Source organism: Neiella litorisoli, assembly GCF_014773395.1.
GTDB lineage: Bacteria > Pseudomonadota > Gammaproteobacteria > Enterobacterales > Neiellaceae > Neiella > Neiella litorisoli.
Genome location: NZ_JACXAF010000004.1, coordinates 1 through 57,401, shown reverse-complemented (window position 1 = coordinate 57,401; position 57,401 = coordinate 1). Strand labels below are relative to the sequence as shown.

Annotated in this window: 53 protein-coding genes (1 of these 53 running past the window's edge); 35 read left to right on the top strand and 18 right to left on the bottom strand. The window is 50.1% G+C overall.

Translation table 11 applies throughout. The features are described from left to right. Positions 1 to 1,182: the 5' portion of a methionine synthase gene (metH, locus tag IC617_RS04180; RefSeq protein ID WP_191143731.1), read on the bottom strand. 2,508 nt of this gene lie to the left of the window's left edge; only the first 1,182 of its 3,690 coding nucleotides appear in the window; the start codon lies at positions 1,180 to 1,182; its stop codon lies beyond the left edge, outside the window. Between the two features lie 45 nt (positions 1,183 to 1,227). Further along, positions 1,228 to 2,172, bottom strand: a complete 945-nt coding sequence (gene metA, locus IC617_RS04175) for a homoserine O-acetyltransferase MetA (protein ID WP_191143730.1) — start codon at positions 2,170 to 2,172, stop codon at positions 1,228 to 1,230. Between the two features lie 152 nt (positions 2,173 to 2,324). On the opposite strand from metA, the gene IC617_RS04170 reads away from it, so the two are divergent. Then, positions 2,325 to 3,014: an HvfX family Cu-binding RiPP maturation protein gene (locus IC617_RS04170; RefSeq protein WP_191143729.1), complete on the top strand. Its 690-nt coding sequence runs from the start codon at positions 2,325 to 2,327 to the stop codon at positions 3,012 to 3,014. 115 nt (positions 3,015 to 3,129) lie between these two features. Beyond that, positions 3,130 to 3,687: an NAD(P)H nitroreductase gene (locus tag IC617_RS04165; protein ID WP_191143728.1), complete on the top strand. Its 558-nt coding sequence runs from the start codon at positions 3,130 to 3,132 to the stop codon at positions 3,685 to 3,687. 269 nt (positions 3,688 to 3,956) lie between these two features. Here IC617_RS04165 and rsmF read toward each other — a convergent pair whose 3' ends face one another. After that, the gene (gene rsmF, locus IC617_RS04160; protein ID WP_191143727.1) at positions 3,957 to 5,372 is read right to left on the bottom strand and encodes a 16S rRNA (cytosine(1407)-C(5))-methyltransferase RsmF; all 1,416 of its coding nucleotides are present in this window, start codon (positions 5,370 to 5,372) and stop codon (positions 3,957 to 3,959) included. A gap of 66 nt (positions 5,373 to 5,438) precedes the next feature. On the opposite strand from rsmF, the gene IC617_RS04155 reads away from it, so the two are divergent. The 3 genes from IC617_RS04155 to IC617_RS04145 all read left to right on the top strand — a co-directional run bounded on the left by IC617_RS04155 (position 5,439) and on the right by IC617_RS04145 (position 8,306). Continuing rightward, positions 5,439 to 6,668 (top strand): nucleoside recognition domain-containing protein, encoded by a 1,230-nt coding sequence (locus IC617_RS04155; RefSeq protein WP_191143726.1) that lies wholly within the window; start codon positions 5,439 to 5,441, stop codon positions 6,666 to 6,668. Positions 6,669 to 6,760: 92 nt separating this feature from the next. Next, entirely contained in the window at positions 6,761 to 7,516 is a 756-nt protein-coding gene (locus IC617_RS04150) for a Nif3-like dinuclear metal center hexameric protein (protein ID WP_191143725.1), read from the top strand. 7 nt (positions 7,517 to 7,523) lie between these two features. After that, positions 7,524 to 8,306, top strand: a complete 783-nt coding sequence (locus IC617_RS04145) for a methyltransferase domain-containing protein (protein WP_191143724.1) — start codon at positions 7,524 to 7,526, stop codon at positions 8,304 to 8,306. Here the strand turns inward: IC617_RS04145 and IC617_RS04140 are convergent. Beyond that, positions 8,266 to 9,162 carry a type 2 periplasmic-binding domain-containing protein gene (locus IC617_RS04140; RefSeq protein WP_191143723.1) on the bottom strand — a complete coding sequence of 299 codons (897 nt, stop codon included), beginning with the start codon at positions 9,160 to 9,162 and terminating at the stop codon, positions 8,266 to 8,268. The two genes, IC617_RS04145 and IC617_RS04140, sit on opposite strands and share 41 nt — an antisense overlap. 56 nt (positions 9,163 to 9,218) lie before the next feature. Here IC617_RS04140 and IC617_RS04135 point away from each other — a divergent pair, with 56 nt between their 5' ends. Continuing rightward, a complete protein-coding gene (locus tag IC617_RS04135) occupies positions 9,219 to 10,958 on the top strand; it encodes a glycoside hydrolase family 36 protein (protein WP_191143722.1) in 1,740 nt (579 codons plus the stop codon). A gap of 6 nt (positions 10,959 to 10,964) precedes the next feature. Here the strand turns inward: IC617_RS04135 and IC617_RS04130 are convergent, their stop codons facing one another. Further along, positions 10,965 to 11,570, bottom strand: coding sequence for a hypothetical protein (locus IC617_RS04130; RefSeq protein WP_191143721.1), 606 nt, complete (start codon positions 11,568 to 11,570; stop codon positions 10,965 to 10,967). A 338-nt stretch (positions 11,571 to 11,908) separates the two neighbouring features. Between IC617_RS04130 and IC617_RS04125 the strand changes: the two genes are divergently transcribed. The 6 genes from IC617_RS04125 to fadD all read left to right on the top strand — a co-directional run bounded on the left by IC617_RS04125 (position 11,909) and on the right by fadD (position 19,623). Then, complete coding sequence (locus tag IC617_RS04125; protein WP_191143720.1) at positions 11,909 to 13,102, top strand: outer membrane beta-barrel protein; 1,194 nt, start codon at positions 11,909 to 11,911, stop codon at positions 13,100 to 13,102. A gap of 92 nt (positions 13,103 to 13,194) precedes the next feature. Beyond that, a complete protein-coding gene (gene yoaA, locus IC617_RS04120; protein ID WP_191143719.1) occupies positions 13,195 to 15,129 on the top strand; it encodes a DNA repair helicase YoaA in 1,935 nt (644 codons plus the stop codon). 2 nt (positions 15,130 to 15,131) lie between these two features. Beyond that, complete coding sequence (gene tsaB / locus IC617_RS04115) at positions 15,132 to 15,833, top strand: tRNA (adenosine(37)-N6)-threonylcarbamoyltransferase complex dimerization subunit type 1 TsaB (RefSeq protein ID WP_191143718.1); 702 nt, start codon at positions 15,132 to 15,134, stop codon at positions 15,831 to 15,833. Between the two features lie 195 nt (positions 15,834 to 16,028). After that, complete coding sequence (locus IC617_RS04110) at positions 16,029 to 16,874, top strand: class I SAM-dependent methyltransferase (protein ID WP_191143717.1); 846 nt, start codon at positions 16,029 to 16,031, stop codon at positions 16,872 to 16,874. Between the two features lie 24 nt (positions 16,875 to 16,898). Then, positions 16,899 to 17,771, top strand: coding sequence for an alpha/beta fold hydrolase (locus tag IC617_RS04105; RefSeq protein WP_191143716.1), 873 nt, complete (start codon positions 16,899 to 16,901; stop codon positions 17,769 to 17,771). Between the two features lie 181 nt (positions 17,772 to 17,952). Next, positions 17,953 to 19,623, top strand: coding sequence for a long-chain-fatty-acid--CoA ligase FadD (fadD, locus tag IC617_RS04100; RefSeq protein ID WP_191143715.1), 1,671 nt, complete (start codon positions 17,953 to 17,955; stop codon positions 19,621 to 19,623). Positions 19,624 to 19,681: 58 nt separating this feature from the next. Here the strand turns inward: fadD and IC617_RS04095 are convergent, their stop codons facing one another. Next, a complete protein-coding gene (locus IC617_RS04095) occupies positions 19,682 to 20,065 on the bottom strand; it encodes a YchJ family protein (protein ID WP_191143714.1) in 384 nt (127 codons plus the stop codon). Between the two features lie 133 nt (positions 20,066 to 20,198). On the opposite strand from IC617_RS04095, the gene IC617_RS04090 reads away from it, so the two are divergent. Further along, positions 20,199 to 22,028, top strand: coding sequence for a DUF885 domain-containing protein (locus IC617_RS04090; RefSeq protein WP_191143713.1), 1,830 nt, complete (start codon positions 20,199 to 20,201; stop codon positions 22,026 to 22,028). Here IC617_RS04090 and IC617_RS04085 read toward each other — a convergent pair. Then, positions 22,020 to 22,637 carry a TraR/DksA family transcriptional regulator gene (locus IC617_RS04085; RefSeq protein ID WP_191143712.1) on the bottom strand — a complete coding sequence of 206 codons (618 nt, stop codon included), beginning with the start codon at positions 22,635 to 22,637 and terminating at the stop codon, positions 22,020 to 22,022. The two genes, IC617_RS04090 and IC617_RS04085, sit on opposite strands and share 9 nt — an antisense overlap. A 34-nt stretch (positions 22,638 to 22,671) precedes the next feature. Here IC617_RS04085 and IC617_RS04080 point away from each other — a divergent pair, with 34 nt between their 5' ends. The 10 genes from IC617_RS04080 to cobO all read left to right on the top strand — a co-directional run bounded on the left by IC617_RS04080 (position 22,672) and on the right by cobO (position 31,552). Then, positions 22,672 to 23,061 carry a hypothetical protein gene (locus IC617_RS04080; RefSeq protein ID WP_191143711.1) on the top strand — a complete coding sequence of 130 codons (390 nt, stop codon included), beginning with the start codon at positions 22,672 to 22,674 and terminating at the stop codon, positions 23,059 to 23,061. Positions 23,062 to 23,166: 105 nt separating this feature from the next. After that, a complete protein-coding gene (locus IC617_RS04075) occupies positions 23,167 to 24,021 on the top strand; it encodes an HvfB family MNIO-type RiPP peptide maturase (RefSeq protein ID WP_191143814.1) in 855 nt (284 codons plus the stop codon). Next, positions 24,018 to 24,782 carry an HvfC family RiPP maturation protein gene (locus IC617_RS04070; RefSeq protein ID WP_191143710.1) on the top strand — a complete coding sequence of 255 codons (765 nt, stop codon included), beginning with the start codon at positions 24,018 to 24,020 and terminating at the stop codon, positions 24,780 to 24,782. The genes IC617_RS04075 and IC617_RS04070 overlap by 4 nt, the downstream gene beginning before the upstream one ends. A gap of 88 nt (positions 24,783 to 24,870) precedes the next feature. Further along, positions 24,871 to 25,005 carry a hypothetical protein gene (locus tag IC617_RS18935; RefSeq protein ID WP_255522910.1) on the top strand — a complete coding sequence of 45 codons (135 nt, stop codon included), beginning with the start codon at positions 24,871 to 24,873 and terminating at the stop codon, positions 25,003 to 25,005. Positions 25,006 to 25,160: 155 nt separating this feature from the next. After that, positions 25,161 to 25,703, top strand: coding sequence for an adenine phosphoribosyltransferase (gene apt, locus IC617_RS04065; protein WP_191143709.1), 543 nt, complete (start codon positions 25,161 to 25,163; stop codon positions 25,701 to 25,703). A 17-nt stretch (positions 25,704 to 25,720) separates the two neighbouring features. Continuing rightward, a complete protein-coding gene (gene dnaX, locus IC617_RS04060; protein WP_191143708.1) occupies positions 25,721 to 28,492 on the top strand; it encodes a DNA polymerase III subunit gamma/tau in 2,772 nt (923 codons plus the stop codon). Positions 28,493 to 28,546: 54 nt separating this feature from the next. After that, the gene (locus IC617_RS04055; protein ID WP_191143707.1) at positions 28,547 to 28,873 is read left to right on the top strand and encodes a YbaB/EbfC family nucleoid-associated protein; all 327 of its coding nucleotides are present in this window, start codon (positions 28,547 to 28,549) and stop codon (positions 28,871 to 28,873) included. 284 nt (positions 28,874 to 29,157) lie between these two features. After that, entirely contained in the window at positions 29,158 to 29,961 is an 804-nt protein-coding gene (locus IC617_RS04050) for an ABC transporter ATP-binding protein (RefSeq protein ID WP_191143706.1), read from the top strand. Beyond that, a complete protein-coding gene (locus IC617_RS04045; RefSeq protein ID WP_191143705.1) occupies positions 29,951 to 30,943 on the top strand; it encodes a FecCD family ABC transporter permease in 993 nt (330 codons plus the stop codon). The genes IC617_RS04050 and IC617_RS04045 overlap by 11 nt, the downstream gene beginning before the upstream one ends. A 12-nt stretch (positions 30,944 to 30,955) precedes the next feature. Further along, positions 30,956 to 31,552, top strand: coding sequence for a cob(I)yrinic acid a,c-diamide adenosyltransferase (gene cobO, locus IC617_RS04040; RefSeq protein ID WP_191143704.1), 597 nt, complete (start codon positions 30,956 to 30,958; stop codon positions 31,550 to 31,552). An 11-nt stretch (positions 31,553 to 31,563) separates the two neighbouring features. Here cobO and IC617_RS04035 read toward each other — a convergent pair whose 3' ends face one another. The 4 genes from IC617_RS04035 to metG all read right to left on the bottom strand — a co-directional run bounded on the left by IC617_RS04035 (position 31,564) and on the right by metG (position 36,733). Then, positions 31,564 to 31,962 (bottom strand): hypothetical protein, encoded by a 399-nt coding sequence (locus IC617_RS04035; protein ID WP_191143703.1) that lies wholly within the window; start codon positions 31,960 to 31,962, stop codon positions 31,564 to 31,566. Between the two features lie 149 nt (positions 31,963 to 32,111). Then, positions 32,112 to 33,683 carry a SulP family inorganic anion transporter gene (locus IC617_RS04030; RefSeq protein ID WP_191143702.1) on the bottom strand — a complete coding sequence of 524 codons (1,572 nt, stop codon included), beginning with the start codon at positions 33,681 to 33,683 and terminating at the stop codon, positions 32,112 to 32,114. An 88-nt stretch (positions 33,684 to 33,771) separates the two neighbouring features. Beyond that, positions 33,772 to 34,674 (bottom strand): 1,4-dihydroxy-2-naphthoate polyprenyltransferase, encoded by a 903-nt coding sequence (locus IC617_RS04025; RefSeq protein WP_224745769.1) that lies wholly within the window; start codon positions 34,672 to 34,674, stop codon positions 33,772 to 33,774. 16 nt (positions 34,675 to 34,690) lie between these two features. Further along, a complete protein-coding gene (gene metG / locus IC617_RS04020; protein WP_191143700.1) occupies positions 34,691 to 36,733 on the bottom strand; it encodes a methionine--tRNA ligase in 2,043 nt (680 codons plus the stop codon). Positions 36,734 to 36,948: 215 nt separating this feature from the next. Between metG and apbC the strand changes: the two genes are divergently transcribed. The 5 genes from apbC to IC617_RS03995 all read left to right on the top strand — a co-directional run bounded on the left by apbC (position 36,949) and on the right by IC617_RS03995 (position 41,931). Next, complete coding sequence (gene apbC, locus IC617_RS04015) at positions 36,949 to 38,025, top strand: iron-sulfur cluster carrier protein ApbC (protein WP_191143699.1); 1,077 nt, start codon at positions 36,949 to 36,951, stop codon at positions 38,023 to 38,025. Between the two features lie 103 nt (positions 38,026 to 38,128). Beyond that, positions 38,129 to 38,719, top strand: a complete 591-nt coding sequence (gene dcd, locus IC617_RS04010; protein WP_191143698.1) for a dCTP deaminase — start codon at positions 38,129 to 38,131, stop codon at positions 38,717 to 38,719. Beyond that, the gene (locus tag IC617_RS04005; RefSeq protein WP_191143697.1) at positions 38,706 to 39,179 is read left to right on the top strand and encodes an AAA family ATPase; all 474 of its coding nucleotides are present in this window, start codon (positions 38,706 to 38,708) and stop codon (positions 39,177 to 39,179) included. The genes dcd and IC617_RS04005 overlap by 14 nt, the downstream gene beginning before the upstream one ends. Positions 39,180 to 39,448: 269 nt before the next feature. Beyond that, on the top strand, positions 39,449 to 41,536 hold the full coding sequence (fusA, locus tag IC617_RS04000; protein WP_191143696.1) for an elongation factor G: 2,088 nt from the start codon (positions 39,449 to 39,451) through the stop codon (positions 41,534 to 41,536). Positions 41,537 to 41,625: 89 nt separating this feature from the next. Next, the gene (locus IC617_RS03995; RefSeq protein WP_191143695.1) at positions 41,626 to 41,931 is read left to right on the top strand and encodes a GNAT family N-acetyltransferase; all 306 of its coding nucleotides are present in this window, start codon (positions 41,626 to 41,628) and stop codon (positions 41,929 to 41,931) included. Between the two features lie 3 nt (positions 41,932 to 41,934). On the opposite strand, the gene IC617_RS03990 is transcribed toward IC617_RS03995, so the two are convergent. The 3 genes from IC617_RS03990 to yciA form a co-directional block, all read right to left on the bottom strand. After that, complete coding sequence (locus IC617_RS03990) at positions 41,935 to 42,336, bottom strand: hypothetical protein (protein ID WP_191143694.1); 402 nt, start codon at positions 42,334 to 42,336, stop codon at positions 41,935 to 41,937. 3 nt (positions 42,337 to 42,339) lie between these two features. Next, the gene (locus IC617_RS03985) at positions 42,340 to 42,798 is read right to left on the bottom strand and encodes a GNAT family N-acetyltransferase (RefSeq protein WP_191143693.1); all 459 of its coding nucleotides are present in this window, start codon (positions 42,796 to 42,798) and stop codon (positions 42,340 to 42,342) included. Positions 42,799 to 42,936: 138 nt separating this feature from the next. Beyond that, positions 42,937 to 43,344: an acyl-CoA thioester hydrolase YciA gene (gene yciA, locus IC617_RS03980; RefSeq protein WP_191143692.1), complete on the bottom strand. Its 408-nt coding sequence runs from the start codon at positions 43,342 to 43,344 to the stop codon at positions 42,937 to 42,939. Positions 43,345 to 43,458: 114 nt separating this feature from the next. On the opposite strand from yciA, the gene IC617_RS03975 reads away from it, so the two are divergent. The 3 genes from IC617_RS03975 to IC617_RS03965 are packed head-to-tail and all read left to right on the top strand — an operon-like array spanning position 43,459 to position 46,096. Then, a complete protein-coding gene (locus tag IC617_RS03975) occupies positions 43,459 to 44,310 on the top strand; it encodes a putative RNA methyltransferase (protein WP_191143691.1) in 852 nt (283 codons plus the stop codon). Between the two features lie 18 nt (positions 44,311 to 44,328). After that, entirely contained in the window at positions 44,329 to 44,796 is a 468-nt protein-coding gene (locus IC617_RS03970; protein WP_191143690.1) for a SixA phosphatase family protein, read from the top strand. 19 nt (positions 44,797 to 44,815) lie between these two features. Then, the gene (locus IC617_RS03965) at positions 44,816 to 46,096 is read left to right on the top strand and encodes a CinA family nicotinamide mononucleotide deamidase-related protein (RefSeq protein ID WP_191143689.1); all 1,281 of its coding nucleotides are present in this window, start codon (positions 44,816 to 44,818) and stop codon (positions 46,094 to 46,096) included. 66 nt (positions 46,097 to 46,162) lie between these two features. Here the strand turns inward: IC617_RS03965 and IC617_RS03960 are convergent, their stop codons facing one another. Further along, complete coding sequence (locus tag IC617_RS03960; RefSeq protein ID WP_191143688.1) at positions 46,163 to 47,344, bottom strand: cystathionine beta-lyase; 1,182 nt, start codon at positions 47,342 to 47,344, stop codon at positions 46,163 to 46,165. A 134-nt stretch (positions 47,345 to 47,478) separates the two neighbouring features. Next, positions 47,479 to 48,036, bottom strand: coding sequence for a DUF1415 domain-containing protein (locus IC617_RS03955; RefSeq protein WP_191143687.1), 558 nt, complete (start codon positions 48,034 to 48,036; stop codon positions 47,479 to 47,481). Positions 48,037 to 48,231: 195 nt separating this feature from the next. On the opposite strand from IC617_RS03955, the gene argA reads away from it, so the two are divergent. Then, on the top strand, positions 48,232 to 49,557 hold the full coding sequence (argA, locus tag IC617_RS03950; RefSeq protein WP_191143686.1) for an amino-acid N-acetyltransferase: 1,326 nt from the start codon (positions 48,232 to 48,234) through the stop codon (positions 49,555 to 49,557). A gap of 73 nt (positions 49,558 to 49,630) precedes the next feature. Here the strand turns inward: argA and IC617_RS03945 are convergent, their stop codons facing one another. Continuing rightward, positions 49,631 to 51,451 (bottom strand): M2 family metallopeptidase, encoded by a 1,821-nt coding sequence (locus IC617_RS03945; protein ID WP_191143685.1) that lies wholly within the window; start codon positions 51,449 to 51,451, stop codon positions 49,631 to 49,633. A 479-nt stretch (positions 51,452 to 51,930) separates the two neighbouring features. On the opposite strand from IC617_RS03945, the gene psrA reads away from it, so the two are divergent. The 3 genes from psrA (at position 51,931) to IC617_RS03930 (ending at position 55,982) form a co-directional block, all read left to right on the top strand. Continuing rightward, entirely contained in the window at positions 51,931 to 52,593 is a 663-nt protein-coding gene (gene psrA, locus IC617_RS03940) for a TetR family transcriptional repressor PsrA (protein ID WP_191143684.1), read from the top strand. Further along, complete coding sequence (locus tag IC617_RS03935) at positions 52,590 to 54,908, top strand: acyl-CoA dehydrogenase (RefSeq protein ID WP_191143683.1); 2,319 nt, start codon at positions 52,590 to 52,592, stop codon at positions 54,906 to 54,908. The genes psrA and IC617_RS03935 overlap by 4 nt, the downstream gene beginning before the upstream one ends. A 156-nt stretch (positions 54,909 to 55,064) precedes the next feature. Next, positions 55,065 to 55,982, top strand: a complete 918-nt coding sequence (locus IC617_RS03930; protein ID WP_191143682.1) for a DMT family transporter — start codon at positions 55,065 to 55,067, stop codon at positions 55,980 to 55,982. On the opposite strand, the gene IC617_RS03925 is transcribed toward IC617_RS03930, so the two are convergent. Continuing rightward, entirely contained in the window at positions 55,979 to 57,199 is a 1,221-nt protein-coding gene (locus IC617_RS03925) for a GGDEF domain-containing protein (RefSeq protein ID WP_191143681.1), read from the bottom strand. The genes IC617_RS03930 and IC617_RS03925 overlap by 4 nt on opposite strands. Positions 57,200 to 57,401: the final 202 nt, after the last annotated feature.

Genomic DNA, 57,401 nt, shown 5'->3' with positions numbered 1-57,401 from the left:
GACTTGCTGACGTGCCACTTCAAGTGCTTCGTCGTAGTTTTCTTCGAGGATAAGCCGCTTAAAGCGGGCGGAGCCGGTGACATTAGTGCGCTCACCAACATTCACGAACAGATCATCCGCATGAATGTTGAATGGTTCTAAGCCTGCCAAGCGGCTGGCAACTGGCAGTGTTGGCTTTTGCCGAGGGGCAATCCCTTCCAGTCGTTCGGCGAACTGGCGGATGTGCTCTGGCGTGGTACCACAGCAACCGCCGACCATATTCAAAAAGCCAGCATGGGCCCACTCAACGATATGATCGGCCATTTCTTCTGGGCCAAGATCATACTCACCAAAGGCGTTCGGTAAGCCGGCATTTGGATGCACCGCGACATACCCTTCGCTGACCCTCGAAAGCTCTTCGACGTATTGACGCAGCTCGGCAGGGCCAAGGGCACAGTTCAGGCCCATGGTCAGTGGTTTGGCGTGACGCACCGAATTATAAAATGCTTCTGTAGTTTGACCCGACAGGGTTCGGCCGGAGGCATCGGTAATAGTACCGGAAATCATAATCGGCAGGCGTCGGCCAATTTGCTCGTAGGCTTGCTCAACTGCGACGATGGCCGCTTTGGCATTGAGGGTGTCGAAGATGGTTTCAATCAGGATCAGATCAGAACCGCCTTCAATCAGCGCTAACGTTGCTTCTAGATAGGATTCAACCAAACCATCAAAAGTGACGTTGCGGAAGCCAGGATCGTTCACATCGGGACTGATCGAACAGGTTCGGTTGGTTGGGCCAAGAACACCCGCCACATAGCGCGGCTTGTGGGGCTCTTTGGCAGTGAACTCATCGGCAACGGAGCGCGCTAATTTGGCCGCTTCGAGATTGAGCTCATGACACAGCGCCTGCATGTCATAGTCGGCCATGGCAATGCTGGTGCTATTGAAGGTATTGGTTTCAATAATATCGGCGCCAGCTGCAAAATACTCGGCATGGATGTCACGAATGATTTGTGGCTGGGTTAGCACCAACAGGTCATTATTGCCTTTCACATCACAATGCCAATCAGCATAGCGCTCACCACGATAGTCTTGCTCTTCGAGCTTATACGCCTGAATCATGGTGCCCATGCCGCCATCTAAAATCAGGATGCGGTGTTCAAATGCTTGCTCAAGGGACGTCTGGCGATTGTTGTTGTGACTCACTTATTAACCTCTTCAGCGGAAAACCGTACAACGGAAATCTGATTATTATGACAATTTAGAAGCCAGCGCGACCGGCGTCAGCTGCTGCAAATCGTATGGTGTTGTCTGGTAAACAAAGTAGTTCAGCCAATTGGAGAACAGCAGATTACCATGGCTGCGCCAGCGTACCAGCGGTTCTTTGCTTGGATCATTGTCGCGGTAATAGTTTTCAGGCACCGCTGGATTGAGTCCGGCACTCGAATCGCGAACAAATTCGTTGTGCAAGGTTTCAGGATCGTACTCTGGGTGTCCGGTAATAAACAGTTGCCGGCCATCGGGAGAGGCTACCAAATGAACGCCAGTTTGCGGCGAGGCCGCCAAAATCTGCAAGTTGGTTTTCTCTTCAACCTCGTCGGCGTTGATCTCAGCGTAGCGCGAGTGAGGCACCCAAAACACATCATCAAAGCCGCGCATCAACGGGTGATTGCGATACAGCACTTGGTGTGGGTAAACGCCGGAATACTTTTCTTTACGGATTTTTCGGTCAATGCCATACAGGGTGTAGAGCGCAGCATGGGCAGCCCAACACAAGTACATGGTTGATGTGACATGCTGGTTGGCCCAATCAATAATGGTTTTCATCCGCTCCCAAAATACCACGTCATTCCATTCCACCAAGCCCAGCGGAGCGCCAGTGATGATCATGCCATCGTAATTTTGCTGCTCAACTTCTTCAAAAGTCCGGTAGAAGGCATTGAGATGTTCTTCTGGGGTGTTTTTCGACGGCCGGTTGTCAATGCGAAGTAAATCAACATCCACTTGCAATGGTGTATTGGATAGCATCCGCATGATTTGGATTTCAGTTTCAATCTTTTTCGGCATCAGGTTCAACAGCAGGACTTTCAACGGCCTAATATTCTGTGATGAGGCGCGCTCGTGGCCCATCACAAAGATGTTTTCTGTGGTTAATACCTGAGCGGCCGGTAACCGGTCGGGAATGTTAATAGGCATGCTGTTGTTCCTGCGACGAACCAAAGTGGCGAAATGATAAATCATCAACGTCTAGACGTCTAGAAGTCTGATCCAGTGAAATTTTTTTTGCTGATTGCATTTCTATATTAAAAACGGCATCAGTGCCGCTGACTAACCATAGAGAATGAACAATGAATAGCGTGTATGCAGTTGCTCAGAAAACCATAGAAAAAGTGAATCTGGCTGATTTCTTGGCACCTTTGGTGTTTCGCTTAATCTTGGCGCCAGTGATGATCATCGCGGGCTACAATAAGCTGCGCATTGGTGATGCCGATGCAGGCATGTTCGAGCAGTTTTTAGCAAAGCCAAACATCGTCGCCTGGTTTGGCAATCCGGAATGGGGCTTAGGGTTGCCAGCCCCAGATTTACTGGCATTTTTAGCCGGTTGGGCTGAGTTTGGCGGCGGCTGGCTGCTGTTGTTCGGTTTATTGACACGATTGGTGGTGATCCCGTTACTTATTACCATGTTGGTCGCAGCACTGTCGGTTCACTGGGTCAATGGGTGGCATGCCATTGCGCCAGCGAATGGCGCCACTAGTGTCGCGACATTTTTCGATTGGTTTGGTTTTCCGGGGGCAGCCGAAAGCCTGCACAATAGCAATGAAGTTTCTGATCGGCTGGAGCGTATTCGCGGCATTATTGAAGCCAATGGCAAGCCCAGTTATCTCTATGCCACAGGGCCTGTGGTGATCCTCAACAATGGTATTCAGTTTGCGGCGATTTATTTTGCCATGTTGTTGAGTTTGTTATTTACCGGCGCCGGACGTTGGTTGAGTCTGGATTATTGGTTGGCACGACAAATCGAGCCTGCAAAAACTTAAGGCGTGATGGCCAATGTGAGCGAATAGCTGGATCATCGTGCTAAGCTCAACTTATTATTTTGACCCACTGCCCAGAGCGGTGGGTTTTTGTATTGATGATTAACAGAGGACATTGATGGACGCTATTGACTTGCTACTGAATCGCCATTCTCACGCCAATTTAGCTGAGCCTGCGCCAAACAAAGACGAGCTGGATATTATCGTCCAAGCGGGGCTGCGAGCGCCGGATCATGCCCACTTGCGACCATGGCGGTTTATTGTCTACCGCGGCGAGGGGCGACAAGAGTTAGCTGACGTGCTGGAGCGCGCGGCCATCAACAATCCCGATCTTGATCAAGCCGCCATTGATAAAGCACCGAAGATGCCATTCCGAGCACCGGTTGTGATCACTGTCATTGCCAAAGTATCTGCCCACCCCAAAGTGCCACCGCTAGAGCAGCATTTGAGCGCTGGCTGTGCGGTGATGGCAATGCAGCAAGCGGCATTGGTTCTTGGCTATGGCGGCATTTGGCGCAGTGGCGTCTATGCCACCGACCCATATGTGCGTGACGCTTATCAACTGGCTGACGATGATGAAATCGTTGGCTTCCTGTATTTGGGCACGGCGCAGGGCGAAACACGGGTAGCGGCAATGCCGCTAATGGAAAAGTATGTTGAGTTTATTGGTGATTAATTCATCTATTGATAGCGTGATTGGCTTATTGCTTGTCTAGACAAAGGGCGGAGGGCTTGAGTTGGCGTTTTTGCCTGCCTGCTATAGGCAAAAAAAAGCTCGGAACGATTCCTGTTCCGAGCGTAGGGGAATGGCTCTTGTTGAGCCGTGCGCTAACTAACTGTTTCATGGAAGCCACCCGAGGGGGGATGAACTGTCCAGATAAAATTAGTGTAGGCCAGATTGCCGATAACGCCACTATTTCGCCTATTTTTTAGCCTTGAAAGTGTTTAAAACTGGGTAACTGGTTGATCCCGTACGAGATCCCGTGGCAAAGAATTTTTAATTCGTTGATTGATTACTTTTCCTAAACCCAATACCTGGTGCTCGAACTGGACCAACACTTCGCCTTTTTTCGGCAATTCAGCCACCTCTCTGACGTCTTTACCCTGCAGGAACTGCTGCGCTTGCTCGGCATTTAACTGGACGGTTCGAGCGGACGCTTCTGCGCCGAACGCAATGGCAAATTCATGGCATAGCCGGTAATCCTTTTTGTGGCGCTCTGCCACTCGGATGCCGATACGATTAAATCTGACTTTATCAATGAGCGGCTCGATAGCTTTGGGAAACAGCCAACAGACGTTGTCACGCTGGTACCAACTCATGTCGCTCGGCGCTTTTAGGCCAAACTGTTGCAGGTGCGTCTCAATGGCGCTCTGTTCGTTGTGCGACATGGCCTGATAGGGAAATTGACCCAGTCGAAAGTCGCTCGTAGGTGGTGCCTCGACCGCTGCTGTTTTCTCAAATGCAGCAATAAAAAAGCCTTCTGAATCGTATATCTGTGGCCAGATATGCAAATAACCTTCTGGCGTCAGTGCTCGTTCTGCGCCTGCAAACAAGTTACCCAATGAGCGGCATTCAACGGCGCCGGAAAATTGTTCAAGCAGGTGCTGGCACACCTGCTGATTTTCTTGTGGATTAAGAGTGCAGGTTGAGTAAATCAACACGCCACCGGGTTTGAGGGCATGAAATGCGCTCACAATTAGCTGCTTTTGCAAGGCCGCCAGCTCTTCGATTGAGGCCATTGACCATTTCTTCATTACCTCTGGGTCTTTTCTGACAGTGCCTTCACCGCTACAAGGGGCGTCAAGCAGCACCGCATCGAAGGTTTGCGGTAACGCTGCGCCAAACACGCTGGCATCAAAATGGGTGAGGGCGCTATTGCGTACCCCGCAACGCTGAATATTGGTAAATAGGCCTTTTAGTCTGGACCCTGATAACTCATTGGCCACCAAGCCGCCGCTATTATTCATCAGCGCAGCGATTTGGGTGGTCTTGGAGCCAGGTGCCGCCGCCATATCCAACACCAATTGTGGCTGGTTGCAGAGGTGAGCAAGGGCCATTGGCGGCAGCATCGAGCTCGCTTCTTGAATATAAAACTGACCGTTTAAGTGGCTAACATGATTGCCCAACTGGTAATCAGGCGGGTTCGTTAACCAATAACCCTGTGGGCACCACGGAATGGCGTTGGTTTCGGCAAGCAGCGGCTGCAGACTTTCACCAGCTGGTGCTTTTAAAGTGTTTAAACGGATACTCTTTCGCAGCGGCTGTTGACTTATTTCCAACAATGACTCAATGGTCAAATTTGGCGGTAGTATCGACTTAGTGTTTTCAATAAACTCTTGAGGAAATTCCACTTTCGTCATGATGCAAAGTTAGGTAAGAGGCCAGAACAGCGGCAGATTCTAACATAACGATAAAAAGGACGTAGCGTGTTAAATCGAGTTTGGCTGGTGATGATATTGGCCAGTTTCCTGACCGCCTTGGCGCAATGGTTGTTGGCTGGCGACTTAGACAGTATCAATGGACTGGTCGCGGCGATGTTTGACAGTGCCAGCCTCGCGGTTGAAATTGCCCTAGGACTGATTGGTGTGCTGTGCTTGTGGCAGGGGCTATTTGCCATTGCCGAGAAATGCGGTGTAGTGAACTGGTTGGCGACCAAAGTGACGCCATTATTCCAGTTATTGATGCCCGGTATTCCTAAAGGCGATCCGGCGTTTGGTAGTGTCACCATGAATTTGGCCGCCAATGCGCTGGGCCTCGACAACGCGGCAACGCCACTTGGCATTCGGGCCATGCAAGATTTGCAAAAGCACAATCCCACGCCTGATACCGCCAGTGACGCCCAGATCTTATTCTTGGTACTCAATACCTCGTCTGTCACCCTGATCCCAATCACGGTGTTTTTGTATCGGGCGCAACAAGGGGCGCAAGCGCCGGCCGATGTGTTCTTACCAATTTTAATGGCGACCACAGCGTCGACGTTAGCCGGTTTGTTAATGGTCGCCTTGGTCCAGCGAATCAACCTGTTGCAGCGCCAAATTCTGATTGCATTTGCCGTCATCGGCGCGGCGATGCTGGCGCTGGTCGGCTATTTGATGCAACTCAGTGCTAGTGCTATCAGTGAGCAGTCGACGCTAATGGCGAATTTGCTGCTTATCGGCTTTATCGCCACTGTGCTGCTATTGGCGCAGCGGCGTCAAGTCGCGGTTTATGATGAGTTTATTGAAGGTGCCAAACAGGGCTTTGAAACTGCGATACGGTTAATTCCGTTTCTGGTGGCGATGCTAGTGGCGTTGGCCATGTTACGCGCGAGCGGGCTGCTCGGCATGTTGGTCGATGGTCTCGCTTGGCTGGTAGCTGTTGCGGGCGGTGATACTCAATTTGTTGATGCGATGCCGGTCGCCTTTGCTAAACCATTTTCCGGCTCAGCAGCGCGAGCACTATTGATCGACACCATGCATGTCCACGGCGCAGACAGTTTTGTTGGTCGTCTCGCCAGTATCTTTCAGGGCAGCACCGAAACCACCTTCTATGTCTTGGCGGTGTATTTTGGTGCGGTCGGCATCCGTAATAGCCGGTATGCCCTTTGGTGTGGTTTGTTCGCCGATTTAGTTGGCATTATTGCAGCAATTTTTATTGCCTATTGGTTCTATGGTTGATGCAATAATTGCAGCGCGCTGATCACCGATTGGTATAGAATGCCGGCCACGTGATTGCCCATTCGTGAATTTGATATCAGGAAATTTTCTCTATGTTGACTGTCGATCTGGTGCGCTATTTAGATGAGTTGTTGCAAGCCGATAAGATCCGCGATTACTGTCCCAATGGCCTGCAGGTACAAGGCCGAGATGCCATTGAACGTATTGTGACGGGGGTTACTGCAAGTCAGGCGCTGGTCGATGCCGCGATTGAACGCAATGCTGATGCGATTCTGGTTCACCATGGATACTTTTGGAAAAGCGAATCACCGACGATCACAGGCATGAAGCACCGGCGTTTAAAGGCATTGCTCGGTGCTGATATCAATTTGATTGGCTACCATTTGCCACTCGATGTCCATCCGCAACTGGGCAACAATGCCCAGTTAGCCAAGTTACTCGAGATTGAAGTGACCGGCGGATTAGAGCCTGCCGATCCGTTTTCGGTCGCGATGAAAGGGCAGTTTAACAAACCGCTGTCGGGGGCTGATTTAGCGCAGCGGCTCAGCAACGTATTGGGACGAGCGCCATTGCATATTACTGGTGGCGATCGACCGATTCGCACTGTTGGTTGGTGTACTGGCGGTGGTCAATCGTTTATTGAACAAGCGGCGCTGGCTGGCTGCGATGCCTTTATCAGTGGCGAGGTATCGGAACAAACCTTTCACATCGCCAAGGAGCTGGCGATCGATTATTTCGCTGCAGGCCACCACGCCACTGAGCGTTATGGTGTTCAGGCTTTGGGTCAGCATCTTGCTGAAGTGCAGGGCTTGAGCGTGGAATTCATTGATATCGACAATCCGGTGTGATCTGCGCGTGGCAAAATCTAAAGCACGTCAGGCGACGGTCACTAAATCCAATTTTGATGGTGCTGCGGGCAAATTCGCCCGCAGCATCTATTCCACGCCCAAAGGTAAAGTCCGCTTAGCGGTATTGCAGCGTGATTTGGCTGAGCTGCGCAATGGCGCGCCGCTGCGAATATTGGATATTGGCGCTGGCATGGGGCAAATGGCGCTGTGGTTCGCCGAAGCCGGTCATCAGGTGACGTTATGTGATATTTCGGCGGACATGTTAGCTGAAGCTAAGATTAATGCGCGCGAGCGTCAGCTTGAGCAGCAACTTGAGTTTATTCATTCCGATCTTTTTGCTTTGCCGCCGACGGCGCCGTTTGATCTTATTTTATGTCACGCGGTGATTGAATGGGTCGAGCAACAAGCCGCATTTGTTGCCAAACTTGGCGAGTTTCTCAAACCCCAAGGTCATTTGAGTCTGATGGCCTACAATGCCAAGTCAAAACTGTTTCATAACCTTGTTGCTGGTAATTTTGATCATGTCGCCAGCGGCATGAAACGCCGCAGTCGGCAACGCTTGAGCCCGCAATGGCCGGTCGATCTGCAAGCGTTACAGCAAACCCTAGTTGATAACGAGTTTTGTCAGTTAAAACGCTCTGGCGTGCGGGTTTTTAGTGATTATGTCAGAGATAGAGAGCAGGCTGCGGCCAATGAGCAACAATTGATTGAGCTTGAGTTGAGTTATGCCGATGATCAGGAGTTGTGTGCTATTGCCCGCTACGTGCACTACGTGTGCCAGCGACGTTAGTCACGGCCTCTGGCTTCAGCCACCAGTCGGTTTCCATTGGTGGCACATCATCCGGTAGGAATGGATTTTTCAGTTCGATCAGTATCCTTGGTTTACTCATCAAGCGCTCGCTAATCGCGCCGAAATGTTTGTCAAACAGCGCTTTAAAACTACCATCTAGTTTGGCAATCGCCAGTCCTGCGGTTAATCGCTCCGCCAGTTGTTTGTTACCACGGTTGACGAAAAAATAACGCGGAAATGCGTAGTACAGCGCAATGTCTTCGTTGAGCGCGATATCTGGGTAGTGCTTTGTTTGTTCTTTTAATTCGGCTTCTACTTCATTGAGACCGCGCGGCAGGTAATCAATTTGGCCGGTGCCCAACATGGCAAACAATTCTTGATATTGCGGCGAGGTCATCACTGGCAGCCGGTTTCGATACAAGATCCGCAAATCTTCCCAGTGCAGGCCAAAGCCTGCAATTACATTGTCGCGCAGTTGCTGAACCGATTGGATATCGGCAAATTTAGCATCGGAAGTTCGGTTGGTTAGCAGAAGCCTAAAGCCAAGCATGCCTTGCAATAAAGGTTGTTTCACCGCGAGGTAATTTGCTTCACGTCTTTTGCTGGTGGGCAGAAATGCGATGTCAACTTCGCCTTTGGTAAGTGCCCGTAGCCCTTGTTGCTCTGTCATCGACGACTGATGTGCAACCGTGGTTGCTTGACCGTATTCTGGCTCGGTGATTGTCAGTAAATGTTGCAGTAATTCAACTTCATAGCTGAATCTGTCGTGACTTTGGAAATAGACCACATGAGTCTGAGCATAGCTAGTGGGGGCCAGTAAGATTAATGCCAGCGAGACGATTAATTTCCGCACCACTTCGGTCTCCAATTACACTAGACTAACGTCAAACAACGATCACCATAAGCTTCAGTATGCCTATTCAGCCTCCGCAATCAACCTTGGCTACCCCATGTTTTGACCGCCGTAGCACTGGTCAGTTGATCTTATCTGACAATTGTGTGGTGGTGCGGGCAAATGGCGCCGCCATTTCGCAATTGCAAGATGTCATCGTCGCCAGTTGGGATTTGAGCTTGTGGCAAGATCTACCGGTCCTTGGTGATGGCTATCAAATGCTTTGCCAATGGCGGGGAACTTTGCGCCAACCCCAGCAGGTTAGCCGCTGTGCTGATAATGACCGCGACTACCGGCGCTATTCGCCCGAGCAAGTTCGTTACTACAACTACTTAATCGTCGAAATAGAGCCCAACCAAGCGTACTGGCTTTGTGGTTTTCCGCAGTGCCAACAATTCAACGGCTATTTTGAATATCGTCAATCGGGCTTGTTGGTCGCCGTGGTCGAAACGGAACAAATGACGCTGCAATGCAACGAAGAGTTCGTGCTGCCAATGCCGGTGTGCTTTTCAGGTGTGTCGATCAGTGACGTAACAAGCCAATTTGCTGCCGCGATTCAACAGCATCACGGGCAACCGCGGTTTACTGAGTCGGTCAAAGGTTGGTGCTCGTGGTATCACTACTACGAGCACATCACCACCGATATTATTGCTGCCAACAGTCAGGCGTTGAATGAGCAATTTCCGCAAGCCGATGTGGTGTTGATTGATGATGGCTACCAGCAAGCAATGGGGGATTGGTTAGTGCCATCGGACAAGTTTGCCGGTGGCGTCGAATCGGCCATTTCCGCCATAAAACAAGCCAACTGCCGACCAGGGATTTGGTTGGCGCCGTTTATTGCAGAGCAGTCGTCGCAATTGTTGCAACAGCATCCAGATTGGTTCGTACGCGATCAGCACGGCGAATTACTCCGGGCCGATGACATTACTTACGGTGGCTGGCGTTGCACGCCGTGGTATTTGCTCGATACATCGCAAGATGGTCCGTGCCAATACCTAAAACAGACGGTCGCTACCATGCGCAAGCGTTGGGGCATCGTGTTATTCAAACTCGATGCGCTTTATTGGGGCGCGCTCAATGTTGCCCGCGCTCAGCCAATGACCAGCGTGGCGGCTTATCGGCGGGGCTTAGCGGCGATCCAAGAAGGCGCGGGCGATGCCATGGTGCTTGGTTGCAATGCGCCAATGTGGCCGTCATTGGGGCTGGTCGATGCGATGCGGACTAGCGACGATATCCACCGTCACATGCATCGTTTTCATCAACTGCATCAAGAAAATGCCGCCCGCAGTTGGCAGCATCAGAAACTATGGCTGTTGGATCAAGATTGCGTCACATTGGCCGATCTCAATACGCCATATCAACAACAGCAAGCAAGTCACGATGAGTACTTGTTCCATGCCACTTCAATATTGGCTCATGGCGGCAACCTCATGCTTGGCGATGCCATGCTCGATATTCCACCATTGCAACGCAGTATGATTGAACGTTTGTTAACGCGTTGGCAATACAGCGAGCGAAGCGCTGATTATCGCGATTTGAATTTTAATCAGGCTCATTTGCAGCTAAACCAAGAGTGCGATTTGTACTTGTTGTTTAATCCGCAGCGAGAAGTCGCGTTAAGCTATCGGTTGGCTCAGCCACAAGCAGTGGATTGGTTTGATTTTTGGCAGCAAATGCCATTGGCCGATCAGCAGCGCGAATTTACCTGTGAGGTAGGGCCTCATCAAGCGCGGGCAATTTTAACTAAAAAGCGAGTGTAATCGGGCTTAGAATTTAACTTGGTAGGATAGCCCAAGTTTACTATCGCCAAGGCCAGGTAGGGTACCTGAGGTATATAGCGCTCGCAGGCTAGAGCGGTCATCGAGGGGCAAACTGGCGCCGACACCAACGGCAAATTTAGCCTCATTAAACTGCAAATCAGCATAAGGCATATAGCCATGCAGCGGATCATCTTGGCTACGATGACTTAACGCATAGTAGCTAGGATCATAGGCTTGGCTAAATACTTCAAAGCGGACATTGTCATGGGGCAGCGCAACCAAAGGCAAGGCAATGTATTGGTAGGCGACTGCTTCGGCATCATAAAACTGATCGGTTGCCGTCGGTAAGATTTCAATTTTGTGGCTGTAGTTAACCAGCGATTGGTAAACCGCGTTGTAGGTATGTTTTGCAAAATCAGAAGCAGAACTGAGCGATTGGAAATCAAGCGGGAACTTTTGATTGAAATGAACGAAGCTAACACTGCCAGTGGCCAGATCGGATGGCACTTCGACAGCAACATCGACATCATTCCGTTCAATGGCCTGACAAGGAGTCAGTGAACAGAGCGATAGGGTTCCAGCAACGATAATCGAACCAATCAGGTACTTCATAATCACCTTTAGGTAACGTACAACAACGGACTGTGCGTTAATAGCGGTTAAGAAAGTACCAGTACGATAGAGCAAAAATCAACCAATTCTTTTGACGTCGAACAAATTTGTGAACGAGTCGTTGCATTTTGCAATCATGTCACGACTAAACCGGAAGTTGACTGAACTTTATTCGATTTCTGTAACGCGCGGCGAAATTAAAGTGTTGAAGGTTTCGTTCGGCCGTTTTCTCTGTATTATCTGCAATCATAATCAAAACAACCATGTTGGATTCACCACTAGTGACTCGTGCTGACAAGCCGTTCAGTCATTAGCGGGTTTGTTGAGGGAATTAGGGCATGCGACTCGGAATCACTCCTGCGCTGGCGTTATCGCTGGCTTTTTGCAGTATCAGCGCCACAGCGGACTACCAACCCGCATCATTTGATATTGCTGAAGGTTTAAAATTTCAGCCTCAGCTAAGCATCATCAATGGTTATGATGACAACACGGCTCACAGCGCCAACGATGAAGTTGATAGCTGGTTTACAGTGGTCAATCCGCAGTTGTCACTCAAAGCCGGCGATCCGCTGAGTCACTTTGCCCTGAGTTACCAACTGAACCACGCTCGCTATCATTCCAGCGACGAAGACGATTACACCGATCACAAGTTCACTAGTAAGTGGCATCATGAATTAACCAGCCAACATCGGTTGACTCTCAACTATGACTATATTCGCGATCACGAAGATCGCGGAACGGGTATTAGCGAAGGCCAGGGCAATAGCCTTGACGAGGTGGTGGAACGGGAATTACGAAATGCCAGCTTGGTCTACGGCTTTGGCGTCAGCGATGCCCGTTTTAATGTTGACTTGCGACTGGTTTATGACAGCAAAGAGTATCGCAATTACCGCCAACAAAGCATGTTTCGAGATTTTGATACGGTCACTGGTGGCTCTACTTTATATTGGCGGTTAGGTCCTAAAACATCCTTGTTGCTCGATTTAAGTCGATCTGAGACCGAATACGATCGGCAGGCAAGTGGCGAAAGCAATCGCGACAGCACCGATCAAACCTACCATCTAGGTGTGCGCTGGCAAGCGACAGGCAAAACCACTGGCATCGTTAAGCTTGGTTATTCCGATCGCGATTATGATGATGCCGCTCGCGCTGACTTCTCAGGTTTAACCTGGTCTGTTGGTGCCGAATGGTTACCCAAAAGCTACTCCAAGTTCATCATAGAAAGTGGCCGCCGCGCAAAAGATCCCGATACCCTTGGCGACTATGTAAAGGAAACCAATGCGGCATTGCGCTGGGAGCATGGTTGGAGCGAACGCTTAACCACTATCATTGGCGCCAAATATATTGATGAAGAGTTTACTGGTTTGGACCGCGATGATGACTATGTCGCTGGCCAACTGGGACTTCGTTATGACTGGCGTCGTTGGCTGCGTACCGATTTGAATTATCAATACAGCGACCAGGACTCCAACATTGACAGCCTGAGCTACGATAAAAGCACCTACTGGCTGACCCTGCGGGCGGCGCTGTAATCCTGCTGAAGTGGCAACGAAGCTGGCCTCAGGCCAGCTTTTTTTATCAACCGTTGCTTCGTTAACCACAAATGTGAATCAACCACTCGACAATGAAAGTATCCAGTTGTTTTGGCGACAAAGGCGCGCTAGCCAAAGCGATTCCGCAATTTAAGCCGCGCCAAGCCCAGCTCGATATGGCCCTAGCGGTTGAAAAAGCGATGAAGCAAAAGACCAACTTAGTGGTCGAAGCCGGCACCGGCACCGGTAAAACCTTTGCCTATTTGATACCGGCGTTGCTGAATAAAGGTAAAACCATTGTCAGCACCGGCACCAAAGCACTGCAAGAGCAGTTATTCCATCGTGATTTACCCACGGTTATTAAGGCCCTTGGCTGTGGTCGTCCAGTAGCACTCCTTAAAGGTCGCGCCAACTATTTGTGCCGTTACCGAATGGATTTGCACCTCAAGCAAGCCGACAAATTGCTGGAAAAGGATTTACAGGCAGACTTGGTTATCGTTAAACGCTGGTCCAATCGCACCGATACGGGCGATATTGGCGAGTTGACTGAGCTGGGCGAAGATAGCCGGATTTACCCTTACGTGACCTCTAGTCAGGATAATTGCCTAGGCCGAGACTGCCCCGATTATGAAGATTGTTATTTATTGAAAGCCCGTAAGAAGGCGCAAGAAGCTGAGCTGGTGGTGATTAATCATCACTTGTTTTTTGCCGATATGGCGATAAAAGACACGGGTTTTGGCGAGTTGTTACCGCAGGCGGATAGCTTTATTTTCGATGAAGCGCATCAGTTACCCGATATTGCCACCATGTATTTTGGTACCTCATTGTCGACCCGCCAAATTGTTGATTTGAGCAAAGATGTTGAAGCCGCTTATCGTTCTGAAGCGGCCGATCAGGCGCAGTTGGGTAAGGCCGCCGCAAGGTTGTCACAGGCCGGTCAGGATCTGCGATTATGTTTTGGCCGCGATCCAAGCAAAGGTAATTGGCGCGAACAGCTTCAGCAGGCCAATGTTCAACAAGCGGTGAAACGGCTCAGCGATGACTTGAGTTTCTTATTTGATGTCCTGAAATTAGCGCTCGGTCGCGGCAAGTTGATCGATCAATGCTGGGAGCGATGCAGCCAATACATCAATCAACTGAAGGCGATTTGTCAGATTGATGAGCTAGGTAATAGCTATTGGTTTGAAACCACCCCGCGGCATCTCATTATGCATTTAACGCCGTTGGATATTGCCAATCGGTTCGCAGATTTTATGGCGCAGCAACATGCCTCTTGGGTCTTCACTTCGGCAACTTTGCGAGTCGGTGACGGCTTCAGTCACTTTTCTTCGCAAATGGGCATTCAACGTACCGCCGAGTTAAGCTTACCGAGCCCATTTAACTATCAACAGCAAAGCTTATTGTTTGTGCCGGCGTCATTGCCTGAGCCAGTTGCCGGCCAACCGTCAGCTGGGCAATTTATCGATACCATATTGCCGTTAATTGAAGCCAGTCAGGGCGGTGTCTTTGTGCTGTTTACCAGTCATCGAATGATGCAGCAGGTGGCCGCCGAAATTGGCGAGCATTTGACGCGCCAAATTCTGGTTCAGGGCAAAAGCTCCAAGCGAATTTTGCTCGACCAGTTTGTTGCCGCTGGCGATGCGGTGTTATTGGCAACCGGCAGCTTTTGGGAAGGCGTTGACGTCCGTGGCGACGCGCTTAGCTGTGTTATCATCGACAAATTGCCATTCGGCGCACCCGATGATCCGTTATTAAGTGCCCGCATCGAAGATTGCCGGCGTAGTGGTGGCGACCCGTTTTCAGCCATTCAGATCCCGAAAGCGGTGATCACTTTAAAGCAGGGCGCGGGCCGCCTGATCCGTTCGGTCACTGATCAGGGCTTACTCGCGATCTGTGATTCTCGGCTGGCTTCCCGAGCCTACGGCAAAACGTTTTTGCAAAGCCTGCCGGACATGCCAAGAACCCGTCGACAAGACAAGGCGGTGGCATTCTTGCAACAACCATCGACAGAATTGAAAACCGATTAACCATGAAAAAGCTCCAACTGTTAGCGATTGATACTTGTACTGAAACCTGCTCAGCAGCCTTGTTGGTTGGCGATGAAATTATTGCCAACAGCAAAATAGCGCCGCGCGAACATGCCCAATTAGCTTTGCCGATGGCCAAGGCGTTATTAGCCGAGGCGGGGCTGAGTTTGTCGCAATTGGATGCCATAGCTTTTGGTCGCGGACCGGGCAGCTTTACCGGCGTGCGGATCGGAACCGCCACCGCGCAAGGGTTGGCTTATGGTGCTGATTTGCCGTTGTTACCCATGTCGACTCTACAAGCGCTGGCGCGACAGGGCTATCGCTTGAGCAAATGCCCGCTGCAATTAGCCGCGATTGATGCGCGCATGAACGAAATTTATCTTGGCAGCTACCGCCACCTTGATGGTGACTTGGTGCCACAAGTCAGCGAGCGCGTGTGCCCACCACAGCAATGGCAAGACGCGATCACGGATGCCGATGCGACATATTTCGCCACCGGCAGCGGCTGGTTGGCGTATCACCAACAAATGGCACCGTTGCCATCTCAGGTCACTTGCCATGAGGTTGATCTGTTTCCACTGGCTGAAGATATGGTCTATTTGAGCCAATTCGCTTGGCAGCGGGGCGAAGCGGTGGACGCAGCCGAAGCACAACCGGTTTATCTGCGCGATACGGTGACGTGGAAAAAACTACCGGGCCGTTAATGGCCGTTTTTTAGTGATCCATCGGCTCGGAAATCTTGTTTCAAATTGTGTTAGGGGCTGGCTATTTTATCGTTGAAAGCATTAAGTTAATGGCCAGTCTGTAATACCAATCGATGTCGACATCGATTGGTTAAACCCTACGACTTGACCGATAAATTTCCGTATAAAGCACAGCACAATAAAGGAACAAATCGCATGCTACTGAGAGCTTTGAGAACAACCGCTGCACTAAAAACGGTGTTGGCAGGCTTAACCCTATCTGCCGCCGTGATCGCCACACCATCGCTTGCTGATGATGCTTTAGCAAAATCAATTGCTGATGAACGTCGAGGCGCAATGGCGCAGCGTGATGTCTATCGTCACCCCTATGAAACACTGACGTTTTTCGGAATTAAACCAACTGACACAGTGATCGAGCTATGGCCGGGCAGTGGTGCTTGGTACAGCAGTATTTTGGCGCCTTATTTGAAGGCCGAGGGCAAGTTCATTGCTGCCAATTTTAAGGTCACCGATGTCGATGAAAACAGTTACTACTACAAAAGCGGCAGCAAGTTTCTGAGCAAACTGGATAGCAACAAAGATTGGTGGGGTGATGTCGCCGTTGTTGAGTTTCAACCGCCAGCGACGACCAACTTAGGTGCTGACAATTCGGTGGATATGGTTCTGACATTCCGTAACCTTCATGGTTGGCATCGTGACGGTTTTGAAGCTGATGTATTGGCCGCCGCATTTGCAGTGCTCAAGCCTGGCGGGGTGCTCGGCGTGGTTCAACATCGTGGCCCAGACAACAAAACCAACGAACAACTCAAAGGCTCAGGCTATTTGAATCAAGCGGAATTGATCGGCGTTATTGAGCGTGCGGGTTTTAAACTGGACGCCACCAGTGAAGTTAATGCCAACGCGAAAGACACCAAAGACCATCCAAAAGGTGTTTGGACCTTGCCGCCAGTGTTGCGATTGAAAGATCAGGATAAAGCCAAATACATGGCGATTGGTGAAAGTGATCGCATGACCCTGAAATTCATCAAACCAGCCAAGTAATCATACCGGTGTAGGGTGACTGCCATGTATCAGGATTGGCAATGCCAGCTTACTGGAATGACACTCGACGGCTGGCAAATTGAACCTGACGAGAAAGGCCCGCAAGGGCCTTTCATCGTTGCTACCCATGGTTGGCTAGATAATGCCAATTCGCTGTTGCCGCTGGCTAAACGAATTCGCAACCATTCATTGCTCGCCTTTGACTGGCCGGGTCATGGGTTATCCCAGCATCTACCTGCGGCGGGTAATTACCATTTTGTCGATTGGGCCGATGTCCTGCTGCAAGTCTTGGAGCAATTGAAACAGCCGGTGGTACTGGTTGGCCATTCAATGGGAGCTTTGGTGAATGCCATGGTTGCTGCAGCCTTTCCTGAAAAAGTATCTCATTTGGTGATGATTGAGGGCGCTGGGCCGTTAGCGTCAGAGCCAGAGCAAGCGGCGGCTATGTTGCGCAAGGGTTTATTGAGCCGTAAACGCAGCCGCAAGCAAACCACCACTCGCTATGATGATATTCACCAAGCCGTTGCGGCCCGTCATGCCGTCTCAACGGATCTAACGCCAACGCTGGTTGAACTGCTGATTAAACGTAACATTCGCGCCAGCCAAGACGGTGTCCAGTGGGGCTATGATCCGAGAGTTCGTGCATTTTCAGCAACGCGCATGACCGAGCCGCAGGTGCGGGCCATCTTGCGAGCGATTGAGTGCCCGGTGCAAATTATCATGGCGAAAAGCGGCTATCCGGAGATGAAAACCATGTTGGCATCGCGCCGTGATTGCTTTCGTCAATTGCAAGTTGCGGAACTTCCCGGTGGCCATCATGTCCATATGACACAACCGAAAAAAGTAGCGTCTTTAATCGAACAATTTGTCGCCGACACAATTCAAACAAGTGATTGAAAATATGCGCTAGCTCTCATGATGAGCAAGTCGACTGAGGTGATCGCTCAATTTTGTGTCACGATTTGGTGGTTAGAGTGTTAGCTCTAGTCTAAATACATCAAAGTTGAATATAACAACTGACTTTGTCGCTACACTCGATAAAAACATAACAAACAAAACAAAAACGCAGGAGAGCGCCGTGGAGAAGATCTGGCTGGAGCAATATCCAGAAGGTGTGCCCGAATTCATCGACCCTGAACACTACACATCGCTGATCGACATATTTGAGGAATCGGTACACAAGTACCCCGATCAGCCCGCATTCATCAATATGGGTGCAACACTGACGTTTCGCAGTTTAGAAGAAAAAAGCCGTATTTTTGCTGCCTACCTGCAACAAGAGTTGAAACTGCAAAAAGGCGATCGGGTGGCGATCATGATGCCCAACTTGCTGCAATACCCCATTGCCTTGTTTGGCGTGCTGCGAGCTGGCCTTGTGGTGGTCAACGTCAATCCGTTGTATACGCCAAGGGAATTAAAGCATCAGCTTAACGATTCTGGCGCTAAAGCGATTGTCATTGTGTCAAATTTCGCCCATACCCTTGAAAAAGTGGTACGCGAAACCCCAGTGAAGCACGTTATTCTGACCAAGCTTGGCGATCAGCTAGCGACGGCTAAACGCACCTTGGTCAACTTTGTCGTTCAATACGTCAAAAAGATGGTGCCCAAATATGATTTGCCGGATGCCATATCAATGCGCAAAGCATTGGCAAAAGGGCGCTACCTAACCTACGTCAAGCCGCATATGGCGCCTGACGATTTAGCCTTTTTGCAATACACCGGCGGCACCACTGGGGTGGCTAAAGGTGCCATGCTGAGCCATAGCAATATGGTCGGTAACTTAGAGCAGGTCGCTGCCATTGTTGGCCCAGTAATTACTCCTGGTAAGGAGTTTGTCGTTACCGCGTTGCCGCTGTATCACATCTTTGCGCTAACCGCGAACTGCCTGACTTTCATGAAGTATGGCTGTGCCAACTTATTGATTACCAATCCGCGCGATATTCCCGGTTTTGTCAAAGAGCTGAGCCGTTACCCCTTTACCATCATGACCGGGGTAAACACCTTATTTAACGCGCTACTCAATAACGAAGAGTTTTGCGCGCTCGATTTTAGCCAATACAAACTCGCATTGGGCGGCGGTGCCGCGGTGCAGCGCGCTGTTGCAGAAAAATGGCATGAGGTCACCGGTACTGTGTTGCTTGAAGGCTATGGCCTGACTGAATGTTGTCCGTTGGTCACGGTGTCGCCAATGAATCAGCCCGCGTACAACGGCAGCATCGGTCTGCCTGCGCCATCAACTGATATGCGCTTGGTCAATGATGATGGCGTTGATGTCGGCCCCGGCGAGTCGGGTGAGTTATGGGTGAAAGGCCCGCAGGTGATGCAAGGCTATTGGGGGCGAGAAGATGCCACAGCCGAAGTCATCGTCGAAGATGGCTGGCTGCGCACCGGTGATGTCGCTAAGGTCGACGAGCAGGGCTACTTCTATATCGTTGATCGCAAGAAAGACATGATTTTAGTGAGTGGCTTTAACGTGTTCCCGAATGAAATCGAAGATGTCGTAGCGATGCACCCAGATGTGGTGGAAAGTGCTGCCATTGGCGTGCCGAATGATGTGACTGGCGAATCGGTGAAGATCTTTGTGGTGCGAAAAAATCCGAATTTGACCGACTCCGCCTTGATCCAGCATTGTCGCAAGCATTTAACGGCCTACAAGGTGCCGAAGTTGGTTGAGTTCCGCGATGAGCTGCCTAAGTCGAATGTTGGAAAGATTTTGCGTCGGGAATTGCGTAAGCACGAGGACAACTAACATCGTTAAAAGCGAGCGGCGCGGTGAGAGGTCACTGCGCCGCTTTTGTTTGTTCGGTTTAATCGCTGCGGTCTAGATACCACCATTGGCCCTTTTCAAACTTGAAATTAGCCACTTCGTGATGCTGTTTTAATTGGCCTGCCTGTCGATAAAGGGCGACAAACTCGACAACGCCTTTGCTGCCCAGCTTGCGTGATTGGGCCACGTTCAGTGCCAACCAAGTGCATTCATCGTTCCATTGTTGAATGGGGCCGGTGTCCTGCGGACGCGTCGTTGGGTGCCAGCTCGCCATAATAAAATTGAGATTATTCATGGCATGAGCACTGTAACGAGCGCGCATCAATTGCTCAGGGTGGCGGGCGAGTTTGGGATTCAGGTGGACAGCAGCGCAGCAATCTTTGGCTTTCAAGTTGCTGCCACACGGGCATAGGTTTTTTTTCACACGATTGTCGAACTGGAAAATGATGGTCTCAGCATAAGCGTCTGCGAGCCGATGTCAATTGCACCGCGCAATGGTCGCCATCGGCGCAGTGGCGGAGTACAATCGCCCAGTTAATTAAATTAAGGATAAACAGATGCTTGTTAATGTCGGTCGATTCAGTTGTTTAGCACTGTTGGTTGCTGGTCTGAGTGGTTGTGGTCAAGCTGGCAACGAAATGAAAACAGGGCATGGCAACACGGGACAAGCGTGCGATCCGGCAGCCCTAAAGCCATTACTCGACGATTATTTTGAAGCGTCTAAAGCGCTCTATCCGATGTGGGCGACAGCGATCGGTGATCATCGCTTTAATGACCAGTTTTCTGATGGCTTGTCTGACCAATGGCTGGCCAAGCGCCATCAACTGAATGAGACGTCGTTAGCGCGAGCGCAAAGTCTTGATGTCAGCTGTTGGCCGCAATCTCAACAATTGGCGCTGGATGAATTTATTCGACTGCGACAAATGAATCTGGTCGGAGAGACATTCCCCGGTCGCTTCTTGCCATTGGATCAATTTAATAATCCTTATTCGAGCTTGATTCAATACGCCTCTGGCAATGCTGCCCAGCCCTTTGAAACGGTCGCCGATTTTGACAATTTTCTCGCTCGAGCTAAATCGTTTCGAGGCTGGGTCGATTTAGCCATTGAGCGAATGAATGAAGGCATCGACAGTAATGTTACCTTGCCGCAAGTGCTGGCATTGCGAGCAATCGAGCAAATTCGCCGAACATTGCAAATACCTAAGTCTGAAAGCCCGTTATGGGGGGCGTTACCGTCAGCGCTGACCACCCAGATTTGGACCGACAATCAGCGTCAGCAAATTCGCGCCAGCTTTAGTGAAGCAATTGACGACAATATTGTGCCGGGCTTAACCCGATTAGCCGATTACTTGGAGCATGACTACCTGCCGCAAACTCGGGCCTCGGATGGCTATTGGGGCCTGCCCAACGGGCGCTTGTGGTACAAACACAAAGTCAATGTCTTTGCCGATGACAGCCGTTCTGTTGAGCAAATACATCAGTTGGGCTTGGCTGAAGTGGCGCGTATCCATAGCGAGATGCGTAAAGTGGGTGAGCAACTTGAGATTGGCTCCGATTTGGCGGCAATTTTTGCCGCCATGACATCTGATGACGACCAGTACTTTAACGAGGGCAGCGAGCTGGTTGCCGCCTACGAAGGCATTAAACAGCGCATTAATCCGTTATTGGATGACTATTTTGCCAGTCAGCCGGCGCAAGATTATGAAATTCACCAAGTCCCAGCTTACCGCGCAGCAAACGAGGCAGGCGCAAGCTATTTGATGGGAAGTCGAGACGGCAGCCGACCAGGGATTTTTTATATCAATACCCACAACCTGCGAGCGCAGCCGAAGTGGGGCATGGTGACACTATCACTCCACGAAGCGTCGCCGGGTCATCACTTCCAGATTGCCACCAAGTTGAGCTTGCCAGTGCTGTCCGATTACCAAAATTATCAGAGTAACGGCGCCTTCGAAGAAGGTTGGGCCCTTTATGCCGAACATTTGGGGATTGAAATGGGCTTGTTTACTGATCCTTATGACTATTTCGGCAAGCTCAGCGATGAGCTATTGCGCGCCATGCGCTTGGTGGTGGACACCGGTTTGCATGACAAAGGCTGGAGTCGAGAGCAGGCTATTCAATACATGGTGGACAGCTCGCCGCTGGCAAAATCCGATATTGTTGCTGAGGTAGAGCGGTACATGGCTTGGCCAGGGCAGGCGGTCAGCTACAAATTGGGTGAACAAACGATTCTGGAGTTGCGCGCGCAGGCAGAGCAACAGCTCGGCGAACAGTTTGATATCCGTGAATTTCACGATGTCTTGCTGCGCAACGGCTCGGTCAGTTTACCGACGCTGCGCAAACAAGTGGCGTTGTGGTTACAGCAGAAGCAAAGCGGATCAGAGTAAGATCCGCTTGTTGTTTTTTAGCACATGGCGATGGATTTGATCACAGGCATAACAGCGCTGAACCGTTGCGTCGCGCTGTAACATTTCTAGCTCGATCGGTTTTTCACAATCGGCACAAAAGCCATATAAACCAAGCTCAGTCTGGCACAATGAAGCATCAACAGCACGCAGGCGTTTTAGCGTACGATTTACCTCGGGGCACTCTTCATCTGCCAACAGCTCGACCAAATCGTCGCAAGACAGTGATTTGATAGTCGCAAGGACATTGCGGCTGTTATCTGTATCGATCGTATTCAATGCCATCGCTAAATCAGCGATCAGCAATTGATGCTCGCTCTCAAGCGTCTTTTTAAAGCGCTCTAACTGCGCTGAATGTTGTTTTGTCACCATTATTACCCGCCTCAGCCAATCGCGCCGAGTATAGAAAGCCGATCTGCCCAGACTTATGACGCATATCAATTGCTGGCCAACTAGCGAGTTGAAATTGAAGTTTTGTTGTTCGCGATTAAGATTATTTTGAAGTTTTTTAGCTGTCCGTGAAATTTCTTGGCGATAGCTAGGGTCTTCTTTGATAACTGGAGAGGCAACGGCACATGCAGCTGGCGCCATAATTAAACATAAAGAAAAATACGTAGGTACTGTTATGAAACAACTAAACAAAACTTCTGTTGCTGCTGCCGTTGGTGCTGTTGCGGTCGGCTCGTCAATGATGATGCCAGCGCAGGCTGAAACATCGCCATTTGGCCTGACCGACTTGGTTGCAGGTTATCAAGTGGCGGCCCCTGAAGGCTCTTGTGGCGGTAAAGACAAGAAAGAGGGCAGCTGTGGTGAAGGTGCGTGTGGCGGCAAAGATAAGAAAGAAGCTAGCTGTGGCGAAGGTGCTTGTGGCGGCAAAGACAAGAAAGAAGGTAGCTGTGGCGAAGGTGCCTGTGGCGGCAAAGACAAAAAAGAAGGTAGCTGCGGCGAAGGTGCCTGTGGCGGCAAAGATAAAAAAGAAGGTAGCTGCGGCGAAGGTGCTTGTGGCGGCAAATAATAACCCCGAATAACAGTAGGGGCGTTAACATATAGCCAGCATATTGCTGGCTATATTGTTAGCAACACTAAGAGAACAAGAGAGGGTGCAGTGAGCAAATTTGAAATGCCAATGGGAGCAGGGCTGGGCTTTAAGCGCCGTATGCTCGACGAAGTCATTGCCAAAAAGCCAGCGGAGATCGATTTTTTCGAAGTAGCTCCTGAAAACTGGATCCCCTTCGGTGGCAAAGTGAACAAAAAGTTCAAACAGCTAACTGAACAACACCCGTTTATTTGCCATGGCTTGTCATTGTCCATTGGTAGTCTAGATCCGTTAGATGTTGACTTCGTCAAACAGGTCAAATGGTTTCTCGATGAGCACAATATTCAAATTTACTCAGAGCACTTGAGCTATTGCAGTGCTGACGGCCACTTGTATGACTTGATGCCAATTCCATTTACCGAGGAAGCGATTAAGCATGTGGTCGGCCGAATCAAACAGGTACAGGAGATCACTGAGCGGCCTTTTGTACTGGAAAATGTTTCCTATTACGCAGCGCCTGGCCAGCAGCTTGATGAACTGACCTTCATCAATACAGTGCTCGAAGAGGCTGATTGTGGCTTGCTGCTTGATGTCAATAACATCTACGTCAACTCAGTGAACCATGGCTATGATGCGTTGACGTACCTGAAAGGCTTACCATCGAATCGTATCGTATATGGTCACATTGCTGGCCACTATAATGAAGACGTTGATTTAATTGTTGATACCCACGGCGCAGACGTGATTGACCCAGTCTGGCAGTTATTGCAGCAAGCGTATGCGCACCATGGTGTATTCCCGACTTTATTGGAGCGCGATTTCAATATTCCGCCGTTGCCTGAATTATGCGCTGAAGTGGCGCAGATTAAACAACACCAACAGCAAGCATTGGCGAGCAGTGCAACTGGGACAGCAGCATATGGGAAGTTACCAGCATGACCGACACCATGGATTATCAACAGCACCAGCAAGCCTTAGCAGCCCACATTCGCGATCCGAATCAGCCTGCCCCAGCTGGCATAGAAAGCCGTCGGATAGCGGTTTATCGGCGTTTGGTGTTCAACAATATCAAAGGTTTTGTTGAAGAAGCATTTCCGGTGTTGTGGGGATTGTGGGGCGACGATAAGCTAGAGCGAGAAGTCAGTCACTTTATGGTGAACCATCGTGCTGAATCACCCTATTTTATCGATATTGCCGAAGAGTTTTTAAATTACCTTGTTCAAGAACGTCAGCCTCAACCAGATGATCCATCTTTTCTTGTCGAGTTGGCGCACTATGAGTGGATCGAATTTGAAGTTGCTTTTTGCCGTCCATCTCAGCTCCACAAGCCATTACCACAAGGGCGACCCGCCGATGACTTAGCGTTGGCCGTTGCCGACACCGCTCGGGTGTTGCAGTACCAGTTTCCAGTTCATCAAATCCGCCGTGATTTCCAACCCCAGACGCCAGCGCCACAACCGGTGTTTTTGGTGGTTTATCGTAATGCCGATGACGATGTAAAGTTCATGGAAATTAATGCCGTGACCGCGCGTTTGCTGCAGTTTGTTAGCGAGACACCAGGTCTATCGGTGGCTGAGCTCGGTAGCCAGTTAATTGCACTGATGCCGGATGTTGAACCGGACCATGTTCAAGCGGGTTTGTTAGATATTCTTGTTGAGCTTGGTTCTCGGGGCATTGTTAAACAACGTGTTCAGCCTTAGTTAATAGGCCCTAGCAATGTAGTTGCCCTTCAGGTAGGATGCGCACTCAAAATTATAAGCATTCTTATTTACTAGCTGGAATTTCGCTATGTCTGAAGAAAACTACAAAGATCCGTATAACCTGAAGTACTTCTTGGCGTTTGTTGCTGTACTGGCAATGCCGACGCTGGTAGCAACATTGACTTGGGTTCGGGTCATCGGTGGCTGGGATTGGCAAAGCTAATCACAAGCCCGCAATTTGTTTGAATAAGGCGCTCAGATGAGCGCCTTATTACATTGTTCGCTGCGCAAATTGCAGCAGCTTCCCTTGGCGATATTGCCAATCTATGACACCATTGGCGCTTGATTTTTTCCTGCTTAAACAGACTCAATAACGCGATGAGCGAACAATATTCTTTTATCAAAGCAACGATCCGCGCCATTCCTGACTACCCAAAACCTGGCATCCTGTTTCGCGATGTCACCTCGTTACTCGAAAACCCCACGGCATTTCATCAGTCCGTTGAATTGCTGGCACAACCTTTTCGCGATAAAGGTTATACCAAGGTCATTGGCACCGAAGCCCGTGGTTTCCTATTCGGTGCGCCGGTTGCGCTAGCCCTGGGGCTTGGCTTTGTGCCTGTCCGTAAGCCCGGCAAGTTGCCTTGCGAAACCATCAGTCAGAGTTATCAGCTGGAATATGGCGAAGACACGTTGGAAATTCATCGTGGCGCTGTTGGCCCCGGCGATAAGGTTTTGCTGGTTGATGATTTATTAGCGACCGGCGGTACTATTGAAGCGACCACGCAATTAGCCCGAGAGTTGGGTGCAGAAGTGAGCGAAGCGGCATTTGTCATTGCTCTGCCAGAGTTAGGCGGCATCGAACGATTACAAAAGATCGGCGTTAAATCTCACTACTTGTGTTCGTTTGACGGCGAATAACGACTAAAGGACAAGTCATGAGTTATCAGGTGTTGGCTCGTAAATGGCGGCCTGCAAAGTTTTCTGAGGTAGTTGGCCAGCAGCATGTGGTTCAGGCATTAACCAATGCCATGGAGTCAGGGCGGCTACACCATGCTTACTTATTAACGGGCACGCGCGGTGTTGGTAAGACAACGCTCGGGCGTATTCTGGCCAAGAGTTTAAACTGCGAACAAGGTCAGTCAGCAGAGCCTTGCGGCGTGTGTAGTGCATGTCAGGAAATTGATCAGGGCCGTTTTGTCGATCTGATCGAAATTGATGCCGCATCACGCACTAAGGTCGAAGATACCCGAGAAATCCTTGATAACGTTCAATATCGGCCGACCCGAGGCCAATATAAGGTGTACTTAATTGACGAGGTGCACATGTTATCTCGTCATTCATTTAATGCCTTATTAAAGACTCTGGAAGAGCCGCCGCCGCACGTAAAATTCCTGCTGGCGACTACCGATCCGCAAAAGCTGCCGGTGACGATTTTATCGCGTTGCTTGCAATTCAACTTGAAAGCGATGACGGTCGAGCAAATCATCGGCCAGCTGCAGTTTATTCTTGGTGAGGAAAACATCCGCTATGAAATGCTAGCGGTTGAGCAAATTGCTCGCGCAGCGCAAGGCAGTATGCGTGATGCGCTGAGCCTAACAGATCAGGCAATTGCGCATGGTCAGGGCCAGCTAACCGATGCACAAGTCACGGCCATGTTAGGCCTGATTGATCGCGACTATGTTCGCGCTTTGGTGCAAGGCTTGCTTAGTGGTGATGCCGAGAGCTTGATGGCGCAAGTTGCCGTTGTCGCGGGTTTTGCTCCTGACTACGATAAGTTACTCAGTTCATTGCAAAGCCTTGTTCATCGAGCATCGCTCGTGGCGCTGGCGCCAGCGGCGATTGCCGATCATGAGCCTGAGCGTGAACTATTGCAGCAATTAGCGACACACTGGGCGCCTGAACAATTGCAATTGGCTTATCAGATCTTGGTTCAGGGCCGTCGCGACTTACCATTTTCACCCGATGGCCGCAGTGCTCTGGAGATGATCCTGTTACGGATCTTGATGTTCCGGCCAATGCAGCAAATTGATTTGCCCAAACATCAGCTGGTCTCGCCAGCGGTTGCAGTCGCTCCAGTTTCTAACTCAGCCGATCGCGTTGAGCATCCAATTGCCAATGCAGCAAGTAGTGCGCCTGAGACGAGCGAAACGGTCGAACAAGTGCCTGAGGTTAGCGATAGCAATGAGCAAAATTCTTCTGCACCATCGCCGCTAGCCAGCGTTGATACAGCAGATGCTGATAAGCCTGCGCAACAGCCGAGCACTGCCGAAGCCAGCACAGATGAAATCAATGTTGCTAATCAAGCTGAGCAATCGTCGACCAATGGCAGTCATGATTCAGCTTTGCCTCCAGCACAAAAAGTCACATCGGAGTCGGCTGACGTTACCCCTGAGCAGAATTCTGTTGCGACACAGGCGGCTGAGGTGGATAGCAAAAGTGACGAGAGCATCAGTCCGCCGGCACCGCCCGAACATGTAATGCCTGAGCAATACCCGGCCGATGATTTGGCTGATATGTTCGCCGCCGAGCCTGCTGACTTAGCGAGTTTGGAAGCACAGCAAGCTTACGTGATGGAAATGGCGGAAGATCAGGGCTTTAACTCCTCGTTTGAACCCCAAGCTAACCCCGTTGAGGCAAACTTTGGTTTAGCCGAAACGCCAGCTCAAGCGCCAATTTTGGCGCCGCAGGCCGAAGATTCTCCAGTAGAGCCGCGTGTCGAGCAGAGCAGTGAACAGAAGACTGAGCAGAACGTTGAGACCAATATAGAACCAAGTGCTGAGGCGACTGAAACAGTAGCACCACAGAACAGCTTACAAGCACCGCCTTCTGGCATTAGCGCCATGTTATCGGCGCGTAACCAGTTACGCAGCCAAATCAAAAAGTTGGAATCCGATCGCGCTTCGGGGGCCGCAACTCCCGTAAAAAAGCCTGAAGCTGCGGCGCCATCGGCCGATGACCAACAATCATCGGCGCAGCCAATTGAACAAGATGGGCAATCGGTTGCTGAGCCAGTTGATGATGCTGTTGATGTTGCCAATGCAACCCAAGCCACTCAAACCACCGAAGCCACCGAAGCAAACGACGCTCCCTCTTCGACGATAGCGGAAGTGGTTGAGCCTGCGTCGCAAGCTGTGGTTTCTCAGGAACAATCAGCGCCAGACTCGTTGCCAGAATCAACGCCGCCTGCAACTGACGATGATCCGCCGCCGTGGTTAACAGAGCAACCAACCACAGAACCGCCAACCGATGCTGTGGCTGAGCAACCTGCCAGCGCCGAACCTGAAGTGCCCGTTGTTACTGCTGCGCCGGGCGAGGCTGGGAAGGGCCAGGTGAAAAGTTGGTGGGAGCAATTAATCGATACGCTTGGCTTTGACGCGCTGAAACGTCAGCTGGCATTAGATTGTGTTTTAGAGCCAGTCGCTGATGGCTATTGTTTGCGGGTTCCAACCAAGGCAAAGCACTTAGCAACGGATGCCAATATCAGCATTTTGCTTGAACGAATTCATAGTTATGTTGGTCTTAGCACCGTGATCGAAGTCGTTCATGAAGCGAGTATCGACTCAGAAACGCCGCGTCAGGCGCAGGGCCGTCGCGCAGAGGAGCGGCAAAAAGAAGCAGAGCAGACCATTGCCAACGATCCGATCGTACGGCAGCTGCAAGATACCTTTGACGCCACCGTTGACCAAGATACAATTAGGCCAATTTGACAGACCGGTATTCGCTGTCTTCATTAGTAAAGTTTTCACATAGCGAGAGTTAATATGTTTAAAGGTGGAATGGGCAATATCATGAAGCAGGCGCAGCAGATGCAAGAGCGCATGCAAAAGGCTCAAGAAGAAATTGCTCAAATGGAAGTCACAGGAGAAGCTGGCGCGGGTTTGGTTAAAGTGACCATGACCGGCAGCCACGGTGTTCGTCGCGTTGAGATCGACGATAGCCTGATGGACGACGATAAGGACATGTTGGAAGATTTAATTGCCGCCGCTTGTAACGATGCTGCGCGCCGTGTTGAAGATGAATCTAAAAAGCGCATGGCTGATGTCACCGGCGGTATGCAATTGCCTCCGGGTATGAAGATGCCGTTTTAAGGCGCTCATATTTCGATGAAAAAGGTCGCTTGGCGGCCTTTTTTATTGCGGCTGAGCAGGCCCCTAGTGTATAAACTTTTTAAAGGCTGAATGTGGTGAAAATCCGCAACTGTACCCGCAACTGTGTTGTATTGATCTAGTCATCACTTGGCTTCAATACTCAGTCAGATCGCCTTTGCCGAATCCTCCAATTCATTGTCCAAGCGGGAACACTTGGTTCATCCTCGATGAGCTTTTGATGGCGCTTTAGCGTCCAATCAACCTGCAGTGACACGAGAGAAGTTATGTCACGACACACTGCAACACCAGTATTCGAAGTTGATAATCTCAGCTGGGGCGAGGGTGGCCAGGCGATTTTAGCTAACATCAATGCCAATATAGCCAGCCACCGCTTTACCGGCATTATTGGCCCCAATGGTGCCGGCAAGACAACATTTCTCCGTTGCCTCAGCGGCTTTTATTCGCCAGTTTCTGGTGGCGTGTCGTTTCTGAATAAACCACTTGCTAACTGGCCTTTTAATGAGCGGGCACAGCGATTAGCCGTTGTCACCCAGCACACTGATGTTGATCGAAGCTGGTCGGTTGAACAACTTCTAGCGACCGGTTTAATCCCTTACAAACGCTGGTTTCAAGTGAACAATCAGCAGGACCAAGACTTATTGACCGCGGTGCTGAATCAAGTGGGGCTTGCCGATAAGCGCCAGCGCCATTTAGCGACACTCAGCGGCGGCGAATTACAGCGCGCGCTTATCGCCAAAGCCTTGGTGCAACAACCCGAGTGTTTGCTGCTCGACGAGCCAACCAATCACCTTGATTCACAATACCAATTGACTCTGATGAAATGGATTAAGCGATTAGGTATCTCGGTGGTGGCAAGTGTCCATGACATCAATATGGCTGCGCGATTTTGCGACGACCTGCTGCTGTTTAAACAGGGTAAGTTGCTCGCCCACGGCCCTGTTTCTGAAGTGTTTACGGTAGCCAATTTGGAGCATCTATTTGACCATCCAGTGCGAGTCGACCGCCACCCATACCATGATTGCTTATGGATGAATTTTTTAGAGCAGGAGCGTCATCATGATCAATAAATGCCTTGCTCTCGTAACGATAAGCCTAACCATTATTGTCGGGGCGGCGATGGTTGGCGCAAGTCCCGTTGATCTTCAATCGGCATTAGCTTGTGCCATGGCGAACGATCATTGTGAGGCGAACGCCAGTGGCTGGTTAATTCTGAGCGAAGTTCGGCTGCCGCGAGTACTAATGGCATTTGTTGTTGGTGGTGGTTTGGCATTAAGTGGCAGCGTGCTGCAGCGTATCAGTCGCAACCCGTTGGCCGATCCTTACTTGTTCGGAATTGTTGCAGGGGCAGGGTTAGGTGCTGTCATTGGCCATATTGTGGCAGCATGGATTGGACTTGAAGTAGCCATTCAGCTGATGGCATTCGCTGGTGCCTTGGTAGTGACTTTAAGTGTCTTTGCGCTGATGCATTGGCAAGGCTGGCAATACATTGAACGGATGTTGCTGGCCGGTGTGGCAATGTCTTTTTTGTGCACTGCGATTACTAGTTTTTTGCTCTATTTGCAAAGTCCACATGCGGCCAATCGGGTACTGTTTTGGTTGATGGGATCACTGGCGACGGCGGACTGGCAGGCGGTGTCATTAATTGCGCCGCTGGTGTTGCTCGCGACGCTGATCTGCCTCGCTGCTACGCGCTTGCTCGATGCGGTGCAGCTCAATGATGATGCCGTCCATGCGTTGGGTATTCGGTTGCAACGGCTGCGGCTGATGCTTATGGCATTGGTGGCTTTGGTCACAGCAATGATTGTGGCCTTTTGCGGTGGCATTGGTTTTGTTGGTTTGATGATCCCACATCTGGTCAGAGCCATGCTGGGTAACAACACCATGTTGCAAATACTGGGTTGCGTGCTGATTGGTGGTAGTTATTTGGTATTAGTTGATGCCATAGCCCGCACAGCGCTGCCATATCAGGAAGTTCCGATTGGCGTTGTCACAGCGGCGATCGGTAGCATCTTTTTTATCGCCATGATGAGTCGTGGCAAAAACGGATAACATAAACAAACGATGACGACAGATAACAGCAAACATCAGCAACGACAGCAAAAGCTCAAAGAGAAAGTTGATTCGCGGATTGCCGCAGCAACGGATGACAAAGGTTTATTGCTGGTGATCACCGGCAATGGAAAGGGCAAATCAACCGCAGGTTTTGGCGTGGTCACGCGAGCTGTTGGTCATGGCATGACCGCTGCTGTGGTGCAATTTATCAAGGGCCAGTGGGAGTGTGGTGAGCGCAACCTGCTCAAACAGCATGGCGTTGACTTTCATGTCATGGCATCGGGCTTTACCTGGGAAACACAAAACCGCGACGAAGACATCAAGCATGCTGAAAGTGCTTGGCAAGCGGCAAAACAGTGGTTAGCTGATCCGTCGATAGAAGTGGTGTTACTTGACGAACTGACTTACATGTTGACCTACAAATACCTTGATTTGAACCAGGTCATTGCCGCGCTTGAGCAACGCCCTGAACATCAACATGTGGTGATCACCGGCCGAGCTTGCCATCGACGCATTATTGAAATGGCAGACACGGTTAGTGAAGTGCAATCGATTAAGCATGCCTTTGATGCCGGTATTCGGGTTCAGCGCGGTGTTGACTGGTAGCGCGGCTGTCGTTATTCGCCCATACCATCAAGCCAGCACTTGGCCTGCTCAACGTCATCAAAGAATTGGTGTGGAACACCGGCAGCCAAGTAAGCTTTGCCAAATTGCTCGGTGATGAGAGATTGCCCTTCTGGGTTAGACAGCACCACCGCACAACCGGCCAAACCTCGCGATTTGCGTTGCTTCAATGATTCTATAAATACAGTTTCAGAATCGGGCGTCATCAAGCTCAGTTGATACAGAATAACCAACTGATACCAAGGGCCTTGCCGTTCGAGTTCGGCAACGCAGGTTTCAAGCGCCTCTGTATACTCGGTGACGAGCTCTTTATTGAATGGACCTTTGCCGTCGATATGAAGCAAATTTGATTCAACATAAATCGAGTAGTGGCCATGTGCTTGAAACTTCATTCGCTAGCGCCGTTAGGTTGTTTATTGGGTAGAGTTTGAGTTTGTGATTGTATGTGAGCTTGCTTAAATACTGGTCTAAGGAGTTGGGACATGAAGAATAAAAAAAGCTCCGCGAAGGGAGCTTTTTAAAGCGATAAAAAGCGAAGTCATTAAGCCAGTTCGTCGACCGCTACTTTGTAGTTTGGATCTTCGAGTAAGTTCACTTCTACCAAAGTACCGGCGCGTTTTAGAAGTTTGCGGCATTCAGGCGATACGTGGCGTAAGTGCAATGTTTTGCCGGCGGCAGAGTAACGCTCTGCGACAGTATCGATCGCCTCGATGGCTGAATGGTCACACACGCGGGAATTTTTAAACTCGATCACCACATCGTTCGGATCTGATTTGGTATCAAACAGATCTTTAAAATCGGTTACGGAACTGAAGAACAGTGGGCCGCTGAGTTCGTAAACTTTCCAGCCATTGTTGTCGGTATAGGTACTGGCGCGAATGTGCTTGGCGTGCTCCCAAGCAAATACCAATGCCGAAACAATGACGCCAACGACGACGGCAACCGCCAGATCGGTGACTACAGTTACGCCGGAGACCAGCACCAACACAAACGCATCGTGGCGAGGGATCCGTCGCATAATGCGGAAGCTTGACCACTCAAAAGTGCCGATCACGACCATGAACATGACACCGGTTAATGCCGCAATGGGGATCTGCTCAATCAATGGTGAGGCAAATAGAATAAATGACAACAAGAACAGCGCTGCGGCAATACCGGAGAGGCGTCCACGGCCGCCAGAGTTGACGTTGATCATCGACTGGCCAATCATGGCGCAGCCACCCATACCGCCGAAGAAACCAGTGACGATGTTTGCGGCACCCTGAGCCATACATTCTTTGTTACCGCGGCCGCGGGTTTCGGTCATTTCATCGATAACAGTCAAAGTCAGCAAGGACTCAATCAGACCAATCGCAGCAAAGATAATTGAATAAGGCGCGATGAACAGCAAGGTCTCAAGGTTAAAGGCAACCAAAGGCACGGAGAAGTCTGGCAAACCGCCGGCAATAGAGGCCAAGTCACCGACGCGCTTAGTGTCAATATCAAGGCCGATCACCAATAAGCTACACACCACAATGGCAGCCAGTGCCGATGGAATCGTTTTGGTCAGTTTCGGCAAGCCCCAAGTGATGAGCATGGTTAAACCAATTAAGCCGGCCATCCAGAACATTGCCATGCCGCTGAGCCAGTCCCCTGAAACCCAGCCCCATTTGCCTTCTGGGGTGAAGTTTTGCAACTGCGGCAACTGGGCCAAGAAGATCACAATCGCAAGGCCGTTAACAAAGCCGAGCATGACCGGATGCGGCACGATACGAATGAATTTACCCAGCTTTAAAGCGCCGGCGGCAAACTGAATGAAGCCCATCAAAATCACGGCGGCAAACAGGTATTGGACACCTGCGCCATCGCCAAATTGGCGCTCAGCTTGGGCAACAAGCGCTACCATAACGACGGCTAGGGCACCTGTTGCGCCACTGATCATACCAGGCCGGCCACCAAACACAGCCGTGACCAAGCCGACCATAAAGGCCGCGTATAGACCAACCAGCGGGTGAACACCGGCGATAAAAGCGAAAGCGACGGCTTCCGGAACGAGCGCCAGAGCAACGGTTAAACCAGACAAAATATCTGACTTAGCGTTGGCCTGATGCTTTAAAACAAGTTGAAATAACATGGCTTCAAATTTTGATGGGGGTCACATTTTGGCGCGTATGCTAGCAGATTGTGAACAATATTGGAAAAGTTGATCCGCGTCTGAGTTGTTATGACCACAAGATTGCAATGGCAAAAGCGATTGCCGTGAGCAAAGAATATTGCGCCGTTGCAGCTAATACTGAGTTGAGTTCGCTGGCATCGCTGCTATGGAATGAGCGAGTGAGACGCATCGCCAATGGAATGGTGGCGACACTGGCCAATAGCCAATGCCATGGCGCAAGCGATAACCCCCAAGCGATGCAACTTGCGATTGCTGGCGTCATCACCAACAAACTAAACAGTTGCTCGCTGTGGCGCCGACCGAGGCGAACCGCCAGCGTGAGCTTATTCGCCTTGCGGTCGGTTTCGATATCGCGGGTGTTATTGACCAGCATAATCGCACTGATTGGTCCGCCAACGATGAACGCTTGCCACCAAGCGATGTCTAGTAACTGCCCAGTAAACAAATAGCTACCGCCAACGACAGCAACCAACCCAAAGAAAACAAACACCGTGGCTTCACCAAGGCCATGACTGGCCAGCGGGAATGGACCGCCGCTATAGGCTAAGGCGGCGACGATACATAACAGCCCAAGGCCGACAAATGTTACACCGCCAGCCCACATCAACGGCAACCCCGTGACAATGCTGACTAGGCTTGCGATGACAATGCCAACAACCATTTCGCGCTCGCTAATCAAGCCCGACTGAGTTGCGCGAACAGGACCTTTGCGCTCAACGGTATCGACGCCCGATTTGGCGTCAAAGTAATCGTTGGCGAAGTTGACAAGAATTTGTAGTGCGAGGGCACAAATAAATGCCAAGGCGATTAAATCGTAACGTGGGCTCGCACTGTGACTAACCGCAATCGCCGCCGCCACTGCAATCGGCGCTAACGCTGCTGGCAGTGTTTTAGGGCGCATGGCGAGTAGCCATGCGTTGAATTGAGAAGGCGTTGAGTCGTTGGGCATAAACTAAGAAGACTAATTAGAAGATGCGCATGCCTGGGGTAGCACCACTATCCGGGCTTAAAATCCAAATGTCTTTGCCACCTGGACCTGCCGCACAGACCATGCCTTCGGACATACCAAACTTCATCTTGCGCGGCGCTAAGTTTGCCACCATGACTGTCAGTCGACCTTCGAGATCTTCTGGCGCATAGGCTGATTTGATCCCAGCAAAGACTTGGCGGTTTTCGATGCCAATATCAAGAGTGAGTTTCAGTAGCTTTTTGGCGCCTTCAACATGTTCGGCTGTGACAATTTTGGCAACGCGCAAATCGACTTTGGCAAAATCATCAAACTGAATTTCATCGGCAATTGGGTCGAATTCCTGACTATCTTCGGTGTCTGCCGCTTGTTTGGCTGGCTCAGCTGCCACCAAATTATGTTTTGAGGCGTCAACCATGGCGTTGATCTTGTCCATTTCGACACGCTGCATCAGGGCTTTGAACTTGCTGATTTCATGCCCGGTCAGCAGTGCTTTGTGGCTATCCCAAGTCAATGTGTCATTGAGGAAAGCTTCAGAATTGGCCGCTGTCGCTGGCAGTACAGGTTTCAAGTACACCATCAAAATGCGGAACAGGTTGATCCCCATGGAGCACACATGGTGGGCTAGCTCTTGTTTGCCGTCTTCTTTGACGAGCTGCCAAGGGGCCATATCCGCAATGTAAGCATTGGCTTTATCGGCCAACGCCATGATTTCGCGAATTGCCTTGCCGAATTCACGTTGTTCATACAAGCTCGCAATGTTGTCGCCTGCGGATGTGAATTCTGCTGCTAAATCAGCATCTAACACCGTATCACTCAACTTGCCGTCAAAACGCTTGGTGATAAAACCAGCACAGCGAGAGGCAATGTTGATGACTTTACCGACCAAATCAGAGTTTACCCGTTGGGCAAAATCTTCCAGGTTTAAGTCCAAATCATCAATGCGGCTAGATAGCTTGGCCGCGTAGTAATAACGCAGATACTCGGGATTGAGGTGATCTAAATAGGTGCGCGCTTTGATGAAGGTACCGCGCGACTTTGACATCTTCGCGCCATTTACCGTGACATAGCCGTGGGCATAGACTGCATTCGGTTTGCGGTAACCGGCACCTTCGAGCATGGCAGGCCAAAACAAGCTGTGGAAGTAGATGATGTCTTTGCCAATGAAGTGATAGACCTCGGCATCTGAGCTTGGCGCCCAGTAGTCATCAAAGTTGAGCCCTTCGGTTTTCTCACAAAGGGCTTTGAAGCTAGCTAGATAACCAATTGGCGCATCCAGCCAAACGTAGAAATACTTGCCCGGCGCATCAGGGATCTCAAAGCCAAAGTAGGGTGCATCACGGCTGATGTCCCACTGCTGCAAACCTTGCTCAAACCATTCGGCCAGTTTGTTGGACATTTCATTTTGCAGATGGCCAGATTGGGTCCATTGCTGCAACATGTCGGCAAAAGCCGGCAAATCAAAGAAATAGTGCTCTGAATCACGCAGCTCTGGGGTTGCACCAGATACTGCGGAAACAGGATTTTTCAAATCGGTGGGGCTATAAGTTGCACCGCAGTTGTCACAGTTATCGCCATTTTGGTCTTCTGCGCCGCATTTAGGGCATTCACCTTTAACGAATCGATCGGGCAAAAACATTTGTTTTTCGGGATCGAACAACTGACTGATGGTCTTCGTTTTAATGTGGCCGCCATCGCGCAGCGCCAAGTAAATCCCTTGTGCAAGTTCGCGGTTTTCGTCGCTATGGGTACTGTGGTAGTGATGGAAGCCGACCATAAAATCAGCGAAATCTTGCTGATGCTCTTTGGCGGTATCGGCGATTAACTGCTCGGGCGTGATCCCCATTTGTTGCGCTTTTAACATGATTGGCGTGCCGTGAGCATCGTCAGCACAAACATAAGTGCAATTGTGACCACGTAAGTTTTGGAAACGTACCCAAATGTCGGTTTGAATATATTCCAGCATGTGACCTAAGTGAATGGGGCCATTTGCATACGGCAGCGCGGAAGTGACCAAGATGTCGCGAACAGTATTTGTCATCGTAATTGGGACTTAATCATGAGTTAAACGAAAGAAGGCGAATGGTAACTCAGGTTAGCCCTGCAACACCACAGTAAGCCAACAATTGGCTGATTAAGGCACAACTTGCATTGTCGAGCTGAGCGCTGAACTGGTTATCGGCGCTTGGCGTATTACTCATCGGTGTGCCACTATTCGCGGTAACCGCTGTTCATTTGCCTTGTGTGGTCTTTTAAATGTCTGATTTTCAAAATGCTTTATTGGCTGTAATTGAGCCAATCTCAGAGCTGCCGTTGGCTCAGTTATGTTTGTCGCTTGATGTCAAAGAAACGCCAGCAGCAATTGATATCGATTTGCTGCTGCCATTTCCCAATCAGGGCCTGTGGCAGCGCTTATCGGAACAAGACCGAGCAAGGCTTGAGCAGCTCGCCAATGGCAAGGCGATCAATCTGGCCGTCCGTCATGAAATTGAAGCCAAATCCGGCGAGCGATTGCCAAGCCTGCAACAGGTCAAACACATTATTGCGGTGTCGAGTGGTAAAGGTGGGGTGGGTAAATCGACCACAGCTGTTAACTTGGCACTAGCGCTGCAACAAGAAGGTGCCAAGGTGGCGCTGTTGGATGCTGACATTTACGGCCCGTCATTGCCATTGATGCTTGGCTGTGAAGGCCAGACTCCAGGCTTGCCTGATGGCCAGAAAATGATGATTCCAATCAGCGCCCATGGTTTGGTGGTTAATTCGGTTGGATTTTTGGTAGCTGCCGATACTGCAACGGTATGGCGCGGGCCGATGGCAGCGGGCGTACTGCAACAATTGTTGCGAGATACGATCTGGGGAGAAGTTGATTATTTGGTGGTTGATATGCCGCCTGGCACCGGTGATATCCAGTTAACACTGGCGCAAGTGGTGCCCGTCTCTGGTGCCGTGATTGTCACCACACCGCAGACCATTGCCCTTGCTGATGCGGTCAAGGGCATCGCCATGTATCAGAAGGTCGATGTGCCAGTGGCTGGCGTTATTGAAAATATGAGCTTTCATGCCTGCAGCAACTGTGGCCATCATGACTACTTATTTGGCCAAGATGGTGGCAAACGCATCGCCCAAATGTATGAAGTGCCATTGTTAGGCGCGCTGCCCCTTGATCGGCAGATTGGTGATGATGTTGATGCAGGTGTCCCAACCGTGGTGGCTCAGCCGGATTCATTACTGGCTCAAAGTTACCGCCAGGCAGCCGTCGCCACCGCATTTCAGCTATGGGTTGGCAACAGCGAGCAACCAGAACCGGTCGCCATTGATATCTCGGATGATTGATCCAAATTAGTAATTTTGCTGCAGGTAGATGATCTTAATGCAACATGGGCTTACACTACGCGGCAAAATTACCACCCTTAGCTTTTATTATTGAGAACATCCCATGAGACTGAATGACGTCCAAATCGAACAAGCACTGGATAGCGGTAGAATCATCATCGAGCCGCGGCCTGCTCGAGAAATGATTAGCGGTGTTAGTCTTGATGTCCGACTCGGTAATACCTTTCGGGTGTTCCAAGATCATACCGCCCCCTTTATTGACCTCAGTGGCCAACGCGAAGATGTTGAAGCTGCCCTCAATGCAGTAATGAGCGATGAAATCGTGATTGCCGATGGTGATGCATTTTTCTTGCATCCTGGTGAGTTGGCATTGGCTGTGACTCATGAGTCGGTGACGTTGCCTGCAGACGTTGTCGGTTGGCTCGATGGCCGTTCGTCGTTGGCGCGCCTTGGTTTGATGGTGCATGTGACTGCCCACCGAATCGATCCGGGCTGGTCGGGCCGCATCGTGTTGGAGTTTATGAATAGTGGTAAGTTGCCATTAGCGCTGCGTCCAAAAATGAAGATTGGGGCGTTGAACTTTGAGCAGCTAGAGTTTGCCGCCGAGCGGCCATATAACAAACGCATTGACGCCAAATACAAAGATCAGCAATCGGCCATTGGCAGCCGCATTAGCCAAGATGGCAAAGACTAAGGCGAAATTAGCCGTCATTATGCGCGGCTTGCCCGGTTCGGGTAAGTCGCGACTCGCTCGACAATGGTGGCAGCAACATGCGCCCCAATACCGAAGTGAACAAATTATCTGCAGCACCGATGATTATTTTCGCCGCGGTACTCAATACCTATTCCAACCGGAACTATTACCCAAATACCACGCCTTAAATTTGGTCCGCTTTATTGACGGCCTCGAGGCTCGCTTGCCCTTAATGATTTGCGACAACACCAACATGGCGTGCTGGGAGTACTTGCCTTATCAGCGTGCTGCGGCAGCGCTTGGCTATCGGGTCAAGCGGATTTTGGTTGGCGATCCACTTAGTGCAGCGCAACAGCAACAGTGCGCTAGAGTCAACCGACATGGGGTGACATTGGCTAGCATCGAACAAATGGCGGCGAACTTCGAAGCGGATCAGGACAAGCCATTTAATCCTTGGTAAGGCGATGGAACACGCAAATTAACCAATTGCCAGCGAATATTCTGAACCAAGCTAATCTATACACTTGAATATTGAGCGTGAACGCTACATATTGCACGGCGAAATCGGTATAGACACCGCTGGAACAGTGCAGCAAAGCTGTAACTAATCCCTTACAACCCGCGCGAATAAAGGAATGTCGTTGTTTAGCAAAACAAGCTTGGCATTCTTTGCCTGAATTCCTGTATACTTGCGCGCAAATTTAGGCTCATGACCAACTGAGTAAGACAATGGCTGATTTAGAAAAGTACAGAAACATCGGTATTTTTGCCCACGTAGATGCGGGTAAAACTACTTCTACAGAACGTATTTTGAAACTAACCGGTAAGATCCACAAAACCGGTGAAGTGCACGACGGTGCAGCAACTACTGACTTCATGGAACAGGAAGCTGAGCGTGGTATTACCATTCAGTCAGCTGCGACTACCTGTTTCTGGAAAGACCACCGTTTAAACATCATCGACACCCCAGGTCACGTTGACTTCACTGTTGAAGTTTATCGTTCTCTGAAAGTTCTTGACGGCGGTGTCGGTGTATTCTGTGGTTCTGGTGGTGTTGAGCCTCAGTCAGAAACCAACTGGCGTTACGCGAACGAATCAGAAGTTGCTCGTTTGATCTTCGTAAACAAGTTGGACCGCTTAGGTGCAAACTTCTACCGCGTTGTTGACCAAGTCAAAAACGTTTTGGGTGCAAACCCATTGGTGATGACCTTGCCAATCGGTGAAGAAGACGATTTCGTTGGTGTTGTTGATGTACTAAGCCAAAAAGCTTATGTATGGGATGATTCTGGCCAGCCAGAAAACTATGAAATCACTGATATCCCAGCGGACTTGGTTGACGATGCTGCCGCTTACCGCGAAGAGTTGATCGAAACTGCGGTTGAGATGGACGACGAGTTGATGATGGCGTACATGGAAGGTGAAGAGCCTTCTTTGGAAGACATCAAGCGTTGTATCCGTGAAGGTACACGTACCATGGCGTTCTTCCCAACTTACTGTGGTTCTGCGTTTAAGAACAAAGGTATTCAGTTGGTTCTGGATGCAGTTGTTGATTACCTGCCAAGCCCAACAGAAGTTGATCCTCAAGATCTGACTGACGAAGAAACTGGTGAGCCGACTGGCGAGAAAGCGATCGTATCTGCTGATGAGCCGCTACGTGCGTTGGCGTTCAAAATTATGGACGACCGCTTCGGTGCATTGACCTTTATCCGCATTTACTCAGGTGTATTGAATAAGGGTGACACCATCCTTAACGCTGCAACGGGTAAAACTGAGCGTGTTGGCCGTATGGTTGAGATGCACGCCGATGACCGTACTGAGCTGACCACAGCTCAAGCCGGTGACATCATCGCAATCGTTGGTATGAAGAACGTTCAAACTGGTCACACGCTGTGTGATCCGAAGAACCCTTGTACTCTCGAGCCAATGATCTTCCCAGAGCCAGTAATCTCGATTGCTGTTGCGCCGAAGGACAAAGGTTCTGTTGAGAAGATGGGTATCGCGATCGGTAAGATGGTTGCAGAAGATCCATCATTCCAGGTTGAAACTGACGAAGATTCTGGTGAAACCATCCTGAAAGGTATGGGTGAACTTCACTTAGACATTAAAGTCGACATCTTGAAGCGTACTTATGGTGTTGAGTTGGTTGTTGGTCAGCCGCAGGTTGCTTACCGTGAAACCATCACTCAAGCTGTCGAAGACAGCTACACCCACAAGAAGCAGTCTGGTGGTTCTGGTCAGTTCGGTAAGATTGACTACCGCATCAAGCCAGGTGAGCAAAACTCTGGCTTCAAGTTCGAGTCTACTGTTGTTGGTGGTAACGTTCCTAAGGAATTCTTCCCAGCAATTGAGAAAGGCTTCAAGGTCATGATGGAAGAAGGCCCGCTGGCTGGTTTCCCATTGTTGGACGTTGAAATCGAACTGTTTGATGGTGGCTTCCACGCCGTTGACTCCTCTGCTGTAGCGTTTGAAATTGCAGCAAAAGGTGCATACCGTCAGTCAATGCCAAAAGCTGGCCCACAACTTCTTGAGCCAATCATGAAAGTTGACGTGTTCACTCCAGAAGACCACGTTGGTGACGTAATCGGTGACTTGAACCGTCGTCGCGGCATGATTAAAGACCAAGAAGCTGGCGCTACTGGCGTTCGCATTAAAGGTGACGTACCGCTGTCTGAAATGTTCGGTTACATCGGCCACCTGCGTACCATGACTTCTGGTCGTGGTCAGTTCTCAATGGAATTCAGCCACTACGCCGCATGTCCTGCGAACGTAGCTGAAGCTGTCATTGCTGCAGAGAAAGAAAAGAAAGCGAAGAAGTAAGCTAACTTCTTAACTGAATTAAAAAGCCCTGAAGGTTTCCTTCGGGGCTTTTTGTTTTTTCGGCAATAACAAAAGGGTAGGAGGTTGTCATGACCGATCAGCAAAACGTGTTTTCTGTTTCAGACGTAAAAACAGAATTAGCACAAACGCACGGGCGTTTGGTGATAGAAGGTGTTGGTGAACTAACGTTTATTGGCCCACATAACGGCGTGATTGATGCGAACCACACTGTTGTTTCTCCTAATCATCAGGGCAAAGGTATTGCTGGGCTGTTGTTTAAGGCATTGGTATCGTTAGCAAGGGAGCAACAGTGGAAAATCAATCCAACATGCAGCTATATCGCTAAGAAACTTGAAAGCAACGAAGCGTTGCAGGATTTAGTTGCGAAGCAATGAGGGTTAACTTTTTAACCAAAGCCGGTGAAGCCAGCAGGTTAGAATGGGGCAAGCCCACGCGAGTAATGTCGGGATACTGTGCCAGATGCTGTCAGCTAGAATGTCGAGTTGTTGCGGCCCTATGTAGTCCAGCCCAATGAGGCAGAGAAAGACCAAAACGCCCGCGCTCAGCGCAAAACTATTGGTAAACATTACCAAAGGAATAGTGATCAAGGCTGAAAGCACAAGCCACGGGATGAGGTAGGTCGCCAACTCTGCGATGAAATTGCCAAAATCAAAGCCAAATTGATCAAACAGCCAAGCTGGCATGGCCACATCAACCGTGTGATTAGTGAGCATTGCGGCGAATGCCTGAAGGGCGCCAGCCGTGACGATGATCAGGATTAAGTTAGCGAGCGGGCGCATTAATTACAGATGTTTTTCGAAACAGATGCTGTTGGGGTCGTTGACGTACTGGCCGAACGGATCGATCTCATGGTACGCCTCACTTAAATACAGACCAATAGCCTCGGGTTGGCGGCGACCGGTTTCTAGCAGCATTTTGCTATAACCTTGCTTGCGGCCAATATCCTCAAGATGGGCAACTAAACGGCGCGCAATACCTTTGCCACGATAGTCGGGCAACACATACATGCGCTTGAGTTCGATTTCTGATTTGCTCAGCGGGTAAAACGCGCCACAAGCAGCCACTTCCTGGCCGTTGTAGATAATTAAGAAAACACCGCCGCGATGGATAAAGTCGTCGATATCAATATCTCGGACCAGTTCATCGGGATAACGATCATTCACCTCAGTCTTAAATTGACGCAGCAGCTCCGTTGCTAACTTCGATGAGGGATCAGATACTTCAAAGCGAAGCTCAGACATGAGTGGTCAAGTCCATTTACTAGTTGCTAAAACAATCGGCCCATAGGTTAATGAGTTTTTAGTTTGGTACAAGCCTATTATTGCGATCTAACCGAGAGTTTTTTGTTTACGCTTAAGAATGTGGTTAAAAAACACCAATTAGATGGAGTAATCCTTGGGGATCTCGCGTTTGTTGCCGTTTGAATCGATAGCAACGTAGGTAAAACATGCCTCAGTGACCAGGAAATGCTCATTCACGCCATGCTCTCGAAGTACTGGTTTTACCCACACTTCCAAAGCTAACGTCATTGAGGTATTGCCGACTTTTTGGATTTGGCCGTAACAGCAAACCACGTCGCCGACTTTCACCGGTTGAATAAACTTCATGCTATTGACTGCAATGGTTGCCGTTCGCCCCTTGGCGACTTCTTTAGCCATGATGCCGCCAGCGATATCCATCTGCGACATGATCCAGCCACCAAAAATATCGCCATTGGCGTTGGTGTCGGCAGGCATGGCCAACGTACGTAGTAGTAGTTCGCCTTGCGGGTTATTGTTCGCCGTCATTGTATTTACTCCATCAAAATTACTGTGAAATATATCACTTTTCGCCATGAAGTCATTGTTTTGCTTTGGATCCACTGCTGCGGCTACACTAGTTGGGTTTTATTTTTGGATTAAATGCACGTGAAATCTGACGGTTTAGTCTGCCCCCTCGATGGGCGACCATTGTCGTCCGCGCAAGGGCGATTGCATTGCGACAACGGCCACAGCTACGACTTGGCCAAACAGGGTTACTGCCATCTGTTGCCGGTGCAACAAAAGCGCTCCGCCGATCCGGGGGATAGCAAAGCCATGGTTCAAGCTCGCCGGGAATTACTCGATAGCGGCGCTTATCGGCCGTTGGTTGCTGAATTACTACAAATGGTGACAAATCAAAGCACCGGTGCGCTGCGGATTGCCGATGCCGGTTGCGGTGAAGGCTACTATCTCAACCAAATCAAATTATTGATTGACAGTCAGCAGGGCGCAGCCGATACGGCTCAGCTGATCGGTTATGATATTTCCAAGTGGGCAGTGCAGGCCGCAACCAAGCGCAGCAAAGCGATCCGCTGGTTGGTTGCGAGCAGCAAAAACATTCCCATCGCCAACGACTACCTTGATGTCATGTTTTGCATGTTTGGTTTTCCTGTGTGGTCAGAATTTGCTCGTGTGTTAGCGCCGGGCGGTAAGGTAATCTTGGTTGATGCTGGGCCTCAGCACCTGATTGAACTCAGAACGATTCTTTACGATGAAATTAAGCCGCACAAAGAATGGCAATCAGCGTCAGCGGAGCAAGCGGGCTTCGAGCAGAGCACATGCAAGCGATTGCCTCCATATCAAGTTGAACTAAACAAGCAACAAATTGAAACGCTGGCGCTGATGACGCCGCATTTCTTTAGAGCGCCCGCAGCGAACAAGATTAAATTAGCGGCGTTGGCGCAATTGGACGTGACAATCGACGTTGAATTTCGTGAGTTAACCTTGCGTTAAAGTCACTAGGGGAAACCGATGAGTCAACAAGTTGTGCTGATCAGGCATGCAAAATCCAGTTGGCGTCATGATGTTGCTGATCATTTGCGACCACTCAAGCTCAGAGGCTATCAAGCCGCTGAAATCATGGCTCAACGGCATATTTTGCGTGATGCGATGCCCGATATCATTTTAAGCTCGCCAGCGGTCAGAGCTTACACCACGGCAAGTAGCTTGATTGCGGAGTTACAACTAGAATCCGGCCTGTTAGTGGTCGAACCGAGTTTGTATCCTGGCGATGCCAAAGCGTTACTGGCGCTGATCAAGCAACGTCGCGAATCTCGGATTTGGCTGGTTGGTCATAACCCAGCGATGCATGAATTAGCAGAGCTGCTAGCCGGTGAAGCCATTGAAGCATTTCCAACTTTGGCGGTAGCGACCTTTGAGATTAGCCAAGACAGCCATCGATTGATCGCGTTTGATTACCCCAAAAATACGGAATTATAGTTTTTAACGGAGTAACACCATGAGAATTGCCCTGATCAGTACCGGGGAAGAAATCTTAAATGGCGATATTGTTGATACCAATTCTGCCTGGCTCGCCCAACAACTTCATGACAAAGGCTTGAAGCTCAACTGGCACATTACCGTCGGTGATGACATGGAATCGCTACTGGATGCGTTTCGACTTGCCGCCAAGCGCAGTGATGCCTGTATCGTTAATGGCGGCCTTGGCCCGACCACCGACGATTTGAGCGCCGAAGCTGCAGCTAAACTCAATGACGAAGGGCTGCGTGAAATACCAGAATGGCGCGATAAGCTTGAGCAGTATTACGCCCGCCTTAATCGCCAAATGCCCGTGTCGAATCTAAAGCAGGCGATGATCCCAGAATCCGCTCAGATGATTGATAACCCAGTCGGTACTGCTTGTGGTTTTGCCATTAACCATGATGGCTGTCGGCTGATGTTCACTCCCGGCGTACCCCATGAATTTAAGCGAATGATCGATGACCAAGTGATCCCTGCATTATTGGCCCAAGCTCAGCAGGCTTCGGCAAATTTGCATCGTTGGCTAACGGTGGGTTTGAGCGAATCACTACTGGCTGATTTGCTGGATGATGTGACGCTGCCCGATGGCGCTATTCTTGGTTATCGTTCGTCGATGCCAACCATCGAAGTGAAATTGAGTGTGCCGGCAGATTGCTGCGCTCAGCAAGTCGATGCAACACGCCAAACCATTGCCGATAAATTAGGCGACTATGTCTTTGTGGCGAGCAAAACGTCGTTAGCACAACGGGTACAAGAGCTGATGTTAGCGAAACAATTACGACTCGCGGCGGCAGAATCTTGCACCGGCGGTATGATCGCTGATTGGTTGGTGGCAGAAGCCGGTTCATCGGCTTACTTCGATCGTGGCTATGTGACCTACAGTAATGCTGCCAAGATGGCAGATCTAAAGGTGCCAGCCGACTTATTGGAGCAATATGGAGCAGTGTCTAAGGAAGTCGCAGGAGCCATGGCGATCGGCGCTGCAAGTACCAGTAATAGTGATTATGCCGTGGCCACTAGTGGCGTTGCCGGCCCTTCTGGCGGTAGCGACGACAAACCCGTTGGCACTGTCGCTTTTGCCTTAAAAACGCCACAAGGCACGTATCGCCAATTGTTGCTGTTACAAAACCGTGGCCGCTCGATGATCCGCAAACAAAGTTCGGCGATTGCTTTGGATATGTTGCGGCGCCACCTAACAGGAGCCGAGGTATTTGCTAATTATTCGGGGATCCAGCGTATCGCCAGAGATTTAATTTAATCGCTACTTCTGTAGCACGGCCCACCATGTGGTGGGCCGTGCACTGTATTTTATGCAAGTTGCAGGTTAAAGCGCGGCGTTAAAACGCGCAAAACCCGCTTCGAGATCGGCAATCAGATCATCGATATGTTCAAGGCCTACATGTAAACGGATCAACGGCCCGCTAGCCTGCCACTGTGTTGCGGTACGTAGTCGTTCGATGCCATAAACTGCCAGAATCAGTGATTCGTAGCCGCCCCACGAATAACCCATCTTAAAGTGTTGCATGCCATCGAGCATGGCGGTGGTCGCTTGTTGGTGGCCTTGTTTGAGTACAAATGAAAACAAGCCATTTGAGCCACTAAAATCGCGCTGCCAGACATCGTGCCCGGGGCAAGTGGCAAACGCAGGGTGCCGAATATGATCAACTTCGGGACGCTGTGCTAACCAGTTTGCCAGTTTCAGAGCATTTTCTTGGTGTTGTTGCATCCGCACATTCAGCGTGCGCAGGCCCCGCAATGCCAGATACAAGTCATCGGGCGATGTGCACTGACCCAATAAATAACTGTTTTCTCGAAGCTGCGGCCATAGCGCTTTGGTTGCTACGGCTGTGCCCAACATGACATCGGAGTGGCCGACAACATATTTGGTGGCGGCCTGAATACTAACATCGACGCCAAGTGAGAAAGCGTCTAACAACACGCCGGCGCCCCAAGTATTGTCGAGCATGACGATGGCGCCATGGCGATGCGCCACCGCTGCAATTGCCGGTACATCTTGCACTTCCATGGTGATTGAGCCCGGTGACTCGGTAAACACCACCTTGGTGTTAGGCTGCATCAGCGATTCGATGTCTGCGCCCAACATGGGATCATAATAGGTGGTGGTAATGCCGAGGTTGGCTAACATTTTGTCGCAGAAGTCCCGTGTTGGCTCGTACACGGTATCAACCATGAGTAAATGATCACCGGCTTTTAAAAACGACAGTAGCGCTCCTGAAATGGCGGCAGTACCACATGGATAGACTGCGCAGCCAGCGCCGCCTTCAAGTGCTGTCATGGCATCGGCAAAGGCAAAGGTGGTCTCAGTGCCGCGACGGCCGTAGAACAGTGTTTGATTCGCGCGGTTGCCCGTCGCTTGTTTCATTTGTGCTACTGATTCGAATACCACGGTTGAACCGCGCATTACTGGCGGGTTGACCACGCCCTTGGTCCACTTCGGATCGCGACCGGCGGAAACGACTGTGGTCGCCTTGTGCTTGCTGCTCATTGCTGTTCACTGTATCTGCTACAAAATTGACTAGGTTTGTAACACATTGAATTGAGTATTCAAGCCGTTTGTGCCGAATCCATCTGAGCAAGTTCCAGTTGGACCGTTCAGCCTGCCATGATCGGAGCTATAGACTACTTTGGTGGCTGTTTAAAAATGTAAGGAAAATAGTGTTGTAATTGCTCCCAGCTGAGCCGCTCCAGTCTGGCAATATTGCGCTCTGGAATTTTGTCCGGATCGGCGTAATTCATCAATGCATCGGTCAGGCTTTGTTCGCGGATTAAGTGCAACAATGGATAGGGCGAGCAATTGGTCAAATTGCTGGTGTCATCAGGTTCAGTGTCAACAAACTGATACTGGGGGTGAAAGCTGGCGATTTGCAAGTGGCCACTAAAACCTTGTTGCTCAAGTAGCGCATCAGCCAAATCTAAAAAGTCATTGTAATGGTCGAACTGCTGGAGCATATCCGGCACTGCAATAATAGTGGTTTCTAACTCGTCCACTGGGGCGGCCAATAAGCGCTGCGTTTCATCTTGTAGTTGCAACAACAGCGCCTCTTCGTCGGTTGCTGTGGAAACCACAATATCAATTAAGCTCATGCGGTGCGGGCGCGCGGCAAAAGGGCACAGGTTCAACCCGATAACCACGTCTTTAAGCCATTGCTCGACTTCCTGTCGTACCGATTCAATCATGTTTACCAACCATTTGGGCGTGTGCAATTCATTCAGCGGTGACTCCGTATAGGCGTCATTGTATTGCCAATAACGGCAATAATCATTGGTTGGATCAGTAACTTGCTAGCGAGATAACGTTTGTCGGCGATTGCTTTATTAGTGCTGACAGGCATACTAAGCCCCTATCGCTATAGCACGACACAGGAACCGATTGTGCGCACCACAGATCTCGTTGGCGGCGTTCGCCATTCAGCGCCTTATGTTAATGCCCACCGAGGCAAAACCTTTGTGGTTATGCTCGGCGGCGAAGCTGTTGATCATCCTAATTTTCGCAATATTCTCAATGACATCGCCTTACTGAATACTTTAGGTATCAAGTTGGTGTTGGTGTTTGGTGCCAGACCGCAGATTAATCGAGCATTGGCCAAGCAGGGCATTGAAGCGCAATACCATAACGGCGTCAGGATCACTGACAACGATGTCTTGGAGCAGGTCAAACAAGTTACCGGTAGTATGCAACTCGACATTATGGCGCGGTTGTCGATGAGCCTGAGCAATACGCCAATGCAAGGCTCAGACATTAACGTCATTACGGGCAACTTTGTGATTGCGCAACCGATTGGTGTGATCGACGGTATCGACCATTGTCATAGTGGTCGTGTCAGAAGAATTGACGTTGAATGTATCGACCAGCTGTTACAAAGCAATAACATCGTGCTGCATGGCCCCATTGCGGCATCCGTTACTGGCGAAAGTTTTAACCTAACCGCGGAAGAAATTGCCACCCAGATCGCGATTCGTTTAAAAGCCGAAAAGATGATTGGTTTTTCTGAGTTGCCAGGGATCCTCGATGAACAGCAACAGGTCATCGCCGAATTACTGCCAAGACAAGCCGAGACCGTTTTGCGACAACCCGAGCATCAGGTTTATGCCTGTCCTGCTGCCCACAACTTTTTAAATGCCGCCATTCGCGCTTGCCGAAGTGGCGTGAACCGCTGTCATTTGGTGAGTTACAAAGATGATGGCGCATTGCTGCAAGAGCTGTTTTCGCGCGATGGTATTGGTACTCAGTTAGTCATTGAAAGCGCTGAGCGCATGATTTCTGCGGATATTTCTCACATCGGCGGGATCCTTGATTTGATTCGGCCGTTAGAGCAGCAGGGTATTTTGGTGCGTCGTTCAAGAGAGCAATTAGAGACCGAAATCGAACACTTTAATGTTGTTGAACGCGACGGTTTGGTAATCGGTTGCGTTGCCCTATACCCGTTTTTGGAACACAACTGCGCTGAATTCGCCTGCCTGGCCATTCACCCCACTTATCGCGCCGCTCAGCGAGGCGAAGTGCTACTGAAAGCTGCCGTTCAGCGAGCTAAGCACATGGGCTGTGAGCGCATTTTTGCGCTGACTACCACCAGTATTCACTGGTTTTTGGAGCATGGTTTTGTCATGGGGGATGTCAGCGATTTGCCGCCAAGTAAGCAAGACCTCTACAACCTACAGCGACGTTCGAAAGTATTGCTGATGGATATTTCGGACTGATTATTCCGTTTCAATTCGAACAAAAAACAACCCGGCATTTGCCGGGTTATTTGATGATGCGAGTTACTGGCGATCACCAGCCACATTGGCGACCTTGATTCTGCTCATCCAGCCATACTTTTAATGGCGCAAAGTAATCGAGGATTGCCGTGGCATCCATTTGTTCCGAGCCAGTCATCACCGCCAGCGTTTGCTGCCAAGGTTGGCTTGCGCCCAGCTCAAGCCCTTCAGCAAGAACTTTACCTGCCTCATCGCTACCGAATATGGAGCAGCGATGAATACTGCCGGTGTCACCAGCGGTTTGACACAATGAGCGATGCAGCTGGAACTGCAAAATGTGGGCAAGGAAGTACCGTGTATAAGGCGTGTTACCCGGTACATGGTACTTAGCACCTGGGTCGAAATCGGCCTCAGTGCGCGCAACTGGCGCTTGCACACCTTGGTACTTTTCTCTTAATTGCCACCAAGCTTGGTTGTATTGCTCCGGCGTGATTTGGCCGGAGAATACCTGCCAACGCCACTGATCGACAAGTAAGCCAAACGGAATAAAGGCGACTTTATCCAGCGCCATTTTCATCAACAAGCCTAGGTCGGCTGACTCATCTGGCACATCATCAATCAAGCCCATTTGTTTCAGGTATTTGGGAGTGACGGACAACGCAACTGTATCGCCGAGAGCTTCGTGAAAGCCATCATTGGCACTGCCTTGGAACAAGTAAGGTTGTTCTTTATAAGCGCGTTGGTAAATGTTGTGCCCCAGTTCGTGGTGGATCACGGCAAATTCTTCACCGGTACGTTGGATACACATTTTGATGCGGATATCGTCTTTGTTATCTAAGTCCCAAGCCGAAGCATGACAGACGACATCGCGATCGCGCGGTTGCACGAACTGACTGCGCTGCCAGAAGGTATCTGGTAACGGTTCAAAACCCAGCGAGGTGAAAAAGCCTTCAGCGGCTTTGACCATATCGCGCTCGTCGTATTGGTGAACCGCTAGCTGCTTGGTTAAATCAAAGCCTGGATCGGCGTTTTCCGGACCGACCAAATCATAAATATTGCCCCAGCTTTGAGCCCACATATTGCCAAGCAAATGAGCAGGAATCGGTTGGTCCTGAGGCACGACATCGGTGCCGTAATGTTCACCCAACTCAGCTCGGACATGGCAGTGCAGAGCGTCATACAATGGCTTCACCTGACCCCATAGTCGATCTAACTCGGCAGCAAAGTCATCGGCTGGCATGTCATAGTTTGATCGCCACATTTGTCCCAGATCGGCAAAGCCTAGACCTTGCGCACCTTCATTGGCGAGCTCTACCTGACGTTCGTACAATGGCCGCATCGGCGGTGCGATTTGGCGCCAACCTTGCCAAAGCTCAAGCAGTTCATCGGCATCACGAGAATTGGCCATGATCTGGCCCATTTCAGGTAGCGACAATAACTTACCAGCGTTGGTGGTGTATTTACCCTTGCCATACATACCGCCCAAGTCAGCGGCAATCTTAGCCAACTCGGCGTTTTTAGCACTGTCTAACGGTGATGGTAAAACCAGCGCTAGTTTTAGCTTGTCAAGTTTACGGCGTACCTCGGTGGGCAATTCGATGTCATCAAATTGCGCAGCCTGATGGGCTAAATCGACAGTCGTTGCAGTGAAGCTCTCGCCGGCGTCTGCGGCTAAAGAAGCCGTGTCTTCGGTGATGTTAGTTTGGTAGATCCATTCCGCGCGGCTGACTTCGACGCTTAACTCAGCCAGTGTCGCTTCAGCTTTTGCAACAAATTGAATGGCATCTTGTTCAGTCACTGGCGGGGTGCTGCTTGCTTGCTCACTACAAGCAGCAACAGCGAGCGAAGCGGTAACCGCGAAAGCGACCGGCTTGGCTGCGGCGAATAGTTTCATGATTATTCCTATATTTTATTATCAGTCTTCGGTAGTTCCGCTGGCATGCTAATGAATGCAGTGATGAATTTAAAGTGAAAGCCTAAAGTGGGCGGGAAAAAGCAGGAAAAAACATAAAAAAAACCCAGCGCTAAGGTGACAGATCAGGTCGCTGGGTCAGGGAATGAAGAAATAGGCTTTTTACCTCTTGCTAACGTCTATGACTCAGATTGTTTACCAAAGTTCATTTTATTTGGCCGAATACGCGGTTGGCGTGCAGTGATTAGAGCTCAGTCACACATATGCAAAAATTTTGCTCTTTGAGGTGCCATTTCAGACGTCGATTAGGCACTGAGTTGAGGCGCCTTTTTCGTTTTTATTAATTGTTTTTAATTACTTTTTTGTTAAGTAACCGAGGGGGATGGTCGACTGGGTACTGGCTTGACACTAAAAAAAAACAAACATAGATTTGAAACACCTGTTTGAATTAGAACTTATCTATGAGTCGACAAACTACCCAAAACAAAATTCTCGATGCGGCGGAACGACTGTTTGCTGAGCGGGGCTTTGCTGATACGTCACTGCGATTAATCACCAGTGAGGCCGATGTTAATTTGGCTTCTGTTAATTATCACTTCGGCTCGAAAAAAGCCCTCATTAAAGCCGTTTTAGCGCGTTATCTAGAACAATTTATGCCGCGTTTAAGTAATGCGCTCGATGAACTTCTAGCAGCCGAGCAACAACCAACACTTCATCAAGTGTTCGATAGTTTTGTTGAGCCCATGCTGGCGCTCAATAACTTTCGCTCGAGCGGCACCAATATTTTTATGCAGCTGTTGGGGCGCGGATATAGCGACAGCCAAGGTCATTTACGGTGGTTTTTAACCACTCAATATGGTGATGTCCTGACCAAAATCACTGCAGCAGTTAAACGCGCTAATCCTGAACTATCGCCCGGAGAATTCTTCTGGCGGATGCACTTCACGCTGGGAACCGTTGTATTTACCTTGGCTTCCAACGAAGCGCTTCGGGATATCGCTCGCAGTGAATTTAACGAAAACTTAGACGTCGAGGGATTAGTTCGTCGCTTAGTACCTTTTTTGGCCGCCGGTGTTGGAGCGCCTGTTGCCGCAAATAGCCTGAATGATGGGGTGAGTAAATGACTATATTCATGTTGCTGCTGGTATTGCTAGCAGTGGTGCTTTTGGTTGGCGACATTCGCCGAACGTTGATCATTAAACCAATCTTTAGCATGTTCAAAAAAGTCTTACCGCCGTTATCGAATACTGAACGTGAGGCAATGGAAGCGGGTGATACCTGGTGGGATGGCGACTTGTTCAGTGGCAAACCTGACTGGCAAAAGCTGCACAGCATTTCGAAGCCGGCTCTCAGTGCTGATGAACAAGCATTCATGGACAATCAGGTGAAGACTCTGCTAGCCATGCTCGATGATTATGAAATCGTCCATGAGCATAATGACTTACCAAAACCGGTTTGGGATTACCTTGGCAAAGAAGGCTTTTTCTCGCTAATCATTCCTAAGCAATATGGTGGCCTTGAGTTTTCCGCCATCGCCAACAGTGCCATTGTTAGCGCAATTGCCAGTCGTAGCCTGAGTGCCGCGGTGACTGTCATGGTGCCAAACTCGCTCGGGCCAGGTGAATTGTTGATGCATTACGGCACTGAGGAGCAAAAGCAGCGCTGGTTGCCTGGGCTAGCCAACGGTGCCGAAGTTCCTTGTTTTGCCCTAACGGGTCCCCAAGCAGGATCGGATGCAGGCGCAATTCCGGATACTGGCGTGGTCTGCAAAGGACTTTACAACGGCGAAGAAGTCATTGGCATCAAGCTTAACTTTGCCAAGCGCTACATCACCTTGGCACCCGTCGCTACCGTCGTTGGATTAGCGTTTAAACTGTCCGATCCAGATGGTTTGATTGGTGATGATGCTAACCCTGGTATCACTTGCGCCTTGATCCCAGCGGACCATCCTGGGATTGAAATTGGCAAGCGCCACAATCCATTAAGCTTGGCTTTTATGAATGGTACGGTTTACGGCAATGACGTATTTATTCCAGCCGATTGGATCATTGGCGGCCCTGAATATGCCGGCCGTGGCTGGCGCATGCTGGTCGAATGTTTGTCGGCAGGGCGGGGCATTTCGCTGCCGGCGTTGAGCACTGCGACCGGTCATTTGGCAGCGCGGATGACTGGTGCTTACAGCTATGTTCGACGTCAGTTTGGTTTACCGATTGGTCAGTTCGAAGGTGTTCAAGAAGCCATGGCGCGAATTGGTGGCTACACCTATGTACTTGAAGCCGTTCGCAAAATGACAGCAGGCGCGCTCGATTTGGGGACCAGTCCATCGGTTGTGACCGCCATTGCTAAATATCACATGACCGAAATGGGCCGGCAGGTGATCAATGATGCCATGGATATCCACGCAGGTCGCGGCATTCAGCTTGGTCCGAAGAATTACCTTGGTCATCACTACATGGGGATACCTATCTCAATTACGGTTGAAGGGGCCAATATTCTGACCCGTAATTTAATGATCTTTGGGCAAGGCGCGACACGCTGCCATCCGTTTGTTTTGAAAGAAATGGAGGCGGCGGCCAACCCGAATCCCGATGAAGGCTTGCGTCAATTCGACCAGTTGTTATCACAGCATGTGCTGTTTGCAGCTGGCAATGTAGCGAATTCATTGTTCATGGGGCTAACCGGCTCACATTTCGCCTCGGCGCCAGTCAGTGGCGAAACCAAACGCTACTATCAACACCTGAGTCGCTTCAGCCGCGGTTTGGCGATGTGCGCTGACTTCGCCATGTTAGTTCTTGGTGGCGACTTGAAACGCAAAGAGATGATTTCGGCTCGCCTTGGCGATGTTCTCAGTCATCTATATATGGCTTCGGCGGTGCTGAAACATTATGAAGATGACGGCCGCCAGCAAGGTGATTTGCCATTGGTACACTACGCCATGCAATGGCACTTAGCGGAAATCGGTAAGGCGTTTGACGGTTTATTCAACAACTTCCCAAACCGTTTTGTTGCGCGAGTCATGAAGTTGTGTGTGTTTCCACTTGGTAACCACTTCTCGCCAGCAACAGATAAGGTCGTCAATGAGGTCGCTAACACGTTGATGACTCCGAGTGTGGTTAGAGAGCGGTTGACCCATTTGTGCTTTGTGGGTGACAGTCAAACGGATCCAACTGGATTAATGGAGCAAGCGTTTGTCGCCATGTATAACGTCAAAGGGTTGGAGTGCAAGCTCAAAGCGGCTCAACGCAGTGGTCAGTTAGCGACAAAACTGTCGCCGGCAGAGCTGATTGAGCAAGGCTTGCAACACCAAGTCATCACTGATGCCGAGGCCGAGCAATTGAGCCATGCCTATGGGCTTGCCGCAGAGGCAATTGGCGTCGATGAGTTTGACACCGAAAGAAGCTTGGCAGGGCAGGCACAACACACCCATGATGCCGCTTAAGCCATAAGGTAATGGTTCAATGACAATGCCGGCCCTTGTAGGGCCGGTTTTTTTGCATGTGTCGCTTGGTTGACGACTAGGCTTCGATCGAGTCAGCGTTTTTGCTTGGCTATTTAGCCGATCGGAGTAGACTATCGCCTCCACAAAGGAGTGACCATGCACACTGTTTCCGGCCGTTCGATGTTTGGCTTTTCGCTTGCCTTGTTAACTAGCGTGATGTGGGGCATGCTGCCGATTGCGCTAAAAGACGTGCTGACTGATGTTGACCCGTACACCATCACTTTTTTTCGCTTTTTATCATCGGGATTAATTCTCGCTTTTTGGCTTACTCTTCGCGGTGGTTTACCCACCTCAAGGCAGCTGACTAAACCGATCTTCATTAGCTTGTTTGTTGCCGCTTTATGCTTGTCGTTAAACTACGGCAGCTATCTTGTCGGGCTCGATTACTTGGAGCCCAAAGCGGCCCAAGTGATTATTCAACTAGCGCCATTTCTGTTGTTAATTGGCAGTGTAATTTGGTTCAAAGAGCAATTTTCAGTGTGGCAATCGCTCGGTGCGGTCACCTTGTTACTCGGTTTAATGTTGTTCTTTAATCAGCGCGCAGCAGAGCTAATTGCCGGATTGGGAAGTTACACTGTTGGCGTGTTATGGATAGTTTTTGCCGCCTTGACGTGGGCGATTTATGCGCTCATCCAAAAAGGCTTATTACGCCATTTCACTTCGGTTCAGTTGCTCATGGTGTTCAACTTGTTTGGTGGCATTACCTTTTGGTTTTTAGCAACACCATCGCAAGTGCTGGTGCTGACTCCATGGCAGTGGGCCATGCTGATTTTTTGTTGCTTGAATACGGTCATTGCCTACGGCGCTTTTGCCGAGGCAATGAATCATTGGCAGGCTTCGAAGGTGAGTGCGGTGCTGGCGATAACGCCGTTAATCACAATCGTCATGATCGATATTTTGGCTTGGTGGTTGCCGCAGTATTATCAGGCGGAGCAATTTAACCTACTGGCGATGATTGGTGCTGGCATGGTGATTTTAGGTTCAATTGTCGCGGCGCTCGATAAGCGCGCTTAATCGGCCAATTCTAGGCGATTACGGCCGTTTTCTTTGGCTTTATAAAGTGCCTGATCAGCGCGTTTCATTACTGCTTCATAGTCTTCGCCGGTCTGCCGTTGAGCTAACCCGAGGCTAATGGTGACATGGGTGGTCTTCATCTTCTTGGGCTTTTGCCCGCGCTGCTGGCGGCCCAATTTATTACTGTCGGGGCGTGCTGACGCATCGCGAACTACCAAATCGTAACTACCAATTGCTTCACGTAAGGCTTCAAGGTGAGGCACACAGGCTGCTGGTTCAGTGTTGCGAAACACCACCGCAAATTCCTCACCGCCAAAACGATAAGCACGGCCACCACCAGTGACTTTAGCCAGCTTGGCCGCAACCAGTTTTAACACATCATCGCCAGTATCATGCCCGTAGGTGTCATTGAACTTCTTAAAATGATCGACGTCGGTCATGGCCATACAATAGCCACGGCTGGCGTGTTTTAAATCCGATACTAATGCTCTGCGCCCTGGCAGCTGCGTGAGTTCATCGTAAAACGCCATGCGGTAACTGCTGCTTAGGAACGACCGACATAGAATCAGCAGCATCGCGATAATCCCGCTGGCCGACACATAGGCTTGTTCAAACATCGCGAGCATCCAACTGGCCAGTAAAATACTAACTGCTAGGTCTAAATCAAAGGATTGTTGATGTTTGAGATAGCGCCATACAAGGGTAATGGTGCAGGCGAGGGCGAGTAATACACAACTGACGGGTTGCCACAACCAACTGACCGGCCGAACCTGTAACCAAGAGTTGAGCCACAGATCAAAACTTGCCTCATGTTGAATCAGTAAATAGGCGACTAATAGTTGCGACAAGGCAATCGCCACCGACATCATGCCTAGAGGAGAAAGCAAAGGCTGTTCTGAACAAAAACTCATCAGTGCTAGGTTGATCGGCAAGGCAATGGCTAGCAGGACAAATACTTTCTGACTGAACAGTATTTCCATTGGCTGTTGCAGCCAAATTTGGATGATGGCGTAAACCGCCATATACATGGCCGCTAGAACGGCGACTCTGCCTTGACGAAAGGGAATTGATAGTGCAATTAACAAACCGCCAAGAGCATAAGGCACGGCTTGATACACAGATAAATATTCGTCTGACCAAAGGCTTGGTAACTGGCTGGCCCATATAAGGCTAATGACAACAATGAATGGCCAAATTAACGGGGACAACTGCAACATGCTTTAGTCTTGCTGGTAGCGACACAGGCCGCCATAGTTACACAGCCGGCGCAAATTGAAAAGGTGACGGTTAGTGATTGAAGGATAAACAATAAAGGCGCCTTGCGGCTAATGCCGATCAGTTAACGACAAACTGATCGGTTGACCGATCTTCCGCAGGCTATATAAAGGTCTTAACTTCTTCAGTTAGGACCTTTTTCTT

What these genes read in the sequence shown, in the direction of transcription:
- metA (WP_191143730.1), bottom strand. Translation starts at nt 2,172, where the DNA reads ATGCCTATTAACATTCCCGACCGGTTACCGGCCGCTCAGGTATTAACC.
- IC617_RS04170 (WP_191143729.1), top strand. Translation starts at nt 2,325, where the DNA reads ATGAATAGCGTGTATGCAGTTGCTCAGAAAACCATAGAAAAAGTGAAT.
- IC617_RS04165 (WP_191143728.1), top strand. Translation starts at nt 3,130, where the DNA reads ATGGACGCTATTGACTTGCTACTGAATCGCCATTCTCACGCCAATTTA.
- rsmF (WP_191143727.1), bottom strand. Translation starts at nt 5,372, where the DNA reads ATGACGAAAGTGGAATTTCCTCAAGAGTTTATTGAAAACACTAAGTCG.
- IC617_RS04150 (WP_191143725.1), top strand. Translation starts at nt 6,761, where the DNA reads ATGTTGACTGTCGATCTGGTGCGCTATTTAGATGAGTTGTTGCAAGCC.
- IC617_RS04135 (WP_191143722.1), top strand. Translation starts at nt 9,219, where the DNA reads ATGCCTATTCAGCCTCCGCAATCAACCTTGGCTACCCCATGTTTTGAC.
- IC617_RS04130 (WP_191143721.1), bottom strand. Translation starts at nt 11,570, where the DNA reads ATGAAGTACCTGATTGGTTCGATTATCGTTGCTGGAACCCTATCGCTC.
- IC617_RS04125 (WP_191143720.1), top strand. Translation starts at nt 11,909, where the DNA reads ATGCGACTCGGAATCACTCCTGCGCTGGCGTTATCGCTGGCTTTTTGC.
- yoaA (WP_191143719.1), top strand. Translation starts at nt 13,195, where the DNA reads ATGAAAGTATCCAGTTGTTTTGGCGACAAAGGCGCGCTAGCCAAAGCG.
- tsaB (WP_191143718.1), top strand. Translation starts at nt 15,132, where the DNA reads ATGAAAAAGCTCCAACTGTTAGCGATTGATACTTGTACTGAAACCTGC.
- IC617_RS04110 (WP_191143717.1), top strand. Translation starts at nt 16,029, where the DNA reads ATGCTACTGAGAGCTTTGAGAACAACCGCTGCACTAAAAACGGTGTTG.
- IC617_RS04105 (WP_191143716.1), top strand. Translation starts at nt 16,899, where the DNA reads ATGTATCAGGATTGGCAATGCCAGCTTACTGGAATGACACTCGACGGC.
- IC617_RS04090 (WP_191143713.1), top strand. Translation starts at nt 20,199, where the DNA reads ATGCTTGTTAATGTCGGTCGATTCAGTTGTTTAGCACTGTTGGTTGCT.
- IC617_RS04085 (WP_191143712.1), bottom strand. Translation starts at nt 22,637, where the DNA reads ATGGCGCCAGCTGCATGTGCCGTTGCCTCTCCAGTTATCAAAGAAGAC.
- IC617_RS04080 (WP_191143711.1), top strand. Translation starts at nt 22,672, where the DNA reads ATGAAACAACTAAACAAAACTTCTGTTGCTGCTGCCGTTGGTGCTGTT.
- IC617_RS04075 (WP_191143814.1), top strand. Translation starts at nt 23,167, where the DNA reads ATGCCAATGGGAGCAGGGCTGGGCTTTAAGCGCCGTATGCTCGACGAA.
- IC617_RS04070 (WP_191143710.1), top strand. Translation starts at nt 24,018, where the DNA reads ATGACCGACACCATGGATTATCAACAGCACCAGCAAGCCTTAGCAGCC.
- IC617_RS18935 (WP_255522910.1), top strand. Translation starts at nt 24,871, where the DNA reads ATGTCTGAAGAAAACTACAAAGATCCGTATAACCTGAAGTACTTCTTG.
- apt (WP_191143709.1), top strand. Translation starts at nt 25,161, where the DNA reads ATGAGCGAACAATATTCTTTTATCAAAGCAACGATCCGCGCCATTCCT.
- dnaX (WP_191143708.1), top strand. Translation starts at nt 25,721, where the DNA reads ATGAGTTATCAGGTGTTGGCTCGTAAATGGCGGCCTGCAAAGTTTTCT.
- IC617_RS04055 (WP_191143707.1), top strand. Translation starts at nt 28,547, where the DNA reads ATGTTTAAAGGTGGAATGGGCAATATCATGAAGCAGGCGCAGCAGATG.
- IC617_RS04050 (WP_191143706.1), top strand. Translation starts at nt 29,158, where the DNA reads ATGTCACGACACACTGCAACACCAGTATTCGAAGTTGATAATCTCAGC.
- IC617_RS04045 (WP_191143705.1), top strand. Translation starts at nt 29,951, where the DNA reads ATGATCAATAAATGCCTTGCTCTCGTAACGATAAGCCTAACCATTATT.
- cobO (WP_191143704.1), top strand. Translation starts at nt 30,956, where the DNA reads ATGACGACAGATAACAGCAAACATCAGCAACGACAGCAAAAGCTCAAA.
- IC617_RS04035 (WP_191143703.1), bottom strand. Translation starts at nt 31,962, where the DNA reads ATGAAGTTTCAAGCACATGGCCACTACTCGATTTATGTTGAATCAAAT.
- IC617_RS04030 (WP_191143702.1), bottom strand. Translation starts at nt 33,683, where the DNA reads ATGTTATTTCAACTTGTTTTAAAGCATCAGGCCAACGCTAAGTCAGAT.
- IC617_RS04025 (WP_224745769.1), bottom strand. Translation starts at nt 34,674, where the DNA reads ATGCCCAACGACTCAACGCCTTCTCAATTCAACGCATGGCTACTCGCC.
- metG (WP_191143700.1), bottom strand. Translation starts at nt 36,733, where the DNA reads ATGACAAATACTGTTCGCGACATCTTGGTCACTTCCGCGCTGCCGTAT.
- apbC (WP_191143699.1), top strand. Translation starts at nt 36,949, where the DNA reads ATGTCTGATTTTCAAAATGCTTTATTGGCTGTAATTGAGCCAATCTCA.
- dcd (WP_191143698.1), top strand. Translation starts at nt 38,129, where the DNA reads ATGAGACTGAATGACGTCCAAATCGAACAAGCACTGGATAGCGGTAGA.
- IC617_RS04005 (WP_191143697.1), top strand. Translation starts at nt 38,706, where the DNA reads ATGGCAAAGACTAAGGCGAAATTAGCCGTCATTATGCGCGGCTTGCCC.
- fusA (WP_191143696.1), top strand. Translation starts at nt 39,449, where the DNA reads ATGGCTGATTTAGAAAAGTACAGAAACATCGGTATTTTTGCCCACGTA.
- IC617_RS03995 (WP_191143695.1), top strand. Translation starts at nt 41,626, where the DNA reads ATGACCGATCAGCAAAACGTGTTTTCTGTTTCAGACGTAAAAACAGAA.
- IC617_RS03990 (WP_191143694.1), bottom strand. Translation starts at nt 42,336, where the DNA reads ATGCGCCCGCTCGCTAACTTAATCCTGATCATCGTCACGGCTGGCGCC.
- IC617_RS03985 (WP_191143693.1), bottom strand. Translation starts at nt 42,798, where the DNA reads ATGTCTGAGCTTCGCTTTGAAGTATCTGATCCCTCATCGAAGTTAGCA.
- yciA (WP_191143692.1), bottom strand. Translation starts at nt 43,344, where the DNA reads ATGACGGCGAACAATAACCCGCAAGGCGAACTACTACTACGTACGTTG.
- IC617_RS03975 (WP_191143691.1), top strand. Translation starts at nt 43,459, where the DNA reads ATGCACGTGAAATCTGACGGTTTAGTCTGCCCCCTCGATGGGCGACCA.
- IC617_RS03970 (WP_191143690.1), top strand. Translation starts at nt 44,329, where the DNA reads ATGAGTCAACAAGTTGTGCTGATCAGGCATGCAAAATCCAGTTGGCGT.
- IC617_RS03965 (WP_191143689.1), top strand. Translation starts at nt 44,816, where the DNA reads ATGAGAATTGCCCTGATCAGTACCGGGGAAGAAATCTTAAATGGCGAT.
- IC617_RS03960 (WP_191143688.1), bottom strand. Translation starts at nt 47,344, where the DNA reads ATGAGCAGCAAGCACAAGGCGACCACAGTCGTTTCCGCCGGTCGCGAT.
- IC617_RS03955 (WP_191143687.1), bottom strand. Translation starts at nt 48,036, where the DNA reads ATGATTGAATCGGTACGACAGGAAGTCGAGCAATGGCTTAAAGACGTG.
- IC617_RS03945 (WP_191143685.1), bottom strand. Translation starts at nt 51,451, where the DNA reads ATGAAACTATTCGCCGCAGCCAAGCCGGTCGCTTTCGCGGTTACCGCT.
- psrA (WP_191143684.1), top strand. Translation starts at nt 51,931, where the DNA reads ATGAGTCGACAAACTACCCAAAACAAAATTCTCGATGCGGCGGAACGA.
- IC617_RS03935 (WP_191143683.1), top strand. Translation starts at nt 52,590, where the DNA reads ATGACTATATTCATGTTGCTGCTGGTATTGCTAGCAGTGGTGCTTTTG.
- IC617_RS03930 (WP_191143682.1), top strand. Translation starts at nt 55,065, where the DNA reads ATGCACACTGTTTCCGGCCGTTCGATGTTTGGCTTTTCGCTTGCCTTG.
- IC617_RS03925 (WP_191143681.1), bottom strand. Translation starts at nt 57,199, where the DNA reads ATGTTGCAGTTGTCCCCGTTAATTTGGCCATTCATTGTTGTCATTAGC.